The sequence below is a fragment of the Cytobacillus spartinae genome, from assembly GCF_042865285.1.
In the GTDB taxonomy this organism is placed as follows: domain Bacteria; phylum Bacillota; class Bacilli; order Bacillales; family Cytobacillaceae; genus Robertmurraya_A; species Robertmurraya_A spartinae.
The window spans coordinates 57,672-115,342 of the sequence record NZ_JBIACK010000014.1 but is presented as its reverse complement, the minus strand read 5'-3'; the positions used below and the strand labels follow the sequence as shown (position 1 = coordinate 115,342).

Genomic DNA, 57,671 nt, shown 5'->3' with positions numbered 1-57,671 from the left:
TTATACTTTGGATTATTCCAGTTTCTTGCTCATTATATATTCAAGAAAAGGGATGTTGCAGCTTAATAAAAAAATGACCGAAGTGGTCCACACTTTGGTCATTTTTTAACGGCTTTTAATAATTTTTCATATACTACAGCTAAAGCTTGTTCGAATTTACCGGTCTTCTTAGGTTCATAATACACTTTGTTTTTTATTTTATTCGGTAAGTATTGCTGTTGTACCCAGCCACTTTCAAAATCATGAGGATATAAGTATTCAATTCCTCTTCCTAGTTCCTTTGCTCCTTTGTAATGAGCATCTTTTAAGTGATCAGGAACTTCTCCGCTGTTCCCCGCTCTAATATCAGCAATCGCTGCATCTAATGCTTTGTATGCAGAATTAGACTTTGGTGATAAACAAAGTTCAATAACCGCATTCGCTAATGGAATTCTCGCTTCAGGAAATCCTATTCGTTCAGCTGTTTCAATTGCCGCTAAGGTTCTAGCACCAGCTTGAGGATTCGCAAGTCCGATATCCTCATAGGCGATCACCAAAAGCCTTCTACTTATACTTTGAAGGTCACCAGCTTCGATGAGTCTACCAAGATAATGTAGGGCTGCATTCACATCGCTTCCTCTAATCGACTTTTGAAATCCAGATAAAACGTCATAATGGCCATCACCATCTTTGTCATGAGAAAAACTTTTCTTTTGGATACACTCTTCAGCAGTAGCCAAATCAATATAGATTTGGCCTTCCTTATTAGGTTCAGTGGAGATAGCAGCAAGTTCCAACGCGTTTAGGGAGCTCCTAACATCTCCTCCTGACATGGTTGCTAAATGAGTTAGTGCTTCATCCGTAATGACAAGATTATATTTCCCAAGACCTCTCTCTTCATCTCTTACAGCATGGATCAAGGCTTCCTTTAATTCCTCAGTTTCAAGGGGATTTAGCTCAAATATTTGACACCGACTTCTAATTGCAGGGTTTATTGCGTGATATGGATTACTTGTTGTGGCACCGATTAACACGACAGAACCATTTTCTAAATGAGGAAGAAGTAAATCCTGTTTTCCTTTATCCAATCGATGGACCTCATCTAAAAGTAAAATCACTTTGCCAGACATTTTGGCTTCAGCAAAAACAACTTCTAGGTCCTTTTTATTATTCGTAACTGCGTTTAATGTTCGGAAGGCATACCGAGTACTACCAGCTATGGCACTAGCAATGGATGTTTTACCAACACCAGGTGGACCATATAAAATCATTGAAGACAGCTGTCTTGCTTTTACCATTCGATTAATGATTTTCCCTTCACCCACAAGGTGTTTTTGACCAATAATCTCATTGATGGTTCTTGGCCTCATTCGGAAAGCTAGTGGCTTTTCACTCATAAGCATCTCTCCAATACTTTTACTCCATGAAGATACCATATCATATTTTTTACTCCTTTTGCTTCCAGGATGGCTTGCCACTCTTATGAGCAGTACCTATCCTGACTTTAAGAGAAACCTTATTTTGTAAACTGTTTAATAAAATGTGCTATAATGTCAAAAGTCTATCAAATTAATAGGTATTTTGATAAAATTTAGGTTGAATTTATATATGGTTTCAGCATTCCTAATCTCAGGACTAATCAGTTTGGCTCATATATGCCTACAAGATGATTTACTTAGGTTAGAAATCACTATTTGACAGGAGAAATAAGACTAACATGACCATTAAGAAAAAAGGCCAGATTGGGCCAAGATATTTTGTTTATTTCGTCGGGTTGTTAATCATGGCTTTAGGAATTGTTTTATTGATTAAAGCTGATCTTGGAGCAACACCATGGGATGTCCTACATGTTGGTTTTTACTACCAAGTTGGTCTTACAATTGGAAGCTGGTCGATTATCTGTGGATTTGTTATTTTAACGATTGCAGCAATTCTTTCTAAAGAGTTCCCTCAATTAGGGGCATTTTTGAATATGATTCTAGTTGGTCTTTTCATTGATTTTTACTTACTCATTCCCATTTTACAAACACCTGACCATTTATTTGGAAAGCTTGTAATGTTTGTTTTTGGGCTCCTGTTAATGGGGTATGGAATGGGATTCTACTTATCTGCTCAACTTGGGGCGGGCCCTAGGGATAGTTTGATGATCGCTGTTACGTCCAAAACCGGATGGAAGGTTCGAAATGTTCGTGCAGGTATGGAGGTTATTGTACTGTTTATAGGATGGCAGCTAGGTGGACCCGTTTTTTGGGGAACTATTTTGTTTAGTTTAACAATTGGACCTATCGTAGGTGCGGCATTACCGCAATGTCAGGACTTCACGGATGAATGGCTTAAAAAACTAGGTAAATCAAAACAAGTTATCTTAGAAGAATCGAAACGAGGTGCAAGTTTATGAAAATTTCAACTAAAGGGCGTTACGGATTAACCATTATGATTGAATTAGCAAAAAAACATGGGGAAGGTCCAATCTCCTTAAAATCAATTGCTCAAACAAATGATCTTTCTGAGCACTACTTGGAGCAGCTAATTGCCCCTTTGAGGAATGCTGGATTAGTTAAAAGCGTTAGAGGTGCTTACGGAGGATATATACTGGGAGATCTTCCTTCAAAAATAACGGCGGGTGATATTATTCGAGTTTTAGAAGGTCCTATTAGTCCTGTTGAAGGAATAGAGGATGAAGAACCAGCTAAGAGAGAGCTTTGGATTAGAATTAGAGACGCGGTTAAAAATGTTCTAGATAATACAACGATTGAAGACTTAGCAAGCCATTCAGACGATGGGGAGTCTGATGCATACATGTTTTACATTTAGACTCTTTTCGTAAACTCTGATGCTATTTAAGTACTTTGAACTGCTTTTAAACGGATTATGGCGCTGTTTTCTTTATTTTGGAAGGAAGATGCCACGAAGCAGCATAGAATCCGTGTTGGAGGCCTACGAATAGCAGCAATCTATGCGAAAACAGCCTATATTTAAGATAACTAGACTGTTTATAGTTAATCGAGGTTTAGAAATAAGTCTAATGATAAAACTAAGGAACAGTATGAATAGAAGTAGGTGACAAACTTATGGAACGGATCTACGTTGATCACGCAGCAACATCTCCCATGCATCCGCAGGTGATTGATAAAATGACGATAGTAATGAAAAACCAATTTGGTAATCCGTCGAGTATTCATTCATTTGGAAGGGAAGCAAGACATTTAGTGGACGAAGCTAGAGATGTGTTAGCCAAAAGTATTGGCGCTCATCCGAACGAGATCATTTTTACTAGCGGTGGAACGGAAGCAGATAATTACGCAATTCTAGGTGTTGCCGATGCGTATAAGCATAAAGGAAAGCATATTATTACATCAAGTATCGAACATCATGCAGTTTTGCATACCTGTCAAGAGTTAGAAAAACAAGGGTTTGAAGTATCCTGTTTACCGGTAGATGAACATGGACAAGTTTCTCTAGATAAACTTAAAAGTGAGTTACGTGAGGATACGATTCTTGTAACGATCATGTATGGGAATAACGAAGTAGGGACGATCCAACCGATAGGAGAAATTGGACAATTATTGGTGGATCACCAAGCGGTATTTCATACTGATGCAGTTCAAGCATATGGGATGGAAACGATCAATGTTAAGGCATTACATATTGATTTATTGTCCGTTTCTGCACATAAGATCAATGGTCCAAAAGGAATCGGTTTTCTTTATGCGAAAAAGGATGTAAAGCTCTCACCAAGGTTGTTTGGCGGCGAACAGGAAAGAAAGAGAAGAGCGGGAACGGAAAATGTGGCATCGATTGCTGGATTCTCAGAGGCCGTAAAAATTGCCCAGTCTACAATGGAAGAAAAAAACCAGCAATATACGAAATTCAAACATACATTTGTTGATATTCTGAAAAAAGAAGATGTACATTTTCTTCAAAACGGATTACTTGAACATTCGCTCTCCCATATATTAAACTTGAGCTTTCCAGGAACTGATGTAGAAGCGATGTTAGTAAACTTAGACCTTGCTAAAATAAATGCATCGAGTGGTTCTGCATGTACAGCTGGATCTATAAATCCTTCGCATGTTTTAGTAGCAATGTTTGGAAAGGATTCCGAAAGATTAAGGAATTCGATTCGTTTTAGCTTCGGGTTGCATAACACCCAAGAGCAAATTGAAAAAGCTGCTGAAGAAACAGCAAAGATTGTTAAAAGGTTAACGAAATAGATATTTTTTGTGTAAGTGAGGTGAACAAATTGGAAAAGTCAAAAAAAGATACCCGCGTGGTCATAGGGATGTCCGGAGGAGTGGATTCCTCTGTTGCTGCTTTGCTATTAAAGGAGCAAGGGTATGATGTTATTGGAATCTTTATGAAAAACTGGGATGACACAGATGAAAATGGGGTTTGTACCGCGACTGAGGATTATAATGATGTCATCCGAGTATGTAATCAAATTGGGATTCCATATTATGCAGTAAATTTTGAAAAGCAATATTGGGACAAGGTCTTTACTTACTTCCTAGAAGAATACAAAGCAGGGAGAACGCCAAATCCTGATGTGATGTGTAATAAAGAAATTAAATTCAAAGCATTTTTAGAACATGCTTTAAATTTGGGCGCAGATTTCCTAGCAACGGGACACTATGCTAGAGTTGAATTCAGAGACGGGGAGTATAAAATGCTTCGCGGTCTTGATGAGAACAAGGACCAAACGTATTTCTTAAATCAACTTACACAGGAACAACTCGAAAAAGTGATGTTCCCTATTGGCAATATTGAAAAATCTGAAGTCCGTGAAATTGCTAAAAGAGCAAATCTAGCTACAGCTACTAAAAAAGATAGTACAGGTATTTGTTTTATAGGAGAACGAAACTTTAAAGAGTTTTTAAGCAATTACCTACCAGCTCAGCCTGGTAACATGGAGACCCTAGATGGAGAAGTGATGGGGAAGCATGAAGGCCTGATGTACTATACAATTGGACAAAGACATGGGCTAGGGATTGGTGGAGCAGGTGAGCCGTGGTTTGCAATTGGGAAAGATTTAGAAAGAAATGTTCTATACGTAGGACAATCTTTCCATAATGAAAAACTCTATTCAGATTCTATGATTGCAACAAACGTAAGCTGGGTGTCCAATCAACCTATTCCTCAGACGTTTGAATGTACGGCAAAATTTAGATACCGTCAATCTGACAACAATGTTACGGTCGAGGATGTTGGCAATGGAAATGTGAAAGTTATTTTCCACGAGCCAATTCGAGCTATAACACCTGGGCAGGCAGTCGTTTTCTATAATGGAGATGAATGCTTAGGAGGGGGAACCATCGATGAAGTTTTTAAAGATGGACAAAGATTGGATTATGTAGGATAAAGCTTTGTATCAAGATATGTAAAGCCTCGATTTCATTAAGAGTCGAGGCTTTTGTATGAGTACATAAAATTAAGGGAACATATATGCTATAATTTTTAAAAAGATACTTACAAATTACATACCACAAGATAGATTGAAAGTTAGTCATTTAGAATGGAGCGAATGCTAAAATGGATAAGAATCAACAAGGTATTGAATTTATGAAGGACGGAAATTGGGAAGAAGCTGCAAAGGTTTTTATGGAAGCCATTGAAGAAAATCCGAGCGATCCTGTTTCGTATATCAATTTTGGAAATGTCCTCTCTGCTGTTGGAGAAACCGAGAAAGCACTACAATTTTATGAAAAAGCGATTAGTGTAGACGAGAATGCAGCTGCCGCTTATTATAGTGCAGGTAACTTGTACTTCGAGAACGAAAACTTTGAAAAAGCCAAAGATATGTTTGAGAGTGCTATGCGAAAAGGGCTTCAATCTGGTGATAATTACTTTATGCTCGGCATCACCCTTATACAGCTTGAACAAAACCGATTAGCGTTACCATACCTACAACGGGCAGTGGAATTGAATGAAAATGATGCAGAGGCTTATTTTCAATATGGATTATGTTTAGCTCAGCTAGAGCTTATTGATGAGGCAATTATTCAATTTGAAAATTGTTTAGCCATTGATGATCAACATGCCGATGCATACTATAATCTTGGTGTTGCATATGGATTTAAGGAAGATGAAGACAATGCCTTAGCTATGTTCAACAAAGCTTTAGACATACAACCAGATCACTTATTAGCTGGTTACGGTAAGAAACTTATCGAAAAAGGAAATACCAATACTCATTAATTCTAGGTTAATGAGAGGGGGCGATATTTTTGGATGGTCAAGAATCCCTGGATTTATTTGGTGAACAAGGAAAATACATAAAGGGCAAACACCTCGTTACCATTTTTCATAATGAAAATAATTTATATACGGTCTTAAGGATTAGGGTTGAAGAGACAAACGAGAACTATGAAGATAAGGAAGCTGTGATTACAGGGTATTTCCCGAAAGTGCATGAACAAGAAACATATATCTTTTATGGATATTTTAAAGACCATCCTAAATTTGGCGTTCAGTTTCAGGCGAATCACTTTCGAAAGGAGCTTCCCCAATCGAAGCAGGGGGTAATTGCTTACCTCTCAGGTGATCTTTTTAAAGGGATTGGGAAGAAAACAGCCGAGAGTATCGTAGAAACCCTTGGAGAGAGTGCCATTTCAAAGATTCTTAATCAGCCCTCCTTGCTAGACAATATCCCGAAGCTCGCCCCAGATAAGGCAAAGTCCCTTTATGAAACTTTAATGGAGCATCAAGGCTTAGAGCAGGCAATGATTGCTTTAAACCAATACGGATTTGGACCACAGCTTTCAATGAAAATTTACCAGGCCTATAAGGATCGGACCATTGAGGTTCTTCAGTCTAATCCTTATAAGCTTGTTGAAGATGTGGAAGGAATCGGATTTGTTAGAGCTGATGATCTAGGCTATCAACTTGGAATTTCAGGTAATCACCCTGACCGTATTAAGGCAGGCTGTTTGTTTACGTTGGAAAATGAGTGCATGCAAGCTGGACATGTCTTCATGGATGCTAAAAATCTTCTAGAAAGCGTTAAAGCTCTTCTTGAAGATAATAAGCGAGATGTGATTGAGTTTAATGATATTTCTTCGGAATTGATAAAGCTTGAAGAAGAAGGAAAAATCATTATTGAGGAAAAAAGAATTTACTTACCAATCCTATTTTTTGCTGAAAAGGGTTTGGTCACAAATATAAAAAGAATTTTAAAACAGAACGAGTATGACCAGCAGTTCCCCGAGTCAGAGTTTTTACTTGCTATTGGGGAGTTAGAGGAACGGTTAAAGGTTCAGTATGCCCCAACACAAAAGGAAGCAATACAAACGGCGTTAATGTCTCCTATGCTGATCTTAACGGGTGGTCCAGGGACAGGAAAGACCACCGTTATAAAAGGAATTGTTGAGCTGTATGTAGAGTTACATGGCTGTTCCCTAGACCCAAAAGACTACAAAAAAGAAGAACCTTTCCCTTTTCTTCTTGCAGCCCCTACAGGAAGAGCAGCTAAGAGAATGACTGAATCAACAGGACTACCTGCCGTTACGATTCATCGTTTGCTAGGTTGGAACGGCTCAGAAGGTTTTAGTAGGGATGAAAATGAACCTCTGCAAGGGAAAATTTTAATCGTCGATGAAACCTCCATGCTTGATATTTGGTTAGCTAATCAATTATTTAAAGCACTTCCCGACAACATTCAAGTCATTCTTGTTGGCGATGAAGATCAACTACCATCCGTTGGGCCAGGACAAGTGTTAAAAGATTTGCTTCAGTCTGAGCGGATTCCCTCGGTGAGACTTACTGATATTTACCGGCAAGAAGAAGGGTCTTCGATTATTGAACTGGCTCATCATATAAAATCGGGTGCCTTACCTCCGAATATTTCGATGCAGCAAGGTGACCGTTCTTTTATAAAATGTACGACGAGCCAGATATCAGATGTGGTTGAAAAAGTGGTGATGAATGCAAAGAAAAAGGGATATGTAGCAAAAGATATCCAAGTTCTCGCACCAATGTATAAAGGCCCTGCTGGAATTGATAAGTTAAACGAGCTTATGCAGCAAATTTTTAACCCAAATGATGACGGTACTAGAAAAGAGTTGTCCTTTGGGGATGTTAAATATCGAGTTGGGGATAAGGTTCTTCAACTGGTGAATCAGCCTGAAAACAATGTCTTTAACGGTGATATGGGTGAGATTGTTTCGATCTTTTATGCCAAAGAAAATACCGAAAAAGAAGATATGATTGTCGTTTCATTTGATGGTGTGGAAGCGACCTATACGAGGCAGGATCTAAATCAAATTACACACTCTTATTGTTGTTCTGTTCATAAATCACAAGGTAGTGAATTCCCAATTGTCATATTACCAATTGTAAAAAGCTATTACAGAATGCTTCGCAGGAATTTGATCTACACAGCCATTACTCGTAGTAAGAAATTTCTTATTTTATGTGGAGAAGAAGATGCGCTTAAAATGGGTGTGGCACGTGCTGATGAGCAGACGCGTCTAACCACCTTAAAAGAAAAGCTTCGAGAAGCAATTTCACAACCAGTAGCATCTGACTCCAATGATGTAACGATAGAAAATGAAAAGGAATTGCTTTATGAGGAAAAGTTAATGGCGGCAGATCCCTTAATAGGAATGGAAAATATTACGCCATACGATTTCATGGAGGAAGCTTCTAGAGCCAAATAAGTGGCAGTATAAATAAAAGTTTGTCAGAGCCGCCCCTTGTGCTGATGGGGCTGCTTTATTTGTTATAAGTTAGTCATCAGTATAAAGGATGAAAACTGCCGCATAAACATGGTGTTTAGCCGCATAAAGGTTAGAAATCGCCGTATAAATTCAATAAATGCCGCAGAAGTTTCTGAAATCGCCACGTAAATCAAAATTGATATGCAACTCAGGAAAAACATGCTTTGAAAATTTATATAAAACATCTAAGGGGTGCCAATTATGGTACTCCTTTTTGTGTATGTGATATGAGCGCAGTTAGGAAAATAGATAAGAGGTGATAAAAAATGGACAAGTGGAATGAAGAAGCAGCACCAAATCTTAATTTAACAACAGAAGAGGTGCAGTCCTCAAACTTACTATCTAAAAAGCAAAATCATGAGTTCTCTGAGGAACTATCAGATGGTGGAGAAAGAAATGAAAACATAAATAAGTTGTATAAAGGGAAAAAGAAATAATTTAGTGCCTGGTGACCAACGACTAATGAACTTTACTTCAAAATCAGATCGCTAACGCTTTATGTGTTTCTTATATCTCAAACGAATTAAAGTTCAATACATTGCTTAATGGTCACCTCCACCTTTCTGATTGGAAAAGGTTGTTCTACATGAATTTTATCATACAGCGGAAACTATGAATGTTCGGAAGGTGGGAATAATCTTTGCGGACATTTTCATTATTAAAAGGACTCCCTGTAATTGTGAAATCAAGTGGAAATAAAATTGGCGATGTTTATGATATAAGCATCTCAAACAACGGTATGGTAAAGGGCTTATTAATTAAGAAAGGCGCTCTATTCAAGAAAATGTTGTTTATTGATATTCAAAATATCACTTCTTTCGGTCAGGATGGTGTTATGATCGAGGATTCTTCTAAAGTTGAAACACTTAAGAATTCAGCTGATTATACCTTTGATAGCTCCCACAAGCTGACAGGTAAAATCCTAATGTCTAGCAAAGGGGAGAAGCTTGGCCTCTTGGAAGACGTATATTTTCAAGAAGAGTTGGGAACAATCGTAGGGTATGAATGTTCGGATGGTTTCTTTTCAGACATAACCGAAGGGAAGCGCGTGATTAAGACAAATGAGCCACCTACGATTGGGAAAGATACCATCATTGTGAATGTAAATGAAGTGTGAGTTCATTCCAACAAATTCACACTCTTAAATATCTACGTGAGGTGTCATTCCATGTTAAAATGTCCCAACTGTCAAAGCAAAGATATCGGAAAGATTGGCATTAACCAATATTATTGTTGGGGTTGCTTCATAGAGCTTTCCTTATCCAATGGTATTATCAGTACACACCAGGTGGAGGAAGATGGTACTTTGAGTTCATTAGATGACTTATTTGGTGAAGATGAGCGTCGTTATAGCTCTTAAACTAAGGTAAGAGGTGATGACGAATGAACAAAATGCTAACATCTGTAATCGCTTTTGGAGCAGGCGTCGCGGCGTACAACATCGCACAAAGAAACAATATGATTTCTGGACGACAAATGAGAAAAATGCAAAAGAGAATAATGAAACTATTTTAGTGTTAATAACCTCCTCTTAATTAGAGGGGGTTTTCTTATTTTACAACGATACGCGTTTATTTTGTATAAATTCATCTGAACCACTCACAATAAGTAGGAAGGAGGCGGAGAAAAATGGATATTCGCTTAAAATGGTACTACCGTCTGGGGTTTCTGCTTCTTTTATTTATCGTAATTTTTATATTCCTGAAGCTACAGCAATTATGGCTACCTGTATTAAGGGTATCCTTGATAGTTCTTACTCCATTCATCATTGCAGCGTTTATTACGTATTTACTTCATCCTATCGTTGAAAAACTTCATGAGAACAATTTACCTAGATGGCTAGCCGTACTTATTATCTATTTATTGTTTTTTGGAGGGATAGGCTTAGCTTTATATAAAGGGATACCTGCATTTATTGAGCAATTAAAAGACTTAACCGAAAATGCACCAGATTTTACGAACCAGTATCGGGACTGGATTCACTTAGTTCAACAACAAACGTCAACTTGGCCAGATGGAGTTCAAAGCAGAATTGAAGAAGGAATACTTGAGGTTGAAAGAGCATTAGATCAACTTCTAGAAAGGGTTATTCATGTTCTAATGGGAATACTGAATGGAATTATTTTATTTGCTATCATTCCGTTCATTGCATTTTACATGCTAAAAGATTATGAGATATTAAAAAAGGCCGTATGGTATTTAACTCCGAAAAAATGGAGATATGAGGGAAAAATGTTTTTGCGAGATATTGATCAATCACTTGGAAACTATATAAGGGGACAGCTACTTGTATGTGTACTAATTGGTACTTTAGCATCCCTTCTATTTTGGTTTTTTAACATGAAGTATCCACTTCTCCTTGGATTTATTGTTGGAATTACAAATATTATTCCTTATTTTGGTCCTATTATTGGTGTTATTCCTGCGGTGATTATTGCTGCTACTATTTCAGTAAAGATGGTGTTAATCTCGATAGGTATCATATTTGTTCTTCAATTTGTTGAAGGGAATATTTTATCGCCTTTAATTGTCGGAAAGAGCTTGCATATGCATCCGTTAATTATTATGCTAGCCTTGCTTGCAGGTGGAGAAATTGGTGGTGTCCTTGGGCTCATACTGGCCGTACCAATTGTTGCCATCATAAAGGTAACGCTTCTCCATGCGATCGATCATGTTCGAAAATCAAAAACAGAAGGAAATCCTGTTAGACAACATTGACAAACATCTTTTTAAATCGCTATAATGCGTCTATAAGAATAAATTAAATTAAAGTAATATGTAGAAGGATCAAGTATGTTATAGTCCATTTGAGTGGTGAATCGCCACATAAGAGAGGAATTTCCACGGCTGAAAGGAATTCTAGATGAAGGATAACAGAAAGCTAATCCGGAGTGCAGCTAATCCCTGCCGTTTAACCGCGTTAAGGTGATTTTGAGAGATGAGTGCATCATTACGCATTCATAATCAGGGTGGTACCGCGAGTCATGCTCTCGTCCCTGCTATGGGATGAGGGCTTTTTTGTGTACTTTTTTAAACAGTAATCATTATTGGAGGTTATAAAAAATGAAACAACTTACGGGCTCACAAATACGTTCTATGTATTTAGATTTCTTTAAAGAGAAAGGTCACTCGGTTGAACCTAGTGCATCTCTAGTACCACATGATGATCCTTCTTTACTTTGGATTAATAGTGGTGTTGCGACATTAAAAAAATATTTTGATGGACGTGTCATTCCGGATAATCCACGTATTACGAATGCACAAAAATCTATTAGAACAAATGATATTGAAAATGTTGGGAAAACTGCTCGTCACCATACATTCTTTGAAATGCTTGGAAACTTCTCTATCGGAGAGTATTTCAAGGTTGAAGCAATTGAATGGGCATGGGAGTTCCTTACAGATGAAAAATGGATAGGATTCGATCCAGAGCGCTTATCAGTCACAATTCACCCAGAGGATGATGAGGCGTTTGAAATTTGGAACAAGAAAATCGGCGTACCTGAAGAAAGAATTATTCGTTTAGAAGGGAATTTCTGGGATATAGGTGAAGGTCCAAGTGGTCCAAATACGGAACTTTTCTATGACCGTGGTCCTGAATATGGGGATGATTTGAATGACCCTGAGTTATATCCTGGGGGAGAAAATGAGCGCTATTTAGAAGTATGGAATTTAGTGTTCTCCGAATTTAACCATAATCCTGATGGTACGTATACTCCTCTGCCAAAGAAAAATATTGATACTGGTATGGGATTAGAGCGTATGGCTTCTGTCGTTCAAAATGTCCCAACAAATTTTGACACAGATCTATTCATTCCAATTATTCGTGCAACAGAGGAAATTTCCGGAGTGAAGTATGGGAACAACAAAGATACAGATGTTGCTTTCAAAGTGATTGCCGACCATATTAGAACAGTTTCATTTGCAGTAGGTGATGGGGCACTTCCATCAAATGAGGGTCGTGGGTATGTTTTACGTCGTCTACTACGTCGTGCCGTTCGTTACGCTAAACAAATTAATATAAACCGTCCTTTCATGTATGAACTAGTTCCAGTAGTTGGTGAAATTATGGCCGACTTCTATCCAGAGGTAAAAGATAAAACAGAATTCATCCAAAAGGTGATTAAAAACGAAGAAGAGCGTTTCCATGAGACTCTTCATGAAGGATTAAATATCCTATCAAGTGTCATTAAGAAGGAAAAGGAAAAAGGTAGTGACACTGTTCAAGGTGAAGATGTGTTCCGTCTGTACGATACGTATGGCTTCCCAGTGGAGTTGACCGAGGAGTATGCAGAGGAAGAAGGCATGAAGGTAGATCATGCTGGTTTCGAAGTTGAAATGGAACGTCAACGTGAGCGCGCTCGTACTGCTCGTCAAGATGTAGGATCCATGCAAGTTCAAGGTGGAATATTAGGTGATATTAAAGTAGAAAGTAAATTTGTCGGGTACGATACTCTTCAAACGGAAAGCACGATCGTAACAATCATTAAAAATGGTGAAATGGTAGAAGAAGCAAACAGTGGTGATGAGGTTCAACTTATCTTAAACGAGACACCTTTTTATGCTGAGAGTGGTGGACAAATTGCTGATGAAGGAACCATTAAAGCTGATGGTTTAATTGTCTTAGTAAAAGACGTACAAAAAGCTCCGAATGGTCAAAACCTTCATAGGGCAATTGTTGAAACTGGGACACTAAAAGTTAATACTTCGGTTGTTGCAACCATTAACGAAGAAAGCCGTAGCAAAGTAATAAAAAATCATACAGCTACACATTTACTGCACCAAGCGTTAAAAGATGTATTAGGCACCCATGTTAACCAAGCTGGTTCTCTAGTAGAACAAGATCGTCTACGTTTTGATTTCTCTCATTTTGGCCAAGTAAAGCCGGAAGAACTAGAACAAATAGAGTCAATTGTAAACGAACAGATATGGAAAAGTATCTCTCTTAATATTGAATTTAAAGGGATTGCAGAAGCAAAAGCGATGGGTGCAATGGCCCTATTTGGTGAAAAGTATGGAGATATTGTGCGAGTTGTCCAAATTGGAGACTACAGCTTAGAATTATGTGGTGGTTGCCATGTACCAAATACATCAGTAATAGGATTATTTAAAATTGTATCCGAGAGTGGAATCGGTGCAGGTACTAGACGTATAGAAGCGGTTACTGGTGAAGGTGCTTATAAGCTGATGAACGATCAGATTACCCTTCTTAAGGAAGCTGCAGGCAAGTTAAAAACAAATCCTAAAGAAATTTCTACTCGAATTGAAGGGTTACTTGTAGAACTTAAACAACTTCAAAGAGAAAATGAGTCTCTTACTGCAAAACTAGGTAATATCGAAGCAGGAAATCTAGTTGATCAAGTAAAAGAAGTTAATGGTGTTAAAATGTTATCTGCAAAAGTTCAAGGAGCAGATATGAATAATCTTCGCAATATGGTTGATGATTTAAAACAAAAACTTGGTTCAGCTGTTATTGTGTTAGGAAGTCCAAGTGAAGATAAAGTTAATTTAATTGCTGGTGTTACAAAGGATCTAATTGACCAAGGCTACCATGCAGGAAAGATTATTAAAGAAGTGGCAACAAGATGTGGTGGTGGCGGAGGTGGTCGCCCAGATCTTGCTCAAGCTGGAGGAAAAGACCCTAACAAGCTAGAAGAAGCTCTTCAATTTGTTGAAGAATGGGTGAAATCCGTTTGATATTGAAGAAAAGTAGTGTAAAATGTAGAGAATAAGGCTAAATTTGTTAAAAAGGCGTATGAAAGTTTTTAAACTAACCTCTATAGATCTAACAGCAGGAAATCTTCCTGAGGGGATTTCACCCTCCAAACCGGCAATGATGTCGGATTCAATGATCTAGTATTTGCTTAGCAGGTATAGATAGTGTTTTACTAGATATATAAAGCGAGGTGTATTGAAGTGAGCTCATTTGATAAAACAATGCGATTTAATTTTCCTGAAGAGCCATTTGAACATGATATAAACGAAGTTCTTTTCCAAGTATATGAAGCTCTTCAAGAAAAGGGATACAACCCAATTAATCAAATTGTTGGTTACCTACTTTCTGGAGATCCTGCTTATATCCCTCGTCATCGTGATGCAAGAAACATCATTCGTAAATTGGAACGGGATGAAATTATAGAAGAGTTAGTTAAATCGTATTTAAACCAACAGCGAGAGGGATCATAATATATGAGAATTATGGGACTTGACGTCGGCTCGAAAACAGTTGGCGTTGCGCTCAGTGATGCTTTTGGCTGGACAGCCCAAGGCTTAGAAACCATTCGAATTAATGAAGAAGAAAAAGTGTTTGGTTTTGAACAAATTGGTAAAATTATAAAAGAGCATGAAGTAAGTAAAATTGTTGTAGGAATGCCTAAAAATATGAATGGAACAATCGGACCTAGAGCAGAAGCAAGTCAAGAGTATGCCAAACAGCTTGAGGAACTTTTCGGCTTACCTGTTATTCTTTGGGACGAGCGTTTAACGACAATGGCGGCCGAACGAGTTCTTCTAGAAGCTGATGTTAGTCGAAAAAAACGCAAAAAAGTAATTGATAAAATGGCAGCTGCAATGATTTTACAAGGCTTTTTAGATAGTCAAAAATAATGAGGTGAACATTTATGAACCACGGAGAAAACAATAACATTACGGTAGTAGATGAAGAAGGAAACGAACAATTATGTGAGGTACTATTCACTTTTGAATCAGAAGAATTTGGTAAGTCTTATGTTCTTTATTATCCAATTGGTGCAGAAGAAGATGAAGACGAAGAAATCGAAATTCATGCTTCAGCTTTCATGCCAACAGAAGACAATCAAGATGGCGAATTAATGCCAATTGAAACAGAAGAAGAATGGGATTTAATTGAAGAAATGTTAAATACGTTTATGGACGAGCAAGAAGAAGAAGAATAGGAAGATCAGGCTGACATCTATAAAGATGTTAGCCTGTTTTTTTGTAAATATAAAAGACCAAACTATTAATTGTACAAAAAGTTTGTACAAAAGAACTCATGTAAAATAAACTCATAATATGAGATTTTTTGGCTTTTCTTGCGACTTAAAATAGAAAATATAGTATAATGATTCGAGATGTGAGAAAAGGGTAAATTATTTATAAAGCCCTGTTGACAGGAGGGGAACTTGATGTCTACTAATGATAAGAATGCGAAAAAGGATATGATTCGCGAAAAAATGTTAGAACGTCAAGGTGAGGCTAAGATAGCACGAAGAATCGTCTTTATAATATCATTAATATTATTTATTGGGGTTGGTGCAACGTTAGGTGGAGGATATTACTATATTAAAACGGCTTTAGAGCCGGTGGATCCTTCTAATCAAACGGAAAAGAGTATTGAGATTCCGATCGGGTCTTCTGTTACAGGAATTGCTCAAATTCTTGAAGACCATGGAATAATTAAAGATGCTAGAGTATTTAAGTATTATGTTAAATTCAAGAATGAATCTGGCTTTATGGCTGGGGAATATGCAATGACCCCTTCCATGACAATTCCTGATATTATTGATAGTTTGAAAACAGGGAAAATTTTGGAAGAAGTTGTTTTTAAAATTACAATCCCAGAAGGCAAGCAGTTAAAACAGATTGCGGAAATCATTGCAAAACATACGGAGCAGAATCCAGAAGATGTTTTCAACACATTAAATGACCAAGCATTTGTTGAATCACTGATGAGCAAGTATCCTGACTTACTAACCGAAGAAATCCTTGCTGAAAATGTAAAGTATCCGTTAGAGGGTTATCTATTTCCTGCAACGTATCCTTTCTACAAAGAAGATCCAACTATCGAGGAAATCGTTACCGTTATGCTTGATAAGACAAAGGCTGTTGTAGACCTGTATGCCGGGCAAATGACTGAAAGAGATTATACTCCTCACAAACTTCTGACAATGGCTTCGCTAATTGAGGAAGAAGCTACAGAGCAAGTGGACCGAGATCAAATTGCAAGTGTTTTCTATAACCGTATGGATATAGGCATGCCATTACAAACAGATCCTACCGTCTTGTATGCTCAAGGAGAACATAAGGATCGAGTATTGTACAAAGACCTAGAGATAGATGATCCTTACAACACATACAAATATCCTGGATTAACTCCAGGTCCAATAGCAAATGCAGGAACAGTCTCTATTGAAGCTGCTTTACATCCAGCAGAGACAGATTTCTTGTATTTCTTAGCAACTGCTTCTGGAGAGGTGTTATATTCGAAGACTCTAGCAGAACATAATCAAAAGAAAGCAGAACATATTCAGTAAATTTAACGTGAGCGGGCACAACATTTTGCCCGTTCTCTACTTTTAAACGGGGGAAGGTATAAAAGTTAGCATTCCACAACCTTTTATGATAGAATAGTTCAAGTGTATTCATACACCTTACCGATAGCGTAACCCACAGCGAGCATGATTTCTCAGATTTATTCTGAGCCAAGTTAAGTTTTTGATCTTATCTTGAACAATCTTGCCTGTGAGCGCTATTTTTTCATGTCTAAAGGAACATTCTAAGATTAACAATACTTTTGTTTGTTATATAAGGAATTGAGGTGAGGCAGCTTGTTAAATGAGAAGCTGCAAAGTTATTTAAATGACCTAACTCCAGAAAGGCCGGAGCTTCTTTCTGAAATGGAAAAGTATGCAAATGCGCATCAGGTTCCAATTATGGAGCTTGTAGGGATAGAAGCGTTACTTCAACTGTTGAGAATTCAGCAGCCTAACACTATTTTAGAAGTTGGTACTGCGATCGGATATTCTGCATTAAGAATGGCTTATGTTTTACCTAATACGAAAATAGTTACGATTGAAAGAGATGCTGAACGGTACGAAGTGGCAGAGAAATTTATCGAACGTGCACAGAAAGAAGACCAAATTCTTATTATTAAAGGGGATGCCTTAGAAGTAGAAGAGGAAATTAAGACTCATGCTCCTTATGATATGGTCTTTATCGATGCAGCAAAAGGTCAATATCAACGTTTTTTCGAGATGTATTCAAAATATCTCCAACCAAGCGGAATTATTATTACAGACAATGTACTTTTTAAAGGGTTAGTCTGTGAAGATCATATAGAAAACAAGAGAATACGAAGTCTAGTTGGTAAAATAGATGCTTTTAACCAATGGCTGATGAACCATGAGGACTATAGCACGGTTATTCTTCCTGTTGGTGACGGAGTAGCAATTAGTAAGAAGAGGTGAAAGAGATGAAAAAGCCAGAATTATTAGTAACACCAAATCATGTTGAAGATATTATTCCTCTATGTGAGGCTGGTGCTGATGCTTTCGTAATTGGTGAGCAAAAGTTCGGATTAAGACTTGCTGGAGAGTTTTTAAAGGAAGACGTCAAACAGGCAGTTGAACTTGCACACTCTAAAGGTAAAAAAGTGTACGTTGCCATTAATGCTATTTTTCATAACGAAAAGATAGACGATTTATACGACTATGTAAAATTCCTCCAAGAAATCAAGGCAGACGCAATTATCTTTGGTGATCCTGCTGTACTAATGGTTGTGAAAGAAGTTGCACCAGATATGAAGCTTCATTGGAATACAGAAACAACAGCAACAAACTGGTATACATGTAATTATTGGGGTAAAAAAGGTGCAAAGCGCGCCGTTCTTGCTCGTGAAATCAATATGGATGCAATCATCGAAATGAAAGAGAATGCTGAAGTGGAAATTGAAGTACAAGTACATGGTATGACGGCAATGTTCCAATCAAAGCGTTCATTACTTGGAAATTACTTCGAATACCAAGGAAAAGCTCTCGAGATTGAAAATCGTAAAGAAAACAGAAACATGTTCCTTCATGATAAAGAGAGAGAAAATAAATATCCAATTTTTGAAGACGAAAACGGTACACATATTATGAGTCCAAATGACATCTGTATAATCGATGAGCTTCAAGACATGATTGAAGCAGGAATTGATTCTTTTAAGATTGATGGAGTTTTAAAAAGTTCCGATTACATTCAAGCAGTGACAAAACTTTACCGAAAAGCAATTGATTTATGTACAGAAGATCCTGATCAATATGAAGATGAAAAAGATGAATTACTAAGTGAAGTTGAAAAAATTCAACCTCCTAACCGTCCGCTGGATACAGGGTTCTTCTTTAAAGAAACTGTGTACTAAGCTGCTTACGAAAACAAATAACAACTTAAAAGGAGGTTTCACCATGACAACAACAGTTAATGATAAAATTTCACAAATAATAGATGGAAAACGTATAATTGTGAAAAAGCCTGAATTACTTGCGCCTGCTGGTAATTTAGAGAAATTAAAGATAGCTGTTCACTACGGTGCGGATGCCGTATTTATTGGTGGACAAGAGTACGGTTTACGTTCGAATGCAGATAACTTTACCTTCGAAGAAATGAAAGAAGGCGTAGAATTTGCGAAGAAATATGGAGCAAAGATCTATGTAACAACAAATATTTTTGCTCATAATGAAAACATTGAAGGGTTAGAGGACTATATTCTAGGACTTAAAGGTGCAGGTATTGCAGGGATTATTGTTGCGGACCCTCTTATTATTGAAACTTGCAGACGCCTTGCACCTGAAATTGAAGTTCACTTAAGTACTCAACAATCACTTTCAAACTGGAAAGCAGTTCAGTTCTGGAAAGAAGAAGGTCTTGAGCGTGTCGTTTTAGCTCGTGAAACAAGTGCAGACGAAATCCAAGAGATGAAAGAAAAGGTTGATATCGAGATTGAAACATTCATCCATGGGGCCATGTGTATTGCCTATTCAGGACGTTGTACATTAAGTAACCATATGACAGCGAGAGACTCAAACCGTGGAGGATGCTGCCAATCTTGCCGATGGGATTATGACTTATATGATCTTCAAGGGGAAGAAGAGCAATCTCTATTTAGTGAAGGCGATGCTGCATTTGCTATGAGCCCTAAAGACCTTAAGTTAATTGAATCTATTCCAAGGATGATTGAGCTTGGAATTGATAGCTTAAAAATCGAAGGACGTATGAAATCGATTCACTATGTAGCCACAGTTGTAAGTGTATACAGAAAAGTAATTGATGCTTATTGCGCGGACCCAGAAAACTTTGTCATCAAGAAGGAATGGTTAGAAGAGCTAGATAAATGTGCAAATCGTGATACAGCTCCAGCATTCTTTGAAGGAATTCCAGGGTATAAAGAGCAGATGTTTGGAAACCATAGCAAAAAGACCAATTTTGACTTTGTCGGTTTGGTTCTTGATTATAATAAAGAAACTCAAATGGTTACTCTTCAACAACGTAATCACTTTAAACCTGGACAAGAAGTTGAGTTCTTCGGGCCTGAAATTGAAAACTTTACCCATGTGATTGATAAGATTTGGGATGAAGATGGAAACGAGTTAGATGCAGCTCGTCATCCACTACAAATTGTTAAATTTAAAATGGACAAACCGGTATACCCTAACAACATGATGCGAAAGGAGATCTAACAGCATGAATCGCAAACCCGTTGTTATCGGAGTAGCTGGTGGCTCCGGCTCCGGAAAAACGAGTGTGACTAAATCGATTTATGAGCGATTTAAAGGACATTCAATTTTAATGATTGAGCAAGATTATTACTATAAAGATCAGACACATCTTCCTTTCGAGGAGAGGCTTAAGACCAATTATGATCACCCGCTAGCCTTTGATAATGATCTTCTAATCGAGCATATACAAAAGCTGCTTAAATACGAACCAATAGACAAGCCTGTATATGACTATTCTATGCATACAAGATCAGAAGAAGTAATCCATGTGGAACCTAAAGATGTGATTATTCTTGAAGGGATTCTTGTACTAGAAGATGAGCGTTTACGCAACTTAATGGATATTAAACTTTATGTAGATACTGATGCAGATTTACGTATCATTCGTCGTCTATTCAGAGATATAAAAGAACGTGGGCGTACAATGGATTCCGTAATCGAACAGTATGTAAGTGTTGTTCGTCCTATGCATAATCAATTTATTGAACCAACGAAACGCTATGCAGATGTAATTGTTCCTGAAGGTGGTCACAATTATGTTGCCATTGATTTAATGGTAACAAAAATTCAAACAATTCTTGAACAAAAATCATTTTTATGAAACAATAGCATAGAAAATGTAATATTGAGGAAATCTTAATTTCCTAATTATTTTATGAAGGTCCAACTGGACATATGAAGCTGCGCGCCCTTTATCAAGGACGCGCTCCTATGCATTTTCCGCTTTTTATAGGATTTTGGGTTCTAATCCTGAGCGAGAATGCAACCTACATAATCATTTATTCCACAATCTATTGGGGGTTGTGAAAACTAGAAGGAGTGAAGTATTTTGGCTACAGAAAAAGTATTTCCAATGACATTGGCAGGTAAAGAGAAATTAGAGCAGGAATTAGAGCAATTAAAATCTGTTAAAAGAAAAGAAGTTGTGGAACGCATAAAGATTGCTAGAAGCTTTGGTGACTTATCTGAGAACTCAGAATATGATTCAGCTAAAGAAGAGCAAGCTTTCGTAGAAGGTCGTATTACAACTCTAGAAAATATGATCAGAAATGCAAAGATTATTGAAGAAGACGAAGTGAGCTCTGATACTGTTACACTTGGTCGTTCAGTTACTTTCGTGGAGCTACCAGACGGTGAAGAAGAGACTTATACCATTGTAGGTAGTGCTGAGGCTGATCCATTCGAAGGGAAAATCTCAAACGATTCTCCAATCGCGAAAAGCCTAATGGGTAAAAGAGTCGGTGACCAAGTTACTGTTCAAACTCCAGGCGGAGAAATGAGCGTTCGTATCACTGAAATTAAGTAAGAAGTGTTTGTTTTTATTTATAATAAGTTTGAAATGTTTAAACCTCGTCAACACTTTTGACGAGGTGTTTTTTATGTGGAGAAAAAGAGCGATAATCTTTCTGATCATTTGTTTACTTGGAGTGACCCTATTAATGGGGAGATTGATGGATATACAATTACTTTCAACAGAAGGTTTTTCGAAACACAAAGTGAATTTATTAGAATCTAGTGTAAAACAGAGATCCCAAGAAATGATTATAGATAACGGTAGAGGGAGCTTTCTATATCGTGATGGAACTCCACTATTACATAAAAATGTACCTGTTTTAATACTTTTTCCATTTCTAAAAAACATGGAATGGGACGTAGAGAAAGTTGCTGACATCATTGAGGTTCCGAAAAATTATCTTTTATATCAAATAAGTAAAGCAAAAGAACCTTTTGCTTATGGGGACCCCAAACCACTAAAACTAACTCAGTATCAAATGGATAAAATCAATCAATTGGAAATACCAGGTGTTTTTGCAGTAGAAAGAAAATATTCACTAACGGAGTACCCTGCAGAACAATTGATTGGAATTACTGGTGAAAATGGGAACGTTATTAAATCGAGATATCCTGATAAAGATTTATCACTACAAACACTTGTAGGCTTAACAGGACTTGAAAAAAGCTTCGACGAATTCCTTCTACCAGATGGAAAATCAAAACTTGTTTATCACGTGGATGGAACAGGAGGTCCTCTCTTTGGTATTGATGTTAAATATGTAGAACCCGCTAACCCCTTTTATCCAGTCAATGTTAAAACCTCTTTAGATGTTGATTTACAAGCTAGGGCAGAAGAATTAGTAGATAAGCATCAAATTCAAAAAGGTGGCTTAGTACTACTTGATATTGAAACGAACTCTGTCTTGGCGATGGTTTCACGTCCAAAGATCAATAAAAATTCACCTTTTACTGATGAATCTAATGGGATACGCAACATGATGGTGACACAACAAATTATGGGTTCTGTTTTTAAGACGGTTGTGGCAGCAGCTGCAATTGATTACGAACTGGATGACCCAACCCGCCAATTTGACTGTAACAAAAAGATTAATGGCGATCCTGATTTAAAATATCAACATGGAATGCTGACGTTCACAGAGAGTTTTGCAAGAAGCTGCAATAATACATTTGGCACTATTTCAAAAGAGTTGAAGGATATCGATCCTAATATACTTGAGGACTACGCAAAAAAATTATCATTGATTGGTAACGTTGGTTGGCATGGAGACTTTTATCACTTTGAGGATTTTAAACAAATACCCGATGAGGATGAAGGAAGAGTATTTTTAACGGAGGATGCGAAGAAAGATAAAAACTTCGTTGCAATGTCTGGTATCGGTCAGCATGAAGTTCGAGGAACTCCCCTTGCTGTCGCAAATATGATGTCAACCATTGCAAAAGGTGGATCAAAGGAAATGGTCCGAGTAGCCTCAGAAGTCGAATATAAAAATGGGACATCGTTACTAACTTTCGAAGAACAACCGCTTCCGGGGGATTCCATTTCTCCATATACAGCAATGAAGCTACAAAAGCTATTAAGGGAAGTTATCATTAACAAGGATGGGACAGGTAGATGGTTTCAAAACTTACCATATGAGGTTGCAGGAAAATCAGGAACAGCAGAAACCGGATTGTTTGTAGAGGAGAATCAATTGCATAATAAATGGTTTGCTGGTTATTTCCCTTATCAAAATCCTAAGTATGCTTTAGTTACAGTGAATCTAGGCGTTACAGAAAATGAGGGTGGAGTAAATCCCCTATTTGCAGATATGGTAAAAGCGATTCATGAAATTGAAAGTGATTTATAGCAAGGAAAGCTCCTATTTAATAGGGAGCTTTCTTTTTGAACATGTGTTCATAAGCCTTTACAACTATAGCCTATTCCTAGGTAAGGTTAAAATTAGGAGATAATATTCTTCAAGTTTGTGTAGAGTCGTGGTAGAATGTTGAGAAGTATGAATAAGAGGTAGATTAAACGAACCGATTCTTGGATTGTTTACATAGAAAAAGAATTCTACCCATAAACAGGAGGAGAAACTAACTCTATGCAAAGTGGATTTAATCAGTCTCGTTATGACCAAAGATCAAAGAAACGTAAGAGTAATATTATATTAAATAGTTTAATTGGAGTTGTTGTGTTATTGATTGGCATTGTTTCGGCCACGATTTTTTTAGGTGAAGACGAAGAAGCTTCTACTAAAGTTAAAAACAGTGCTGAAAATAATGAAACGACAGAGCAGGCCACTGATGATGAAGAGACAGAAGAAACGAATTCAACGGATGAAGATACAAGTACTGACGAAGAGTCCAATTCTGAAACCGAAACAGTAGAAGAAAGTGACTCTAATACGGAGGACACAGACAGTAGTGAATCTGGTCATTCGGAAACGGAAGTAATAACGGAAGGTAGCGAAGACCCAAACGTACTAAATACTATTGTAGATCCATCATGGCAACCAGTTGGAACGACTCAAACGGGTGAACATGTGAATGTATATGGAGGAGTAGATTGGGACGAAATGGTTAAAGCTATTTCGTATGCAACCGATATTCCAGTAGATAATATGACGATTCACTTCTTAGGAAACAATGGCCATAATAAATCAGTAGGAACGGTATATCCAAAAGGAAAACAAAACATCTACCGCGTTTACATAGAGTGGGTAGATGGACAAGGATGGAAGCCAACTAAAGTGGAAGAATTAGCAGAAATTATACAAGAGGAAGATCCCGACCAAGAATAGGTCGGGATTTTTTATTAGACTAGGTAAGAAAGTATAAGTTATTTCAAGTTAGAATAGTTTTCAGCTCCAGCACTTTTCTCATTTTTTCGCCTTGAAGTGCACAACAGCAGAGTAATAGGTCCTTCCGTTTTCGTCTACATGCATTTGATGTGATACAGAATGTACATGGAGAAGAATGGACTTGTTTATTTCGATCTGCTCATTTATTTTTTTCTCCAGTGATTTCAAATTAATTGCTTCAAAAAACTCAATTTTATCCTCAATAATATCAAATTGGAAATTCACTTTTATATCGTCCTTTCTAATGAAAAAACTAATTGGTTGGTCAAACTGTGTTTTCATTTCTATTTTATTTTTATCTAGAGTTTTAGGCAACTATGTTGATTGTTTTAAAGGGTTATGATAAATTGAGAACAAGTTTTATTTTAATTCATAGTATACTTATAGGAATTATTAGTTATATAAAAAGTGGAGAGTGGCACACATGGGAAAAGAGTTTATTGAACTGTTTGAACAATGGGCAGATACTTATGATGATACCGTTACAGGTCATGATATTGAATATAAAGAAGTATTTAATCACTACGAGCGAATCTTAACAGAGGTAGCTTCTAAGTCGATAGGGCATGTTTTAGAGTTTGGTCCTGGAACAGGGAACTTAACTGAAAGACTTTTAGCACATGGTCATTCCGTAACAGCTGTTGAACCATCTCCTTCGATGAGAAAGATTGCTCAAGAGAAACTTCAAGATCGAGCTGAAGTATTAGATGGAGATTTTTTAAATTATCCTTCTGATAAAGAAATTTATACAATTGTAAGTTCTTATGCCTTTCACCATCTTACCGATGATGAGAAAGCGATTGCTGTTGCATCCTATGGAAACTTACTAAGAGAGAGTGGTAAAATAGTCTTTGCGGATACTATGTATGAATCTGTAGAAGCATATGAACAAGCAATTACAGACGCAAAGGAAAAAGGATTCTATAATCTTGCAGAAGACTTAGAGCGTGAATATTATACGACAATCCCAGTGTTAAGAAATATTATGGAAAGCAATGGGTTTTCAGTTTCTTTCGAGCGCATGAACGATTTTGTTTGGATTATGGAAGGTACCAAACTATAAGAAAGAGGTTTCGGAATGAAAATTGCAATCATTGGAGCAATGGAAGAAGAAGTAACTTTATTACGTGAAAAATTAGCAGATAAGAACCAGGAAATTATAGCAGGTTGCGAATTTACGACTGGAAAAATGGATGGAGCAGAAGTCGTATTGCTTCGTTCTGGTATTGGAAAAGTGAATGCGGCCATGTCGACAACCATCCTTCTGGAAAGATTTAAACCAGACTATGTAGTAAACACAGGGTCTGCAGGCGGACTAAATCCTAGCTTAAATGTTGGAGATGTAGTTATTTCAACGGAAGTTAGACACCACGATGTTGATGTTACTGCGTTTGGTTATGAATATGGTCAAGTGCCGCAACTACCTCCAGCGTTTGAGGCAAATCATGACCTTGTTCAAATTGCTGTAAATTCAGCTAATGAGATAGACGAGGTTCAAGTTGTTAAAGGTTTAATTGCAACTGGAGATTCGTTTATGAATGATCCTCAACGTGTAGAAAATATTCGAGGTAAATTTATTGATTTACAAGCAGTTGAAATGGAAGCTGCAGCAATTGCCCAAGTATCTCACCAATTTGGAGTACCTTTTGTTGTCATTAGATCACTATCAGATATCGCTGGCAAGGAATCGGATATTTCATTCGAGCAATACTTAGAAAAAGCAGCAGTAAACTCCGCAACACTAGTAATGAAAATTGTTGCTGGAATTAAGGATAAACAAAGATAATTGTAACCGAAAGATATATTTGGTTGTTTATCCAAAGGAAAAATGTTAATAAAATTTCTTGTGTATTAACCAAATTATAAAATACAGCCCTTTTTATCAAGAGAGGTAAAAAATGAAGGTCTATAATAATGTACACGAACTAATTGGAAACACACCGATTGTTGAGCTTACTAAGTTCCCAATGCCAAATGGGGTTCGTTTATTTGCTAAGCTTGAGTTTATGAATCCAGGAGGAAGCGTCAAAGACCGTCTTGGTCAAGAACTTCTAAGAGACGCTTTGGAAACCGGTAAGCTTGAAGAAGGTGGAACAATTATCGAGCCAACTGCAGGAAACACGGGTATTGGTCTTGCTTTAGCCGCGATAAATAAAAATATTAAAGTCATCTTCTGTGTTCCAGAAAAATTCAGTATCGAAAAACAAGAACTTATGAAGGCTCTAGGAGCAGAAATTGTTCATACACCTACGAGTGATGGAATGCAAGGGGCTATAAAAAAAGCTAAGGAACTTCTTAAAGAAATTCCAAATTCATATTGTCCACAACAATTTGGGAATCCAGCTAACCCTGAAACCTATTACAAATCTTTAGGTCCAGAACTATGGGAGCAATTGGACGGAAAAATAGACGTGTTTGTTGCCGGAGCTGGGACTGGTGGAACTTTTATGGGAACTGCCCGTTACCTTAAAGAAAAAGGTTCAAATGTTAAAACTGTGATTGTTGAACCCGAAGGATCAATTCTAAACGGTGGGGAATCAGGTCCACATAAGACTGAAGGGATAGGTATGGAGTTTTTACCGGAATATATGGATTCATCATACTTTAACTCCATCCATACTGTCACTGATGTTGACGCTTTCAATCTCGTAAAAGAGCTTGCCTCAAAGGAAGGTCTTTTAGTTGGTAGTTCGTCTGGAGCAGCTCTGCATGCTGCACTAGAGGAAGCGAAAATAGCAAAAGAAGGCACCAATATCGTTGTCATTTTTCCGGATGGAAGCGAGAGATATTTAAGTAAGAAAATCTATGAGGGAGGGATTTAGGATGAAAAGAAAAACAAAATTAATCCATGGTGGAATTTCAGGGGACCCAATTACAGGTGCAGTGTCCGTACCAATTTATCAGGTAAGTACTTACAAACAAGAAAAAGTAGGCGTGCACAGTGGATTTGAATATTCCAGAACAGGTAACCCTACTAGACACGCTCTTGAAGAGCTAATTAAGGATCTTGAAGGTGGAGAAGCTGGTTTTGCGTTTGGTTCAGGAATGGCAGCCATTACTGCTGTTATGATGCTGTTTAATAGTGGTGACCATGTTGTGTTAACAGACGATGTTTACGGCGGAACGTATAGAGTGATGTCTAAAGTTTTAAACCGCTTTGGAATTGAGTCTTCCTTTATTGATACAAGCAACCTTGAAAATATTGAAAAATATATTCAGCCGAATACAAAAGCATTATACCTTGAGACCCCAACAAATCCACTATTAAAAATAACGGATATAGAAGAAGCAGCAAAGATTGCTAAGAAAAACAATCTACTTACAATTGTTGATAATACTTTCTCTACACCATATTGGCAAACACCAATCGAACTTGGAGCAGACATTGTACTTCATAGTGCAACAAAGTATATTGGAGGACATAGTGATGTTGTGGCCGGTCTAGTGGTCGTTAATAGCAAACAGTTAGCTGAAGATCTTCACTTTGTTCAAAATTCTACAGGTGGTGTATTAGGACCTCAAGATTCTTGGTTATTAATGAGAGGAATTAAGACACTAGGTGTTCGTATGGAAGAGACGGAAACAAATACGAAGGAGATTGTTGCGTTCCTTCAAAACCACCCAGCTGTATCAAAGGTATATTACCCAGGCCTTGAAAATCATCCGAATTACGAAATTGGTAAGAAACAGGCAAAAGGTTTCGGTGGAATGGTTTCTTTTGATGTTGGTAGTGAGGAAAATGCAGACAAACTATTAAGTAAAGTAAAATACTTTACTTTAGCGGAAAGTTTAGGGGCAGTAGAAAGTTTGATTTCTGTCCCAGCTAGAATGACTCACGCTTCTATACCAAAAGACCGCAGGGATGAATTAGGTATTACAGACGGTCTAATTCGTATTTCTGTTGGGCTTGAGGATGTAGAAGATTTAATTGAAGACTTAAAAAATGGCTTAGAAGGATAATAAGGATTTCTAAAAAAGACGTGCTATATGGTACGTCTTTTATTTCGGTTTTATAACCCAGTATTGCTATTAATTACATGCTCTCTGCGTACCTTTCCTGTGATACAGTAGAATAGTAGTCTAAAAGAAAAGCGCAGGTGACTAGAGTTTATGAATGCAAAAGAACTTTATGAAAAGATGGTTGACTATAAGCGATTTGCTATGGTTTTATTAGCAGTAGGTGCGTTTTTCTATCTTGGAGTCATTATCCCTTCTGAAAAACCAATGATGGATTTATATATGATGATATGCGCATCTACATTATTATTAAGTGGATCTATACTATTCTTCAATTTCTCAAAGCAAATGAGAAAAAAGCTAATGGAAATGGAAGAAGGAGAAGAATATTTAATGAAGAAATAACATCCTATTAAAAAGGGTGTTTTTTTTAGGCCTTTATCCTAAACTTTGTTGCTTTTCATTTACATTATGTTGTTTTTTAAAACCACTCTCCCAGTAGCTATAGAGTAAAATTCGCGTAAGAAAATTGTACAGACAAACAACACTCTATGTTATTTTATTTGCTATTCCTTCTGAAAAAGACAATCGTTTACCAGGAAAAAAATGCTAATTTTTTTTATAAAAGGGGTTTACAAAGCATTCAATGGTGGATATAATTACCACTGTAAGTTAAAAATTTCTTAAAGGAGGTCGAATGAAATGATTGTAATCAATGTAATGAATGGCTACTGTGGATCTGCTGCTAATGAAATGAAAACTGAAAAATGTACACATTCGACCATTAAGGAATGGAATGCTTAATCTGATTTTTTGACTATAGCCTATCCATGCCGTAGGGAGATTGTGCCCTGCGGCTTTTATATGTCTAAAACCGCAGAGATGTCTCTTTGCGGCTTTTTTATGCCTTGGATATGGTAAAATTTAGGAGGTGAGAGAATTGACATTAAATATCTTGTTTTTAACAGTAAATATTAACAAACGCAAAATAACAGGTGAAGAAGCCCTTCGAAAAGAAATGGCAAAAAAAGCTTTTAATGATACTAAAGCAATTAATATTCACCGTTTATAGTATTGGAGGTGAAAACTATGACATTAAATATCTTATTTTTAACAATTACCATTAATAAACGAAAAGCAACTTCTGCAGAAATTATGCAAAGAGAAATGGCAAAGAAAATATACGATCAAAATAAAGAGCGTCAATTTACCATTCATCGCTTGTTTTAATTCATTTTATAAAAAATTTTAATCGAAAGGTGGTTTAACGCATGTTTTATCTAATGCAAAATCGTAACGCAATCTTATGGGTGGAGAAAGATACCACCTAACAATTAATAATGTTGGGAGCGAAAAATATCGTGTATCTAAATGTCTTGTTATTAACTCTTGTTTTTCGAAAAAAGAAGAGTAGTTCATAACAATTATTTCGTAATTAATGTAAAAAGCACCTATGTGAGGTTAGGTGGCTTATCCCCCCCGGAGAGCTACCTAGTTACTGAGGTGCTTTTTTCTAACTTATTAACCTTAACAAAATGTTCACATCCCCTTCCTTTTAGTAGCTTGTTTATATGGTAAATTCAAATTAAGAACTAAAACGGAATTACTTAAGGGGTGGAGAATATGTTCGCAATCGTTATGGGACTGGTCATATGTGGTGTAATTGGCTGCGTCATTGCTGCTGAAGTATCTGTAGAATAGAAATTTAATTTCAAAAACATTGGTCATCTTTAAAAAAAGTGGCCAATGTTTTTTTATGTTTGGATTCATTTTGATTGTTAGCCATTGTATTTATATAAAAATCTATTTACACCAAGTTGAGATTAGATTAATATCTAATTAGATATTAATCTAATTACAAAGGGGTTTAAAAAATGAAATTTATAAAAAGTAACAAAACCTATATACCAATAGAACTGGCAATCATGAATTCTCAACCTGAACATAATTTGGTTTCAGAGGATCGTGAGTTGTTAACGGATGAAGATTTACTGGAGGAGCATGAGGAGCACAAAGACAAGAAAGAGAGATATCTGATAAGTTTAGACGATGAATTCATAGGTATTGTAGATTTTATTATGGAAAATCCAAGGGATCTCAAGCCATGGTTAGGTCTATTTATTGTTCATAAAAATTGGGAAGGAAAAGGTGTAGCTCAAGAAGCTTATACCTGGTATGAAAACTTGATGAAAGCAAGGGGAGTAGGAGAAGTAAGACTAGGGTGTTTCAAAAACAACCTAAAAGGTCTAACGTTCTGGAGAAGACAAAAATATGAAATCGTAAAGGAAATTGATTTTAAAGAAAAACCAATGTTTGTTCTTGAGAAGAAACTAAGTTAATAAAATTCAATTTCTAAGAGATACGTTACACGAATTTCCTAACTGAAAATATTTCGTGCGAAAATAAATTGAGTGGACAGACAAAAACAATCCCGTGCTTTCATAGGTATTAGGTATAGGCGTTAGTCTAGAAAGCGGGGGTGTAATAATGTCTGGAATATTAACAGCACTTGGTTATTTAGTCAAAGAGATTGTGTTTCTTGTCTCTTATGTAAAAAATAACGCATTTCCTCAACCGTTATCATCTGCAGATGAAAAGAAATATTTGCGATTGATGGCTGATGGGGACAGCCATGCCCGCAATATGCTTATTGAACATAATTTGCGGTTAGTCGCTCATATTGTAAAAAAATTCGAAAATACTGGTGAGGATGCGGAAGATCTGATCTCCATCGGTACAATAGGTTTAATAAAAGCAATCGAAAGTTACTCAGAAGGTAAAGGAACAAAACTAGCTACTTATGCTGCACGCTGCATTGAAAATGAAATTCTCATGCACCTAAGAGCATTGAAAAAAACGAAAAAAGATGTTTCTCTTCATGATCCGATAGGTCAAGATAAAGAAGGGAATGAAATCTCCCTTATCGATGTTCTTAAGTCGGAATCAGAAGATGTAATTGATACGATTCAATTAAATATGGAACTTGAAAAAATAAAAGAATACATCGATGTGTTAGATGGGAGAGAAAAGGAAGTCATTGTTGGACGCTTTGGGCTTGATCTAAAGAAGGAAAAAACACAACGAGAAATCGCAAAAGAATTAGGGATATCGAGAAGTTATGTATCGAGAATTGAGAAGCGAGCTTTAATGAAGATGTTTCATGAGTTTTATCGAGCTGAAAAAGAAAAACGAAAGAATAGTGGAAATTAATTTTCTGGCACTGAATTAAGTTTCAGTGCCTTTTTTCTTTCTTCTTTGAAGGATAAGATATAGTAGGAAAAATGTGCTAGCTATTGCGATAGCAGCCCACTGGAATTCTCGTTCCCAATTTATCACACTATAGATAGATAAAGCTTCTATATATAAAGCAGGCACCTTGCCAAGTGTACTCGCTATGGCAAATAACGTTACGCTCATTGTGCTCATAGCTGCTGTAAAGGTAACGAGTCCAGAGGGGACAAAAGGAAGGATTCTAAGAATTAGCACCAAGAAAAAAGCACTCATTCCTTTTGTATCTTGGAGCTTAGAGAGCAACTTGCTTTTATCTAAATTTATTTTTAGATTTGATTGGATCCCTTTAATACCCTTTCGATATAGGTAAAAGCTTATCACTGCTCCCATTGCTTCTCCTAGTATAGATATCACTAACCCTTGTTGAAAACCAAAGTATGTAACATTTCCAGCGGTAATAAAAGCACTGGGTATGACACCTGCAATCGCAACCAGTATATTTAGGACTAAACTAATAATAACTGCGTAAAGATGGTTGTCCGGAAAAAACGCCATGAGTCCAAGCATGTATTCGCCCCTTTTGTAGCTTGCTCCATAAAAAGTCTCTAACTATTCCTCAAAATAAGGAATCCTTAAGCATATCTTTATCTACTACTCATCTAGGTAATCAAACTCTTTCCAATGTACTCCTTAAATGATAATCATAATTTATTACTATTTCAATTAGTAAAATCACCTATGAAATACCTGCAAAAGACGTGTAGTTATTTCCCCAGCGACTTCTAACAACGATTATTAATAAAAGGCTAACTGTACCTTTAGAAGAGGAAGTTAGCCCTTTGTAGATTAATCTTATAGATTCCTTTCTTGAAAACATAAATGATTTAGAGGAGTGAGATTTAGTGATGGATTGTCCGTGGGGGTGAGTGAACTGTGGCGCTTCTGTTTTTCAAATCTTTTACTTTCTTGACGGTTTTACCTTTGCCTTTACAAACGGGGCAGCTCTTTTTCAGAAAACCATATGCATAAATAAATCCCAGTCCTTTACACTTCTTACAAATGGAGATTATTTTCATCAAACACCTCCCCTTTGCTCTTTTTAATGTTTGTTTTAAACGAGAGAATCTTCGTTACAATTCTTATATATATTCTACCATATTCTGTATGTTTTTTTATGCTACATCCTACATAAAAATTATAAACAGCTTGTAAATTTTCATTTGTTTTTTGGAATTTATATTTTCATTACTTTACAGATGCCTATACATATATAGGGAATAAGCATAGAGTAATAATAAAAGATATAGATAGAAAAGTGGACAGTGAACTACGAAAGGAGGTATCCTCAAGTGGCTTATGGATATCCTAGTTATGGCTACCCACCAGTCTATCCTACCCCTTACTATCAAGGAAGCGGTGCTTGGACAGCTTTATGGATTATCATCCTAGTCTTGGTCCTCATATTTTTTGGCTGGTGGTACTTCGGAGGTTTCTATAGATAAGGCTGTTTTCGTATAGACTTTTGCTAAACGAATATTGCCCCAACACGGTTTAAAACAAAGTTAGAAAAAAGTCATAGTAAAAAGCTTATGTTTTATGCATAAGCTTTTTTTGTGATCTTAAGATTAGCTGTTGGCTCCCTGGTAACGTAGCTACCCTCAAGCACATGCTTAAATATTCCAAATACCTATTAATAGAAATTTCGGAAAAATAAATTTATAATGATAGGGTACATAACTAAAGGGGGAAGAATCCATGACAACGAGTACATATTCAGAAGTATGGGATTTAGATGTATTTTTTAACGGCGGAAGTTCTTCAGATGAATTTTTAAAACATTTGGATGCCACAGCTGGATTGATTCAACAATTCAGTTTATCAGTGAAGAATTGGGAGACCACTAACTCTGTTCAAGATCAATCTTCCATCAAAGATTTAATAAAAAAATTTGAAGCAGTAGCAAAAAAGATTCGTCAAGCAGGAGCTTTTGTTAGCTGTTTACAAGCCCAGAACACAGAAGATAAAAAAGTAAATGAATTAAGAGGCCGTGTTACTGTACTAAGTGCTGATTTTCAAAATGCACTAACAGCTTTAGATCAGAAATTAACGACATTTGACCAAGATGTATGGGAGCAAATCCTCGAAGATGAAACGTTAAATGAGATTTCATTTGTTCTTACAGAGCGCAGAACACGTGCGACAGAAAAGCTTTCCGAAGCAGAAGAATCTTTAATTAATGCACTTGGTATAGATGGTTATCAAGCTTGGGGTCAAATGTATGATGTAATCGTAAGTAATACGAAAGTAAAGTTTGAGGAAAACGGAGAAATTAAACAACTTTCGGTAGGCCAAGCGGCAAATAAATTCTCTAATCCAGATCGTGATGTTCGCAAACAAGTCTTTGAGAATTGGACAGAGGCTTGGAGTGGACAATCAGACTATTTAGCAAAAACACTAAATCATCTAGCAGGATTCAGACTAAATGTCTATAAGGCACGTGGTTGGGAAGATGTTTTGAAAGAGCCTCTAGATATAAACAGAATGAAAAAAGAAACGTTAGATACAATGTGGAAGGTTATCTCTGACAATAAGCAACCACTTGTAAATTTCTTAAACCGTAAAGCTGAGCTTTTAGGTCTGGAAAAGTTAAGCTGGTATGACTTGGATGCGCCATTGAGCCAAACGGAATCAAAGGTCTCTTACCAACAAGGTGCAGAATTTATTTTAGAGCATTTTTCTCAATTTGGAGAAAAAATGACGAACTTCTCTAAAAAAGCATTCGAGGACCAGTGGATAGAAGCGGAGGATCGTCCAGGGAAAGCTCCGGGAGGATTCCACACTTACTTCCCTGAAAGTAGCCAATCACGTATTTTTATGACTTATTCTGGCACTCCCTCTAACATTTCAACTCTTGCCCATGAGCTTGGACACGGATTCCATACTTATGCGATGAGAGATCTACATTTGTTAAACCGTAGTTACGCAATGAATGTTGCGGAAACAGCTTCTACATTTGCAGAAATGATTGTTTCAGATGCATCTGTTAAAAATGCTAAATCTGAAGAAGAGAAGGTAGCACTGTTAGAAGACAAGGTTCAACGTTCTGTTGCCCTTTTAATGAACATTCATGCTAGATTCCTATTTGAAACAAGGTTCTATGAGGAAAGAAAGAACGGGTTGGTAAGCACTGATCGTCTCAACGAACTGATGGAGGAGGCACAAAAAGAAGCTTATGGAAACGCGCTAGAAGAATATCACCCTCAATTCTGGGGTTCAAAGCTTCATTTCTATATTACTGGAGTTCCTTTTTACAACTTCCCTTACACATTTGGCTATTTATTCTCACTTGGAATTTATGCTCAAGCGTTAGAAGAGGGCAAAGGTTACGAAGAGAAATATATCGCCTTATTAAAAGATACTGCATCCATGACAGTAGAGGAGTTAGCGTTGAAACACCTAAATGTTGATTTAACAAAACCTGAATTCTGGCAAAAAGCAGTTCAGCTTTGTGTGGATGATGTGGAAGAATTCTTAAGCTTAACCGCTAAAAACTAGCTTTTAGGGCTTTTTTAAACCACCTCGTAAAAGGTATATAGTATAGAAATAAAGAAACAGCACTTGAAATAAATAAGTGCTGTTTTTTTTATACTTTTCTAATTCTAAAAGGACTTACCATTAGAAATGAGAGGGAAATCATAATAGCCATATATATTTGAGGTGGTAGATAGGAGATACCAAGAAAGCTTAACGTAGCTAAACAGCCTGCTGCAGTTATGGGTAAACCGGTAAAATACCCGTTGTTCTCTGTAATATTGAAACGTGCAAGGCGAAAAGCTCCACACCCTATGAAGAATATCGTGAAAAAGGATCCAGGTGCGCCATATTCAAATAAAATTCCTTGATAAATCAATAGTGCTGGTGCTACACCAAATGATATAATATCACTCATGGAATCTAATTGTTTACCGAGTTCTGACTCTATACTTAACTTTCTGGCAATCATACCGTCAAATCGATCAGCTAAAGCTGCTATAAAAATAAGGAGTAAGCTTAAACTTAAATTTCCTTTTATACACTCAATGATAGCAAATCCACCTAAAGATAAGTTCACCAAGGTTAATACATTAGCTGTTTGGGCTTTTATTCTCTTTATGGTTTGATCTAATACATTTTGAAAAAACAACACTTCACCTCTTTTCAAAATTGAAATATTACTTTTCAAGGTCAATCCGGTCTTAAGAGGTTTATTATTGGATAAAGATTGGCTATTTAATAAATAACTATAATAATCTTAAAAATTATCTAGGTGAGCGTGGGTTTTGCTTTTATCCATGTCAATAGCCTTGTATAATAATATTTTATTGTAAATGTTTTATGCATGTCCGTAAATAGTATATTTAATTGTCCGGAGGTGGCATCATGATACAGGCATTTTATAGGTTACTTATAGAACTTACAAATAGGAGATCAACTTCTCTTCTACTAAAGAAGTTTGCTCAATCAAAAATAAGTCGGATGATTGTTCCTTCTTTCGCAAGAGTCTATAAATTGAATGAGGGGGAAATGGTAACCCCTTTACGTGAATATAAGACATTACACGATTTGTTTACTCGAAGGTTGAAACCTGGATCTCGTCCAATAGATGAGCAACCCAATACAGTTACAAGCCCTGTTGATGCAGTTATTGAAGATATTGGTGAGATTGCAGAGAATTTAACCATTACGGTCAAAGGGAATGTGTATTCCATTGAGGATATGCTGGGGGATAAAGACAAATTAGACAAATACGTGAATGGTAAGTACATGATTCTATACTTAAGCCCTAGTCATTATCATCGTATTCACAGTCCAATAACCGGAAGAGTAGTAGGTGAATGGACGCTAGGGGAAAAATCCTATCCTGTTAATAAGTTGGGCTTGAGATATGGAAAGGACACACTTTCAAAAAATTATCGGAAAATCACCGAAGTAAAACATGAGTTTGGGTATTTGTCTATTGTCAAAGTAGGAGCCATGTTTGTAAACTCTATCGAAACGATACATGAAGGTGAACAACTAGTTAAAGGTGAAGAGATAGCCTATTTTACATTTGGATCTACTGTTATCCTTCTATTCGAGGAAAGTTTGTTTGAGCCAGTAGATTTCATACTCCCAAGGGATGTGAAGGTAGGAGAATCAATTGGGTATATAAAACAAAAGTAGACGAAAAAAAAAGCCCAGTTGGGCTCTATAAAATTATGAGGAAACTTTGATTTTGTGAGTTAATGAACGTCGGTGAATTTCCGTTTCAATGAGGCGAATAAATTCTGGACTTAGATTCAGCTCTCTTGCTTTGAAATAGGATTCAACTAATAGATCATCTGACAGTTTACGCATGTCAGAATTCACCTCCATTTCATGATTTAGGTTCTAAATAAGAAAATATATACATATAATGTAAGTTCATATGTTGTACCCTTACTCTATCAAAAATATACGAGTAGAACAACTGTTCCTCTTATCCACAATTTACGGTGGATAACCTGTGATTAACTTGTTTATAAATGGGAAAAAAGTAGATAAATCACTGTGTAATTTGTGCATAAAGTTATCCACATGTGTTGAAATAGGGATATCTTTGTCGAAAAGTATTTATTTTTAGTGTTAATTTCCTACTTTTTCGAGGGGTTTTGTCGTAAAAAATACCTATATCTACTCATTTAGCATATGAAAGTAGAATTTTGACAGTTAATGGGGACTCGGCTTAGGTGAGCTTGTAGCAAAACATAGTTTATGAACCACAAGGTACCAAAACAGCTCTGTTTTACTAATAATAGGTTTTTTTTGAAAGAACGGTTAAAATTGTTTATGATGAGTACGGTATTTAATGGAATAAGAATGAGGTGTTTATAAAGTGCTAAAGCAATTTCTTCCTGATCAGCATGTAAAAAGTATATTTGAAATTACTCCTGCTGAATTAAAGGACAAAGGTGTAAAAGGGATTATTACTGATTTAGATAACACGTTAGTCGAGTGGGATCGTCCGAATGCTACTCCTAATTTAATTAAATGGTTTGAAGAAATGAAGAAAGCCAATATATTAGTGACCATCGTTTCAAATAATAATGAAAACCGAGTTAAAGCTTTTTCCGATCCATTGAATATTCCTTTCATTTTCCAGGCTCGGAAACCAATGGTAAGAGCATTTAACAAAGCACTTAAGGATATGGGAATTAAAAAGGATGAAGCAGTTGTGATAGGTGACCAGTTGTTAACTGATGTGCTTGGTGGCAATAGAGGCGGTTTTCACACTATTTTAGTTGTACCGGTTGCTTCAACAGATGGGTTTGTCACGAGGTTTAACCGTCGCATTGAGAGAAGGATCCTGAATTGGTTTAGAAAAAAGGGGATGCTTGTATGGGAGGAATAGAAGTTGAGTGAACAGTATGCTTGCGTAGGTTGCGGTGTAAATATTCAAACAGAAAATGCTGATGAGATCGGTTATGCTCCACAGTCAGCCCTAAATAAAGAAACGATTATTTGTCAGCGCTGTTTTCGTTTAAAACACTACAACGAAGTACAGGATGTTAGCCTAACAGATGACGATTTCTTAAAAATATTAAATGAGCTGGGAAAAAAGGATGCTTTAATCGTAAAAATTGTTGATATCTTTGATTTTAATGGTAGTTGGCTCCCTGGCCTACACCGCTTTGTTGGAAATAATAAAATTCTATTGGTCGGGAATAAGGTAGATTTACTACCCCATTCGGTAAAGCCGAATAAATTAATTAATTGGATGAAGCATGAGGCAAAAGAGCTTGGATTAAAACCAGAGGATGTCTACCTAGTAAGTGCTTCGAGGGGGCAGTTTATTGAGGAAGTCATTTCCGCAATAGAGGAACATCGTAATGGAAAAGATGTCTACGTGGTAGGTTGTACGAACGTTGGAAAATCTACTTTTATTAATCGTATTTTAAAGCAGATTACTGGAGAAGGGGACATCATTACGACCTCTCACTTCCCTGGTACTACACTAGACATGATTGAAATTCCCCTAGATGATGGAAAAGTGTTGGTGGATACTCCAGGTATTATTAACCATCATCAAATGGCTCACTATGTAGATAAGAAAGATTTAAAGGTCATAACACCAAAAAAAGAAATCAAACCAAAAGTCTTCCAATTAAATGAAGGACAAACTCTTTTCTTTGGGGGGCTGGCTCGCTTTGATTATATAAGTGGTGGTCGCCGTTCATTTGTATGTCATTTTTCAAATGAAATCAATATTCACCGTACAAAATTAGAAAAAGCAACAGAACTTTACGAAAACCATGTAGGAGAATTACTTTCCCCACCAAGACCTGACCAGCTTGATACTTTTCCAGAGCTAGTAAAGCACGAATTCACGGTGAAGGAAGGAAAAATCGATATTGTTTTTTCTGGACTTGGATGGGTTACGATCAATGACCCTGGAGCAAAAGTTGCTGCATATGTACCAAAAGGTGTTCATGCGATGAAGAGAAAATCATTAATATAAGGTTCAACTATGAAGGAACTTATATAAATAGAAACTCTGAGGGAGAGGCTATGAAAAAACTATTTGCAGTAATTGGAGATCCGATTTCCCATTCGATGTCCCCGGCTATGCACAATGACCTTTTTCAAGTATATGGGCTTGATGCCCATTACCACGCTCTAAGGGTAAGACCTTCCGATTTAAAGGATGCTATAAAAGGATTGAAGGCAATTGGGATAAGCGGTTTTAATGTGACCATCCCACATAAGGTTGAAATCATGCCTCTTTTAGATCGTATTGACCCGCTTGCCCTTTCTATTGGCGCTGTTAATACGGTTGTCAATGAGGGTGGGGATTTCGTGGGGTATAATACTGATGGAAGTGGATATGTAAAAGGGCTTTTAAGCGATATCCCGACTATCATAGATAGGTCTGTTTTAATCATTGGAGCAGGGGGAGCAGCTCGAGCCATTTTTTTTACAATGGCTTTTGAAGGAGCAAAGAAGATTGATATTACGAATCGGACAGTTTCAAAGGCAGCAGACCTAATAGATTCCTGTCCTTATGAAACCAATTCTGATGCACTAGAAATTCAAGATGCCGAAGCTGAATTAGGTAAATATGATATTGTTATACAAACAACGTCTATTGGAATGTCTCCCCATATAAATGAGGAACCATTATCACTACATTTTCTAAAAAGTGATGCATTTGTGAGTGATATCATATACAATCCTTTAGAAACTAAAATGTTACAGCTCGCTAGGTTAAAAGGGGCTAATATTCAAAATGGATTAAATATGTTTGTCTTCCAAGGAGCCCTTGCGTTTGAAAAATGGACAGGCATATTCCCTGATACAGAGAGAATGAAAAGATTAGTAAAGTCACAACTAGGAGGATCCCAATGCTAACAGGAAAACAAAAAAGATTTTTACGTTCAAAAGCTCACCACTTAAACCCAATTTTTCAAGTGGGAAAGGGTGGAGTGAATGAAAATATGATCAAACAAATTAGTGATGCGCTTGAAGCTCGAGAGCTCTTTAAAATTAGCGTATTACAAAACTGTGAAGAAGATAAGGAAACAGTAGCAGAAGAACTAGTAAAAGGAACGAAGGCTGAGCTTGTTCAAATTATTGGAAACACAATTGTTCTATACAAAGAGTCAAGAGAAAATAAGCAAATTGTCTTACCATAGGCTTTAATGAATGGGAACTGATTGGAGGGGGATGAACATGAAGAAAGTTGGAATACTAGGAGGCACGTTTGATCCACCTCATCATGGCCATTTATTAATTGCTAATGAAGTATTATGTCAATTTCATTTAGATGAAATCTGGTTTCTCCCGAATCAGGATCCTCCGCATAAAGAGAAATCCGAATCGCTAAAAAATGAAGATCGATTAAATATGTTAAAACTAGCGATAAAAGGTCATCCTAACTTTATAATACAACCGATTGAATTGAATAGGCCAGGGCGATCCTATACGTTTGACACGATGATGGAATTGACGAATGAGTACAAAAATCATCGATTTTATTTTATCATTGGGGCGGATATGATTGAGTATTTACCGAAATGGTACAAAGTAGATGAGCTGCTTAAACTTGTTAAGTTTATTGGTGTGAATCGACCTAACTTTCAAAAAGAGACTACTTATCCGATCCTAAGTGCAGATATACCCGAATTTAGTGTCTCCTCGAGTATAATTAGAAATCGTTTTAAGGAAGGGAAAACAGTTCGTTATCTTCTTCCGGATCCTGTGATTCATTATATTAAGGAGAAGCAGTTATATGGAACGTAGCAAAGCATTATCCATAGTAAAAGGGCAGTTAACTGAACACCGCTATGAACATACATTAGGGGTTATGGAAACAGCAATATGGTTATCTAAAGCTAATGGTGCCGATGAGAAGAAAGCTGAAATAGCAGCCATTTTTCATGACTATGCAAAGTTTCGCCCAAAGGAAGAAATGAGAAAAATCATTATAGATCAAGGGTTTAAACAGGATCTTCTTGGGTTCAACAGTGAACTCTGGCATGCGCCCGTTGGCGCCTATCTTGTAGAAAAGGAAGTCGGAATAAACGATCATGAAATCCTAGATGCGATCCGATTTCATACTTCCGGACGAAAAGGAATGACCTTATTAGAAAAAGTCATTTACGTGGCTGATTATATAGAGCCTGGAAGGCACTTTCCTGGTGTTGAAGAGGTTAGAGAATTGGCCAAGACGAATCTAGAATTAGCTTTAATAAAATCTATTCAAAATACTATTGTGTTTCTCATGAAGAAAAATCAACCCGTATATCCAGATACATTTTATACCTACAACGACTTGGTCACTAAAAGGGAGGACTGATCGATGAGCGATCGTCAACTATTACTAACAACTGTAAAAGCAGCAGATGATAAAAGAGCAGAAGATATTGTAGTGCTAAATATGAAAGGAATTTCTTCTGTAGCTGACTACTTTATTATTTGTCACGGGAATTCAGATAAGCAAGTACAAGCCATTGCGAGTGAAATGAAAGAGAAAGCTCATGAAAACGGTCATGACATTAAAAGAATGGAAGGCTATGAGGAAGGAAGATGGATATTAGTCGACCTTGGTGATGTCATTGCTCATATTTTCCACCGTGAGGATAGAAGCTACTACAATTTAGAAAGACTATGGGGAGATGCACCAAGCGAGGATGTACTGAGTGAGTTAGATCAATGACATATGGGAAGTTCGCTTACCTTTACGATGAATTGATGCAAGATGTACCTTATGATAGCTGGGCTAACACCGTGTTAAATAAGGCTAAGCAGTATGGGATAGAAGGCAAGAAATTACTAGATTTAGCCTGTGGAACGGGTGAACTCTCTGTACGATTTGCTCATTTAGGGTTCGATGTAACGGGAGTGGATTTATCAGATGATATGCTCACCGTGGCACACTCAAAAACTGAGGCTAGCGGGAAAAATGTGTCCTTTTTCCAACAAGATATGAAAGAATTGGAACTAGCGGATGAATTTGACATCATTGGAGTTTTTTGTGACTCCCTAAATTATTTATCTTTAGAAGAAGATGTTCAACAGACGTTTAGACAAATATATAAGCATTTAAAACAAAAAGGGCTATTTATATTTGATGTTCATTCTGTTTATAAAATAACCGAAGTTTTTGCTGATTCAACATTTACTCATGATGATGAGCAAATATGCTATATCTGGAGTTGTTTCGAAGGTGAGCATCCCTATAGTGTAGAACACGAATTAACCTTTTTTGTTCATGATGAGTTCACCGATAAATATGATCGCTATGATGAATTACATACCCAAAGAACGTACCCTATAACAACTTATAAAAAGTGGCTTGAAGAATCTGGTTTTGAGATATTAGAAATAACAGCAGATTTTAAAGAAACTCCTCCTCAAATGGATTCTGAACGAATCCTATTTGTTGCTAGAAAATCTTAAACCCCATAAAAAAGCCATTCCAATAAAAAAATTGGAATGGCTTTTAAATTTATTAAATTTCTTGGGAGGAATAATAAAAATGAAAAGCGAATTTATCTTTTAAATTGCTTATTTGTTTCTCCTAAGTCCTCCTCGAATTTCTCGTGAGTCGCTTGAAAAACATGCTCAAAAATTTCTCCTAATTCTGCTTCTAGAACTTTAATTCCTTCTCCGGTTATACCACCTTTTACACAAACTTTTTCTTGAAGTGTAGGCAAAGTATAGAACCCTTTTCTAAGTAATTCCCCTAAACCAATTAACATTTCACTTGCTAAAATAGTGGCTGTTTCCTCATCAATTTTTGTCTCGGATACTGCCGCCTGAATAAACCTTCTTGTTAGGTAACTGTAAAAAGCAGGACCACAGCTTACGATATCCGATGAAACCCTTGTAATTTCTTCCTCGATTTCAAGAGGCCTCGAAACATGAGTAAACAATTCTTTAAGATTTGCTTTCCACTTCTCCTCGCAGCGAGTTCCAAATGTCATAAGGGAGACGCCTGCTAGAGCTCTATTTGTAATACTTGGGATAACCCTAGCAACTGAACACGTGACGACGGTCTCGAGCTGCTCTACGCTTATAGGGCTTGTAATAGAAACTACACAATGATTGCTTGTTAGATGGGGGCTAATTTTTTGTAGGACCTGATAAACATCTTTTGGTTTTACACAAACAAATATTAAATCCGAATTCATAGCCACGTTTAATGGACTTTCCTCTACTTCGACTCCCGGATAACTATTCTTTATATTCATTGCCTTTGCAATGGTTCGATTTGTAATGACTAAGGAAGAAGGGGAAACAGCTTTGCCGTCTATGAGTGCCTCCACCAGAATTCTCCCCATATTACCTGTACCAATGACTCCAATTTTCATTGTATACTTCCCTCCTTCACAAGCGGCATTTCTCATATAACGATATGAAATAAAAACCTTAATTATTCCAAAGATAGGAGTTAAAACAAATGATTGAATGGATAAAAGAAAGGAAGCTGTATGTATTAACGGGTATTGGAACCATCATTTTTGGTGCTTATTATTTTCTATCACCTTTAGGGATTAGCGACAAAGAGGTGGATGGATGGAGTGAGACTGAAGAAATTGCTTTAGAAAAACCTGCCGAAGAGGATGTTGCTTCTAATGAGGCACCAGAGCGAATGTATGTGGATGTGAAAGGGGCAGTAAAAGCTCCGGGTGTATATGAAGTAAAGGAGGGAGATAGAGTGATCGATATAATTGATAGAGCGGGAGGTTTACTCGAACTAGCTAATGAAGCAGTTATTAACTTTGCCATGAAAGTAACAGATGAAATGGTGTTGTATATTCCTACAGTCGGTGAAGAAGGTGTTGAGTCACAGCAAGTATTAACATCGGTTCCTTTAGAGGCGGACGGAGGTAAGGTAAATTTAAATAAAGCTACTGAATCTGAACTACAAACCATTCCAGGGATAGGCCCCTCTAAAGCAAAGGCTATAGTTGATTATCGAGAACAAAATGGAAGTTTTAAAACGATAGAAGACTTAAAGTCTATAAGTGGAATTGGAGATAAAACTTTTGAAAAATTGAAGGAGCATATAACAGTAAGGTAAAGGATTAAATTGGTTATTTTTAGTTTTAAAAAAATAGTTCTTTTTTTCATGTACAAGTTCCATTACCATATAGGGTAGACAAGAGAAAGAGATTAGAGTAAATAGCATATATAGAAAAGGTTGGGATTATTGTGTCAGAAAAACGATTAACTTGGGACCAATATTTTATGCTGAATGCTCATCTGATTAGCATGAGAAGTACTTGCAACCGATTGCAAGTAGGTTCCGTTTTAGTAAAAAACAACCGTATTATTAGCACAGGATATAACGGCGGGATAAGTGGAGAAGAGCACTGCTTAGACGCAGGGTGTTATGTCATAGATGGACATTGCCTACGATGCCTTCACTCTGAGGAGAATGCAATCTTACAGTGTGCTCATCAAGGTATTTCTACAAAGGATAGCCAAATTTATGTCACCCATTTTCCTTGTATCCACTGTATGAAGAAAATTCTTCAAGCTGGAATTACGAAAATATATTATACGAACGACTACAAGAACCACGAGTATTGTTACCACTTATTAAAAATAAGTAATGTTGAAGCAATAAAAATGGACATGTCTATTGAGAATTTTATTGATGAGAACAATCCTACTTCGGGATTGTTAAAATGGGAATTTAGTAAATAAGAAATAGGCTGTCTTAAGTTAAGACAGCCTAAATAAGTAACATCCTCCGGTATCTCTACATTACAATCTTACTGATTGATTTTCCCCTGAATTTAAACCACGAGCAAAGTAGATGCAAATGCATTTCCTAAGGAGTCTCGTCTAACCAGCTACAAAAATTCAAAAATGTATGAACCACAATAAACTTTGAATGTAAAAATATGAGGTGAAAATCTTGTGAGAGGTAAATGGTTCTTCATTGCTGTTACTGGATTATTAGGAATACTGACTTCATTGAGGAGTAATGAAGTTGGTTTAGTGTTGTTTTTGTTATTTTTACTCTTTCAAAAAATAGTAAGAAGGACTACGAAAAAGGAAATTTTTCTTTTTTGCTTGGTTTTTACTCTATTCTGTTTTCGTGGGGAAATCGAAAAATCATGGGGGAAATCCAAGATAACTGGACATGAGGAAGCTTTTACAATCGAAATCATAGAACCGATTAAAATGGATGGTGATCGATTAACGATTCGCGCGAAGGAAATAAAAATCAAGGAGAAATTACTAACTACATATGCTTTAAAAAGTGAGGAAGAGAAAAATTATCTTTTTAACAATCTGTCTGTCGGTGCAGTATGCAAGGTGACAGGAAATCTTGAAGAAGCAGGAACACCGACGAACGAGAATGCTTTTAATTATCGAGATTACTTAAGGACTCAAAACATATATTGGATTTTAGAATTACAGAAGTTGAAAATGGACGATTGTAAAAAATCTATAAACCTTATTAGCTCTTTGAAAAAGTTGCGTGAGGAGGGAATTAAATATATAGACAACAATTTTCCTGCTGAAATGTCTCCTTTAGCGTCTGCTTTGGTATTTGGAGATCGAAGCTTGATTGAAGATGACTTACTCCATGCGTATCAGAGATTGGGGATCGTGCATTTATTAGCTATATCGGGTCTACATGTTAGCATGTTAGTAGGAACTCTATTTTATCTGGGATTAAGGGTTGGAATCACACGGGAGAAGCTAATGAATGGCTTACTTTTATTTTTGCCCATTTACATGGTACTAACAGGAGCCTCCCCTTCTGTCAATCGAGCATGTTTAATGCTGCTTCTTTTCTTATTGATAAAAAAATTTAAACCTCAACAAACTGCAATTGGGTTAGATGTTATTAGTTTTGTATTTGTATTTTATATTTTTCTAACTCCAAAAAGTATTTATAACATAGGGTTTCAGCTTTCTTTTACAGTTACCTTTGCACTCGTCTTGTCTTCCACTATTATCTTAAAACATTACTCCAGTCCAGTTAAACTGTTAATAGCCACTTCAATTGTTTCTCAAGTATCCTCTACCCCTATATTGCTTTATTATTTCTACGAGTTTTCCATCGTATCGTTAGTAACAAATGTAGTGTTTATTCCTCTATTTTCCAATATCATTCTTCCTGCCTTTTTACTTGTTTTAATTTTTTATCTAATCTTTGGTGAAGCTCTAAATCCAATTCTTCTTTTATTAAATGCTTTCATCCATTTCATAAATGCTGTAACGATGAAGATAGCTGAGTTTCCATTATCTACGGTTACCCTAGGTAGGCCAGCTCCAATACTTATGGCACTTTATATCTCGAGTATTCCTTTATTTTTTATGAAGTGGGAAAAAAGACAGAAATCTGTGGCTCGGCTTTTAGTGGTTCCTGTTAGTCTTTTTTTAATACAGTTCTCCACAACCACTTACTCTCCAAAAGGTGTCATTACAATGATAGATGTAGGTCAGGGAGATAGCATTTTAATAAAGCTTCCTTATAACAAGGGAACTTATCTAATTGATACGGGAGGTACACTACAGTTTTCGCAAGAGAAGTGGAAAAAGAAAAAGGATCCGTTTGATATTGGAAAAGATGTTGTTGTACCTTTTTTAAAAAGTAAGGGGATTACAAAGCTTGATAAGCTAATCTTGACACATGGAGATATGGATCATATGGGTGGAGCACCAGCACTTCTAAAAGCTATAAAAGTAAAGGAAATCGTTCTTCCTGATGTTCAAGAAAGCTCAACTCTTGAAAAGGATATCGTAGACATTGCCCATCAAAAAAACATCCCAGTTAAATTTGTTCGAAATGGAGATATGTGGACGGCAGGGGACTATGTTTTTCACATTTTATCTCCTGTTGTTTCAAGTGATCTGGAACGAAATGACAATTCAGTTGCCCTGTTTGTGGAAATGGGAGGTTTAAAATGGTTGTTCACAGGTGACTTAGAAGAAGAGGGAGAAAAGCGATTAATTTTAAACTATCCCAACCTGGTGGTGGATGTGCTAAAGGTTGGTCATCATGGTAGCAAAACTTCAACTTCCGAGAACTTGGTACAAAGCTATAAACCAAAAGTGGCCATGATCTCTGCTGGTAAAAACAATCGGTTCGGACATCCTCACAAAGAAGTGTTGGAACGGTTATCTAAAGAGAAAATTATTATATATCGGACCGACGAGAGCGGAGCAATTTCTTATTATTTTAAAGGAAATAGTGGAACGTTTTTGACGATAAACCCATAGTATGTAACAAAAGCACGAACACATTACTCATTCCTCGCTTTCGAATTGATACAAAATGTAATGGGTAGTTTTCCTTTTAAAAAAATATACGAAGCATAAAGAAAAAGAGACTGCATTGTACGATAATGCAGTCTCCTGAAATTTACGCTATGTAGCTAAGATTAAGCTCCAACGTATTTGATCACTGTTGCAATGATAAACAATGTTGCAAAAAATCCAAAGGAAACGACAAATCCTATGCCTGAGTCGATAGCGTCATTACGCTTGCTTTGAACATTTTTTTCAAATTCGTTCACAATCTACCCCTCCTATTTCCTATATAGTATAAGCGATATACTAAAAAAAATCTAGAGTTCCTCGTTTCCTTTTCCTATAATGACAAGAGTTGTCACAAATAGTTTACAATCATAAGGCAAAAATAATCAGTACAAAGATGTACCGTTGTGATGTAAGTATCCTAGGCCTTGCATGACAGCGTTTACTATAGATCGGGAATTGGCACTGGCGAGGCTGCCAATTCCCTATTAACCCTTGTCAAAATGTCCAAGCTTCTATAGGATAATATGTATTATAGCTGCATTTATTTTGTTTTATTAAAGCTAATTAACATATCGATCGGAGCGAAGGACATTGGTTTTGGATATTTGGAAAGAAATCAAAAAGAAACAGTTTGCTCCCATATATGTATTATATGGTATGGAATCTTTTCTAATCAATGAGACAAAACAATTATTAATCAAACATGTATTGGAAGAGGATGAATCAGACTTTAACCTTTCTACATATGACTTAGAAGAAACACCTATTGAGGTTGCGTTAGAAGATGCAGAGACATTTCCTTTCATGGGTGAAAGACGATTAATTTTTCTTAATAATCCTGGATTTTTAACTGCTGAAAAGACGAAGGATAAGGTGGAACACAATCTGTCCAAGCTTGAGCAATATATTCAAGAACCTGCCCCTTATTCCATCATCGTTTTTGTTGGTCCATACGAAAAGTTAGATGAGAGGAAAAAACTAACAAAAGAGTTAAAAAGAAAAGGATCAATTATTGAAGCGAAGAAATTAAATGAGCAAGAATTAAAAGGGTGGATTAAAGAGAGAGCAAAAATGAATACGGTCCAAATTGATGAGGATGCAATAGAGTTAATGCTTACTCTTGCTGGAACAAATTTATTTATGTTAACTTCTGAAGTCGATAAACTGGCTCTTTATGCACATGACCAAAAAAGAATTAATAGCGAAATGGTTGAAAAACTTGTTTCCAGGTCTTTGGAGCAAAATATATTCACATTAGTAGATAAAATTGTTCATCGTAAAATAGACGAATCTTTAAGGATTTATTATGATCTATTAAAACAAAATGAAGAGCCAATAAAGATACTAGCTATTATCTCTGGACAGTTCCGTTTAATTTATCAGGTAAAGGAATTGGCAAGAAGAGGATATGGCCAGCAACAGATTGCTGGATATTTAAAAGTGCACCCTTTTCGTGTAAAACTCGCAGCGGGACAAGCTAAATCATTTGAAGACGAAGAGTTAACTTATATCATGAAAATGTTGGCGGACGCTGACTATCAGCTAAAAACAGGCGGTATGAACAAAGAAATGCTAATTGAGATGTTCCTTTTTCGATTGCAACGAAAAACGATGCTTGTGTGATGCAGAATATTTAAAGGCTGAATTTGGATCTCAACGAAAGTAAGAGACACTTGCTTTCGTCTGGAAAGTCCGAGGGGTCTCCTCGGTGCTCAGCACATGTATGGTGCTTGAATGTCTTGCGTTTATAAAAGAAAACAAGGTAGTTTAAACATTCGTTTCCTTACGACTGTTTAAGCTACCTTGTTTTACGTCCATAAACAAAAATAAAAGGCTATCCATGCCAGATAGCCAAAAAGTAAATATTAAGCGTTTAATGAATTCATTTTCTTCATTAGACGAGATTTTTTACGAGCAGCAGCATTTTTATGGATAAGACCTTTAGCAGCAGCTTTGTCTAATTTACTAGCAGCAGCAGCAAAGCTTTCAGTTGCAGCAGTAGCATCGTTGTTTACGATAGCAGCTTCAACTTTCTTAACTGCAGTACGCATTGTTGATTTAACTGTTGCGTTATGAGCATTACGCTTTTCGTTTGTTTTAACACGCTTGATAGCAGATTTAATATTTGGCATTCCGTTCACCTCCTACAAAGCATCGAGATTTATATATAAAACTCGACTTTCACATTCATTCACATAAATTAAGAACAAGTGATATTCTATCAAACGTACGAACATATTGCAATACATCTCGACGATTTAAGTTATAAACAGATTTCCTCAGCATGAATGTTTTACTATTATCAAGGAAAAGATAGATGATAGGCATTTTATTCAAGTATAGGAGAATTAAGCAAATTAAGGCTTTTTTCTTAGACTTTGTTGCTATTTTAATACTATAAACTGCCTCTATACGGTTTATGGCCCTATTATCTTTGCTTTATGAGAATAGATGCAAAGAAGTAGAGGATATCCTGAGTTGAGGACGTTGTTTTAGGTAGCAACCAATAATCTATTCAGCAAACAAACCAAATTTTTTAAAAAAGTGAGGGGATTTTTATGAAAGACTCTTTAGATTTAAGTAAGTATTCTGTCAGAACGGATCTTGCTATTGAAGCAAGGGAAATGGTTTTAGCAGACAGAACTAACAATGTAAGTGCTGGGGAGAATCTCTCTCAAATCGAAGGCGTCATTATAAAAGAAAAAGAGGAAAACGACATAAAGGTATCATTGGTGGAAATTACCAAGGAAGGTGCCCAAGCATTAGGTAAAAAGGAAGGGAAATATTTAACGCTTGAAGTGATAGGAATTAGGCAACAGGATACAGACCTTCAACAAAAGGTAGAAGAAACATTTGCCTTGGAATTTTCTCACTTTTTAAGAGACTTAGGGATTAAAGAGGATGCTTCTTGTTTAGTCGTAGGACTTGGAAATTGGAATGTTACCCCTGACGCACTAGGACCACAAGTGTGCGAGAATCTTCTTGTCACAAGGCATCTTTATGAGCTAAGTCCTGAAAGTGTTGATAGTGGATATAGACCTGTAAGTGCCCTAGCACCAGGGGTTATGGGGCTAACCGGAATTGAAACAAGTGACATTATCTTTGGTGTGGTTGAGAAAACAAAGCCTGATTTTGTGATTGCGATTGATGCGCTCGCTTCTAGGTCGATTGAAAGAGTGAACTCTACCATTCAGATCTCCAACACAGGGATTCACCCAGGATCAGGAGTAGGGAACAAGCGAAAAGAAATAAGTCAAGAAACACTAGGAATTCCTGTTATTGCAGTAGGAGTTCCAACAGTGGTAGATGCTGTGTCCATTACTAGTGATACTATTGATTACATTTTAAAGCACTTTGGTAAGGAACTGAAAGAAGGGGATCGGCCTTCTAGAGCATTAGCACCTGCAGGTTTGACCTTTGGAAAGAGAAAAAAACTTACTGATGAGGATTTGCCAGAGGAACATCACCGTAAGACTTTTCTCGGTATGATCGGAACTCTACCAGAAGAAGAGAAACGAAAATTGATTTCTGAGGTTCTTTCTCCTTTAGGTCACAATCTTATGGTTACTCCAAAAGAAGTAGATGTCTTTATCGAGGATATGTCCAATTTAATTGCAAATGGTATAAATGCAGCCCTTCATGAGGCTGTCAATCAGGATAACGCTGGGTATTACACTAGATAAAAACATGAAAATATTTTTGTTCTATCTTTTCTAGTAAAGTCATAAGATTTACTAGACTTGCTAGGAGAGGTGGAACAATGAAATCTCATAAAGCGTCAGGGTTTGTTGTAACGATTCAAGGAAAAAACTTACTAAAAATTCTATTGGTCTTTCTATTACTATTATTTCTGATTTTTTCTATCAGTGGTGTGATGACTTCATTAAATCCAGAATACCGAATAAAGTCGTCATCTATTAACAATGCTGCGACAAACGTAAATGGCAATCTACTCTACCAGTTAATAGGTTTTGAAAATCACTATTTTTTACAGTCATTGCCTGAAAAGGAGCCTATGCCAAATCTATCGAGTTTAATGTTCAAGGCATCTACGAACATTAATTTCGATGACCCAAGAAGTCTTCTTGGGAGGGAACTACCTGCTTTTTCCTTATTTGATGGAAAAATTGTGGTAGCTGGTCAAGGAACCAATTATACAAATATGCCAATTGAATCCTCCCCACCATTGGAGGTTCTGCTTTCTGAAAAAGAGGCTTCATTAAAAAATACAGGTGAAATAGTGAAAACTGAAGAAACTAAAACACAAAATGCTACTCTAACAACTGGTGATAAGAAAACGGTCTATGTGTATTTCTCACACAATCGTGAGTCGTTCTTGCCTTATTTAGAGGGAGTTACCAACCCCAATAGGGCTTACCACTCAAAAATAAATGTAACGAATATTGGTGATCGTTTAAAAGAGAGATTAGAAGCTCTTGGTATAGGAACAACTGTAGACAAAACCGACATTGATGCGAATTTGAAGAAAAAAGGTTGGACATTTGGGAAATCGTATGATGAATCAAGAAATGTTGTTAAAGCCGCAATGGCAAATAATAGAGACTTAAATTATTTCATAGATATTCACCGCGATGCACGACGAAAGAAAGACACTACGATTACCATTAATGGACAAGCTTTTGCAAAGCTCGCTTTCGTTGTAGGAGCAGAGCATCCTAATTATGAAAAGAATCTTAGGTTAGCAAGTGACATTCACAAAAAACTAGAAGAAAATTATCCTGGGTTGAGCCGAGGAATTATTGAGAAAAAGGGTGCTCATACAAACGGGAAATTTAATCAGGATTTATCTGCAAATGCGATGCTACTTGAATTTGGTGGTGTAGACAACACATTTGAGGAGTTAAATCGTTCAGCTGATGCTTTTGCAGAAGTTCTAGCGGACATTTATTGGCAAGCTGAAGCGGTAGACCAACAAACGACGGTCCCTGCAGAAGAAAGCTAGAAGTTAGTTAGGGAATGTAATAAAAAGAGTTAGGTGAGATAGCTATGAAAATGTTTATGTTAAAATCGTTTTTTATTGCTGCACTAATGTTTTTATCCGTTCTATTTGGAATGCAGCAGGCAAATGATGGGATTCATCGTATGAAGGGGTTTGAGGATAGTGATTTTAAAGGAGCTTTTGCCATTGAAGAAGATACTGGTGGAGAACTCCAAGTTTCCGTGCTCGGGAATAGCCATGATTTAGAGGAAAAGAAGAATCAGTTAGAGTCTATGAAAGCTTTTAACTTTTTCTCCTCCTTAGGGAAAGGTCTAGCAGATACAATCTCATCATTAACCGAAAAGACGATAGAATTTATAACGAAACAGCTTAATAGCTAGGAGCGGTAATCCTTGACGGTTACCGCTTTTCTCACTGTTAGTATATGGAAGTAAACTAGTGCCGGCTTTTAAGAGCGAAAATTACTTATAAACTCAAAAAACAAGAACTAATACAGGGTTAGTGCCTAAATTTAGCTGTACACACCCATAACATGTATTAATGCTGAATGTAAGTACCAATATTTAGCTTCAAACACCCAAAACATGCACTAACACAGCTCCAGCTTCAATAATTAGCCGAAAATTAACTATATGTATCCTATCATCCTCTCTTTTATAATCGAAATAATATTTTCCAATATAGCGTGTGTTACTACTTTTCGTTGAATCTTAATAACCCTACTGATATAATCAGAAATAGTGCATATGTGTGGAAGTATAGTAGGAGTGAACGATATGAATAGAGAAGAAAAATTAAATAGACAATCAAAAATTCGCAACTTTTCCATCATCGCTCATATCGACCATGGAAAATCAACTTTAGCTGACCGTATCTTAGAAAAAACGAATGCATTAACTGCTCGTGAAATGAAAGATCAGCTTCTAGATTCCATGGACTTAGAGCGAGAAAGAGGAATTACGATAAAGCTGAATTCTGTCCAACTGAAATATAAAGCAAAGGATGGAGAAATATATACTCTTCACCTTATTGATACGCCTGGTCACGTAGACTTCACATATGAAGTTTCCCGTAGCTTAGCGGCTTGTGAAGGTGCGGTTCTAGTAGTTGATGCTGCTCAAGGAATTGAAGCACAAACTTTAGCAAACGTGTATTTAGCGATAGACAACAATTTAGAAATTGTTCCTGTTATTAATAAAATAGACTTACCAAGTGCAGATCCAGAACGCGTACGAAATGAAATCGAAGAAGTAATTGGCTTGGATGCATCAGAAGCAGTACTCGCTTCTGCTAAGGCCGGAATTGGTATTGAAGACATCTTAGAGCAAGTAGTAGAAAAAGTACCAGCTCCAACAGGTGATCCAGATGCTCCTTTAAAAGCATTAATCTTTGATTCCTTATACGATGCTTATCGTGGGGTAGTTACGTATATCCGTGTTGTTGACGGAACCGTAAAAATCGGTGATAAGATAAAGATGATGGCTACTGGAAAGGAATTTGAAGTAATTGAAGTAGGAGTATTTACTCCAAAAGCTGTCGTTACGGATGAACTTTCAGTAGGAGACGTTGGATTCTTAACAGCTGCTATTAAGAATGTTGCAGACACTCGTGTGGGGGATACTATCACGAGTGCTAAAAATGGAGCTACTGAGGCTCTACCTGGTTATCGTAAATTAAACCCAATGGTATATTGTGGTCTATATCCGATTGATAGCTCTAAGTTTAACGATCTTCGTGAAGCATTAGAGAAACTAGAACTAAACGATTCAGCTCTACAATTTGAACCAGAAACATCTCAAGCATTAGGATTTGGTTTCCGTTGTGGATTCTTAGGACTTCTTCACATGGAGATTATCCAAGAACGTATTGAACGTGAATTCAAAATCGATTTAATTACGACTGCGCCGAGCGTTATCTATCATGTTGTTATGACTGATGGCTCTGAAATTAGAGTAGATAATCCATCCAACATGCCTGACCCGCAAAAGATTGATCGAGTTGAAGAGCCTTATGTAAAAGCAACCATGATGGCACCAAACGATTATGTTGGTGCGATTATGGAAATCTGTCAAGAAAAACGCGGTATTTTCATTGACATGCAATATATGGATGAAACTCGTGTAAGTATCGTCTATGAAATTCCATTATCTGAAATTGTTTATGATTTCTTTGATCAATTGAAATCTAGCACAAAAGGCTACGCTTCCTTTGATTATGAATTAATCGGCTATAAGCCTTCTAAGCTTGTGAAAATGGATATCCTCCTAAATGCTGAAAAGGTTGATGCATTAAGCTTTATCGTGCATAAAGACTTTGCTTATGAGCGTGGGAAAGTAATCGTTGATAAGCTAAAAGCACTGATTCCAAGACAGCAGTTTGAAGTTCCAATCCAAGCAGCAATTGGTCAAAAAATCATTGCCCGTTCAACCATTAGTGCGATGCGTAAAAACGTATTAGCAAAATGTTACGGGGGAGACATCTCTCGTAAACGTAAGTTATTAGAAAAGCAAAAAGAAGGTAAAAAGCGGATGAAGCAAGTTGGATCTGTTGAAGTACCTCAAGAAGCTTTCATGGCTGTACTAAAAATGGATGATACAAATACGAAGAAATAAAGTTTTTAGTTACCTATAAGTTGTTGAGGTTAGATAAACTTGTCATACCAAGTTTCTAACCTCTTTTTATTAGGGTTTAATAAGTAGGTAAGTGAGGTGTAGAGAATTATGATAAAGGCTGCTTATATACACATCCCATTTTGTCAGCACATCTGTCATTATTGTGATTTTAATAAAGTGTTTTTAAAAGGACAGCCAGTAGATGAATATATAGAGGCTCTTGGAAGAGAAATGGATTTAACATTAGAAAAGTACCCTACTACAAACTTGGATACCATTTTTGTTGGAGGTGGAACACCAACCTCCTTAAATGAGAAACAGTTAGATAGACTTTGCCAATTGATTCGAGAAAAACTTCCAGTTGGAGAGAATATTGAATTTACATTTGAAGCAAATCCAGGGGATCTTTCACAGAACAAGTTCCAAACTTTGTACGATGCAGGGGTAAATAGAATTAGCTTTGGGGTCCAAACTTTTAACGATGAGTTATTAAAAAAAATTGGCAGAACTCATAGAGCAAAAGATGTATTTACATCAGTAGAACTGGCTAGGAATACTGGATTTAATAACATTAGCCTTGATCTCATTTATAGCCTTCCAGAACAGACAATTAGTGATTTTAAAAGCACTTTAGAGACTGCATTTTCCTTAGATGTCCCTCATTTTTCGGGATATTCTTTAATTATTGAGCCTAAAACGGTATTCTATAATTTAATGAAAAAAGGTAAATTACCTACCCCCGGTGAAGATGCAGAAGCGACTATGTATGAGCTACTAATGACAGAAATGGACAAGCATGGGTATAACCAGTATGAAATTAGTAATTTTTCAAAAGAAGGATATGAAAGTAAGCATAATTTGACCTATTGGAATAATGACTATTATTATGGCTTTGGAGCTGGAGCCCACAGCTATATGAACGGACTAAGACAGTCTAACTATGGCCCATTGAAAAAGTATATGGAACCCATAGAACAAGGCTTACTTCCGGCAGTGGAATCCCATGAAGTTACAAAAATAGAGAAAATGGAAGAAGAAATGTTTTTGGGTCTAAGAAAAATTAAAGGAGTCTCTAAGTTGCAGTTTTTGAAGAAATTTGGAGAAGATCCCCTTGAACTGTTTAAAAAGGAAATCTCGGACCTAGAAGCTAAACAGCTTCTTACAATCGAAGCTGACTATATTCAATTAACTAAAAAAGGGCGCTTCTTAGGAAATGAAGTGTTCCAATCTTTTATTGGAGTAATCTAAAATATTGACTCCGGCCCTCATTTTTGATAATTTAATATTAGATTTAGCACTCGTTGTTAAAGAGTGCTAACAGAGGTGATAAAAGTGCTAACAGATCGTCAATTATTGATTTTCCAGGTGATTGTTGATGATTTTATTCGGTCTGCACAACCAGTTGGTTCGAGGAGTTTGTCGAAAAAAGAGGAAATAACCTTTAGTTCTGCAACCATTCGTAATGAGATGGCAGACCTAGAAGAGTTAGGCTTCCTTGAGAAGACACATACTTCCTCAGGGAGAATACCTTCAGAAAAGGGCTACCGGTTTTATGTTGATCATTTACTGTCTCCACAACAGTTGGATACGCATGATGTAAATTCGGTGCAATCGATTTTTGCAGAAAGAATCTATGAACTTGAGAAAATTGTTCAGAAATCAGCTAAAATCCTTTCTGATTTAACAAATTACACCTCGATTGTACTTGGACCTGCTGTGAAAGAGAATAGGCTAAAAAGGATTCAAATTGTCCCTCTTAACAAGGAAACAGCGATTGCCATTATTGTGACAGATACTGGTCATGTCGAAAATAAGATGTTTCACTTACCAGAAGCTCTTGATGCAAATGATATTGAAAAGATGGTAAACATCTTAAACGAACGCCTAACAGGTGTCCCAATTGAAGATCTAAACGATAAGATTTACAAAGAAGTAGCAACTTTATTGCGCCAGCATATACGTAATTACGACTCGATGATGACTTCTCTAACAGAAACTTTAAAGATTAGTCCAAGTGAGAAGTTGTTTTTCGGTGGGAAAACAAACATGCTGAGTCAACCTGAATTTCACGATATTGAGAAAGTAAAAAACCTCATGAATATGATTGACCAGGAGCAAGGGATTTACGATTTAATTCGTAAAAATCCTTCTGGTATCCATGTGAAAATTGGAAAAGAAAACAATAATTCAGCCATGGATAATTGCAGTTTAATCACAGCAACTTACTCGATTGGGGCCGAACAATTAGGAACCATTGCAATTTTAGGTCCTACAAGAATGGAGTATTCAAGGGTCATTAGTTTACTTCAATTTATTAGCAAAGATTTATCGTCTGTCCTGACAGGGCTGTATCAAAATAAGTGACGGTGGAAATATTGATAAGGGTGGAATTGGAATATTCCATCCCTTTACATGTGCCTGTCATTCGTTTTGTTTGATATAGAAAGTAATTTAAAGTTTTTTAGCATAGGCAATTTTGCCATACTCCGTAAGTGACTACATTTAGTACTTACACATTTTTAAGGGAGGTGAGTAAGTTGGCAGAAGAAAAAAGCACGCTTAATGAAGAACTACAATCAACAGGTGAAGAAGTAGTTGAAGAGGTATTTGATGAAGCAGTTAGTGAAGAAACGACTGCGACTTCTCAAGAAGATGAATTAAAGGTAGCTTTAGATAAAATTGCTAGCCTAGAGGGTCAACTTGAGGAGGCTGAAAACCGCTATCTTCGATTAAAAGCTGATTATGAAAATTCTCGTCGTCGTGCTAGGTTAGACTTAGAAGCGACGCAAAAATATAGA

The 57,671-nt window shown here is 36.6% G+C and carries 63 protein-coding genes (2 of these 63 cut by a window edge); 55 read left to right on the top strand and 8 right to left on the bottom strand.

What is annotated here, in order from left to right; all coding sequences use genetic code 11:
* On the top strand, window positions 1-66 hold the 3' portion of the coding sequence (locus ACFYKX_RS22135; protein WP_389363684.1) for an ABC transporter permease. 885 nt of this gene lie to the left of the window's left edge; only the last 66 of its 951 coding nucleotides appear in the window; its start codon lies beyond the left edge, outside the window; the stop codon is at window positions 64-66.
* Window positions 67-98: 32 nt separating this feature from the next.
* Here ACFYKX_RS22135 and ACFYKX_RS22130 read toward each other — a convergent pair whose 3' ends face one another.
* On the bottom strand, window positions 99-1,376 hold the full coding sequence (locus ACFYKX_RS22130; protein WP_389363683.1) for a replication-associated recombination protein A: 1,278 nt from the start codon (window positions 1,374-1,376) through the stop codon (window positions 99-101).
* Between the two features lie 320 nt (window positions 1,377-1,696).
* On the opposite strand from ACFYKX_RS22130, the gene ACFYKX_RS22125 reads away from it, so the two are divergent.
* From ACFYKX_RS22125 to ACFYKX_RS22015, 23 genes are all read left to right on the top strand, one after another.
* Window positions 1,697-2,377 carry a YczE/YyaS/YitT family protein gene (locus ACFYKX_RS22125; RefSeq protein WP_389363682.1) on the top strand — a complete coding sequence of 227 codons (681 nt, stop codon included), beginning with the start codon at window positions 1,697-1,699 and terminating at the stop codon, window positions 2,375-2,377.
* Window positions 2,374-2,793, top strand: a complete 420-nt coding sequence (cymR, locus tag ACFYKX_RS22120; protein ID WP_389363680.1) for a cysteine metabolism transcriptional regulator CymR — start codon at window positions 2,374-2,376, stop codon at window positions 2,791-2,793. Before ACFYKX_RS22125 ends, cymR begins: the two co-directional genes overlap by 4 nt.
* Window positions 2,794-3,050: 257 nt before the next feature.
* Window positions 3,051-4,193, top strand: coding sequence for a cysteine desulfurase family protein (locus tag ACFYKX_RS22115; protein ID WP_389363678.1), 1,143 nt, complete (start codon window positions 3,051-3,053; stop codon window positions 4,191-4,193).
* A gap of 29 nt (window positions 4,194-4,222) precedes the next feature.
* Complete coding sequence (gene mnmA / locus ACFYKX_RS22110) at window positions 4,223-5,338, top strand: tRNA 2-thiouridine(34) synthase MnmA (RefSeq protein ID WP_389363676.1); 1,116 nt, start codon at window positions 4,223-4,225, stop codon at window positions 5,336-5,338.
* Between the two features lie 170 nt (window positions 5,339-5,508).
* A complete protein-coding gene (locus ACFYKX_RS22105; RefSeq protein ID WP_389363674.1) occupies window positions 5,509-6,174 on the top strand; it encodes a tetratricopeptide repeat protein in 666 nt (221 codons plus the stop codon).
* Between the two features lie 29 nt (window positions 6,175-6,203).
* A complete protein-coding gene (recD2, locus tag ACFYKX_RS22100; protein WP_389363672.1) occupies window positions 6,204-8,633 on the top strand; it encodes an SF1B family DNA helicase RecD2 in 2,430 nt (809 codons plus the stop codon).
* A gap of 326 nt (window positions 8,634-8,959) precedes the next feature.
* Entirely contained in the window at window positions 8,960-9,130 is a 171-nt protein-coding gene (locus tag ACFYKX_RS22095; protein ID WP_389363670.1) for a hypothetical protein, read from the top strand.
* A 203-nt stretch (window positions 9,131-9,333) separates the two neighbouring features.
* A complete protein-coding gene (locus tag ACFYKX_RS22090) occupies window positions 9,334-9,810 on the top strand; it encodes a PRC-barrel domain-containing protein (protein ID WP_389363668.1) in 477 nt (158 codons plus the stop codon).
* A gap of 51 nt (window positions 9,811-9,861) precedes the next feature.
* The gene (locus tag ACFYKX_RS22085; protein ID WP_389363666.1) at window positions 9,862-10,053 is read left to right on the top strand and encodes a hypothetical protein; all 192 of its coding nucleotides are present in this window, start codon (window positions 9,862-9,864) and stop codon (window positions 10,051-10,053) included.
* A 23-nt stretch (window positions 10,054-10,076) separates the two neighbouring features.
* Window positions 10,077-10,208, top strand: coding sequence for a YrzQ family protein (locus tag ACFYKX_RS22080; RefSeq protein WP_389363664.1), 132 nt, complete (start codon window positions 10,077-10,079; stop codon window positions 10,206-10,208).
* A 114-nt stretch (window positions 10,209-10,322) separates the two neighbouring features.
* Entirely contained in the window at window positions 10,323-11,411 is a 1,089-nt protein-coding gene (locus tag ACFYKX_RS22075; protein ID WP_389363662.1) for an AI-2E family transporter, read from the top strand.
* A 345-nt stretch (window positions 11,412-11,756) separates the two neighbouring features.
* Entirely contained in the window at window positions 11,757-14,390 is a 2,634-nt protein-coding gene (gene alaS / locus ACFYKX_RS22070; RefSeq protein ID WP_389363661.1) for an alanine--tRNA ligase, read from the top strand.
* A gap of 219 nt (window positions 14,391-14,609) precedes the next feature.
* On the top strand, window positions 14,610-14,879 hold the full coding sequence (locus tag ACFYKX_RS22065; RefSeq protein WP_389363659.1) for an IreB family regulatory phosphoprotein: 270 nt from the start codon (window positions 14,610-14,612) through the stop codon (window positions 14,877-14,879).
* Between the two features lie 3 nt (window positions 14,880-14,882).
* Window positions 14,883-15,299: a Holliday junction resolvase RuvX gene (ruvX, locus tag ACFYKX_RS22060; RefSeq protein ID WP_389363657.1), complete on the top strand. Its 417-nt coding sequence runs from the start codon at window positions 14,883-14,885 to the stop codon at window positions 15,297-15,299.
* A 14-nt stretch (window positions 15,300-15,313) separates the two neighbouring features.
* Window positions 15,314-15,607, top strand: a complete 294-nt coding sequence (locus ACFYKX_RS22055; protein WP_389363656.1) for a DUF1292 domain-containing protein — start codon at window positions 15,314-15,316, stop codon at window positions 15,605-15,607.
* A 231-nt stretch (window positions 15,608-15,838) separates the two neighbouring features.
* A complete protein-coding gene (mltG, locus tag ACFYKX_RS22050; RefSeq protein ID WP_389363654.1) occupies window positions 15,839-16,966 on the top strand; it encodes an endolytic transglycosylase MltG in 1,128 nt (375 codons plus the stop codon).
* Between the two features lie 294 nt (window positions 16,967-17,260).
* Window positions 17,261-17,899 carry an O-methyltransferase gene (locus ACFYKX_RS22045; protein ID WP_389363652.1) on the top strand — a complete coding sequence of 213 codons (639 nt, stop codon included), beginning with the start codon at window positions 17,261-17,263 and terminating at the stop codon, window positions 17,897-17,899.
* A gap of 5 nt (window positions 17,900-17,904) precedes the next feature.
* Entirely contained in the window at window positions 17,905-18,834 is a 930-nt protein-coding gene (locus tag ACFYKX_RS22040) for a peptidase U32 family protein (protein WP_389363650.1), read from the top strand.
* Window positions 18,835-18,877: 43 nt separating this feature from the next.
* On the top strand, window positions 18,878-20,149 hold the full coding sequence (locus ACFYKX_RS22035) for a peptidase U32 family protein (protein ID WP_389363648.1): 1,272 nt from the start codon (window positions 18,878-18,880) through the stop codon (window positions 20,147-20,149).
* A gap of 4 nt (window positions 20,150-20,153) precedes the next feature.
* Entirely contained in the window at window positions 20,154-20,789 is a 636-nt protein-coding gene (gene udk / locus ACFYKX_RS22030) for a uridine kinase (RefSeq protein ID WP_389363646.1), read from the top strand.
* A 228-nt stretch (window positions 20,790-21,017) separates the two neighbouring features.
* A complete protein-coding gene (greA, locus tag ACFYKX_RS22025) occupies window positions 21,018-21,494 on the top strand; it encodes a transcription elongation factor GreA (protein WP_389363644.1) in 477 nt (158 codons plus the stop codon).
* A gap of 73 nt (window positions 21,495-21,567) precedes the next feature.
* Entirely contained in the window at window positions 21,568-23,331 is a 1,764-nt protein-coding gene (locus tag ACFYKX_RS22020; RefSeq protein WP_389363642.1) for a peptidoglycan D,D-transpeptidase FtsI family protein, read from the top strand.
* A 237-nt stretch (window positions 23,332-23,568) separates the two neighbouring features.
* Window positions 23,569-24,267: a DUF1510 family protein gene (locus ACFYKX_RS22015; RefSeq protein WP_389363640.1), complete on the top strand. Its 699-nt coding sequence runs from the start codon at window positions 23,569-23,571 to the stop codon at window positions 24,265-24,267.
* Window positions 24,268-24,345: 78 nt separating this feature from the next.
* Here ACFYKX_RS22015 and ACFYKX_RS22010 read toward each other — a convergent pair whose 3' ends face one another.
* Window positions 24,346-24,552 carry a YrzA family protein gene (locus ACFYKX_RS22010; RefSeq protein ID WP_389363638.1) on the bottom strand — a complete coding sequence of 69 codons (207 nt, stop codon included), beginning with the start codon at window positions 24,550-24,552 and terminating at the stop codon, window positions 24,346-24,348.
* 199 nt (window positions 24,553-24,751) lie between these two features.
* Here ACFYKX_RS22010 and ACFYKX_RS22005 point away from each other — a divergent pair, with 199 nt between their 5' ends.
* The 9 genes from ACFYKX_RS22005 to sigK all read left to right on the top strand — a co-directional run bounded on the left by ACFYKX_RS22005 (window position 24,752) and on the right by sigK (window position 31,494).
* Window positions 24,752-25,390: a class I SAM-dependent methyltransferase gene (locus tag ACFYKX_RS22005; protein WP_389363636.1), complete on the top strand. Its 639-nt coding sequence runs from the start codon at window positions 24,752-24,754 to the stop codon at window positions 25,388-25,390.
* 15 nt (window positions 25,391-25,405) lie between these two features.
* Complete coding sequence (gene mtnN / locus ACFYKX_RS22000; protein WP_389363634.1) at window positions 25,406-26,113, top strand: 5'-methylthioadenosine/S-adenosylhomocysteine nucleosidase; 708 nt, start codon at window positions 25,406-25,408, stop codon at window positions 26,111-26,113.
* 112 nt (window positions 26,114-26,225) lie between these two features.
* Window positions 26,226-27,149 carry a PLP-dependent cysteine synthase family protein gene (locus tag ACFYKX_RS21995; protein WP_389363632.1) on the top strand — a complete coding sequence of 308 codons (924 nt, stop codon included), beginning with the start codon at window positions 26,226-26,228 and terminating at the stop codon, window positions 27,147-27,149.
* A gap of 1 nt (window position 27,150) precedes the next feature.
* Window positions 27,151-28,287, top strand: a complete 1,137-nt coding sequence (locus ACFYKX_RS21990) for a bifunctional cystathionine gamma-lyase/homocysteine desulfhydrase (RefSeq protein WP_389363630.1) — start codon at window positions 27,151-27,153, stop codon at window positions 28,285-28,287.
* Window positions 28,288-28,437: 150 nt separating this feature from the next.
* Window positions 28,438-28,689: a YrhC family protein gene (locus ACFYKX_RS21985; RefSeq protein WP_389363628.1), complete on the top strand. Its 252-nt coding sequence runs from the start codon at window positions 28,438-28,440 to the stop codon at window positions 28,687-28,689.
* Window positions 28,690-29,224: 535 nt separating this feature from the next.
* The gene (locus tag ACFYKX_RS21980; RefSeq protein WP_389363627.1) at window positions 29,225-29,356 is read left to right on the top strand and encodes a YrzI family small protein; all 132 of its coding nucleotides are present in this window, start codon (window positions 29,225-29,227) and stop codon (window positions 29,354-29,356) included.
* Between the two features lie 17 nt (window positions 29,357-29,373).
* Window positions 29,374-29,514, top strand: a complete 141-nt coding sequence (locus ACFYKX_RS21975; protein WP_389363625.1) for a YrzI family small protein — start codon at window positions 29,374-29,376, stop codon at window positions 29,512-29,514.
* Between the two features lie 644 nt (window positions 29,515-30,158).
* On the top strand, window positions 30,159-30,623 hold the full coding sequence (locus ACFYKX_RS21970; protein WP_389363624.1) for a GNAT family N-acetyltransferase: 465 nt from the start codon (window positions 30,159-30,161) through the stop codon (window positions 30,621-30,623).
* A 148-nt stretch (window positions 30,624-30,771) separates the two neighbouring features.
* The gene (sigK, locus tag ACFYKX_RS21965; protein ID WP_389363622.1) at window positions 30,772-31,494 is read left to right on the top strand and encodes an RNA polymerase sporulation sigma factor SigK; all 723 of its coding nucleotides are present in this window, start codon (window positions 30,772-30,774) and stop codon (window positions 31,492-31,494) included.
* Window positions 31,495-31,509: 15 nt separating this feature from the next.
* On the opposite strand, the gene ACFYKX_RS21960 is transcribed toward sigK, so the two are convergent.
* Complete coding sequence (locus ACFYKX_RS21960; RefSeq protein WP_389363620.1) at window positions 31,510-32,082, bottom strand: TVP38/TMEM64 family protein; 573 nt, start codon at window positions 32,080-32,082, stop codon at window positions 31,510-31,512.
* Window positions 32,083-32,864: 782 nt separating this feature from the next.
* Between ACFYKX_RS21960 and ACFYKX_RS21955 the strand changes: the two genes are divergently transcribed.
* A complete protein-coding gene (locus ACFYKX_RS21955; protein ID WP_389363618.1) occupies window positions 32,865-33,017 on the top strand; it encodes a hypothetical protein in 153 nt (50 codons plus the stop codon).
* Between the two features lie 253 nt (window positions 33,018-33,270).
* Complete coding sequence (locus ACFYKX_RS21950) at window positions 33,271-35,070, top strand: M3 family oligoendopeptidase (RefSeq protein WP_389363616.1); 1,800 nt, start codon at window positions 33,271-33,273, stop codon at window positions 35,068-35,070.
* A gap of 88 nt (window positions 35,071-35,158) precedes the next feature.
* On the opposite strand, the gene pssA is transcribed toward ACFYKX_RS21950, so the two are convergent.
* A complete protein-coding gene (gene pssA, locus ACFYKX_RS21945; RefSeq protein WP_389363614.1) occupies window positions 35,159-35,698 on the bottom strand; it encodes a CDP-diacylglycerol--serine O-phosphatidyltransferase in 540 nt (179 codons plus the stop codon).
* A 236-nt stretch (window positions 35,699-35,934) separates the two neighbouring features.
* Between pssA and ACFYKX_RS21940 the strand changes: the two genes are divergently transcribed.
* Entirely contained in the window at window positions 35,935-36,717 is a 783-nt protein-coding gene (locus tag ACFYKX_RS21940; protein WP_389363612.1) for a phosphatidylserine decarboxylase, read from the top strand.
* A gap of 33 nt (window positions 36,718-36,750) precedes the next feature.
* Here ACFYKX_RS21940 and ACFYKX_RS21935 read toward each other — a convergent pair whose 3' ends face one another.
* Window positions 36,751-36,891, bottom strand: coding sequence for a sporulation histidine kinase inhibitor Sda (locus tag ACFYKX_RS21935; protein WP_389363610.1), 141 nt, complete (start codon window positions 36,889-36,891; stop codon window positions 36,751-36,753).
* A 517-nt stretch (window positions 36,892-37,408) separates the two neighbouring features.
* Here ACFYKX_RS21935 and ACFYKX_RS21930 point away from each other — a divergent pair.
* Genes ACFYKX_RS21930 through ACFYKX_RS21895 form a run of 8 tightly spaced genes read left to right on the top strand, consistent with a single transcriptional unit; the run spans window position 37,409 to window position 42,471 of the window.
* Window positions 37,409-37,924 (top strand): YqeG family HAD IIIA-type phosphatase, encoded by a 516-nt coding sequence (locus tag ACFYKX_RS21930; protein ID WP_389363608.1) that lies wholly within the window; start codon window positions 37,409-37,411, stop codon window positions 37,922-37,924.
* A gap of 3 nt (window positions 37,925-37,927) precedes the next feature.
* Window positions 37,928-39,031 carry a ribosome biogenesis GTPase YqeH gene (yqeH, locus tag ACFYKX_RS21925; protein ID WP_389363606.1) on the top strand — a complete coding sequence of 368 codons (1,104 nt, stop codon included), beginning with the start codon at window positions 37,928-37,930 and terminating at the stop codon, window positions 39,029-39,031.
* Between the two features lie 50 nt (window positions 39,032-39,081).
* Window positions 39,082-39,921: a shikimate dehydrogenase gene (aroE, locus tag ACFYKX_RS21920; RefSeq protein ID WP_389363604.1), complete on the top strand. Its 840-nt coding sequence runs from the start codon at window positions 39,082-39,084 to the stop codon at window positions 39,919-39,921.
* On the top strand, window positions 39,915-40,205 hold the full coding sequence (gene yhbY / locus ACFYKX_RS21915) for a ribosome assembly RNA-binding protein YhbY (RefSeq protein WP_389363603.1): 291 nt from the start codon (window positions 39,915-39,917) through the stop codon (window positions 40,203-40,205). Before aroE ends, yhbY begins: the two co-directional genes overlap by 7 nt.
* 37 nt (window positions 40,206-40,242) lie before the next feature.
* Window positions 40,243-40,812, top strand: a complete 570-nt coding sequence (locus ACFYKX_RS21910) for a nicotinate-nucleotide adenylyltransferase (RefSeq protein ID WP_389363601.1) — start codon at window positions 40,243-40,245, stop codon at window positions 40,810-40,812.
* Window positions 40,802-41,368 (top strand): bis(5'-nucleosyl)-tetraphosphatase (symmetrical) YqeK, encoded by a 567-nt coding sequence (gene yqeK / locus ACFYKX_RS21905; RefSeq protein WP_389363599.1) that lies wholly within the window; start codon window positions 40,802-40,804, stop codon window positions 41,366-41,368. Before ACFYKX_RS21910 ends, yqeK begins: the two co-directional genes overlap by 11 nt.
* A 3-nt stretch (window positions 41,369-41,371) precedes the next feature.
* Window positions 41,372-41,728 (top strand): ribosome silencing factor, encoded by a 357-nt coding sequence (rsfS, locus tag ACFYKX_RS21900; protein WP_389363597.1) that lies wholly within the window; start codon window positions 41,372-41,374, stop codon window positions 41,726-41,728.
* Window positions 41,725-42,471, top strand: a complete 747-nt coding sequence (locus ACFYKX_RS21895; protein ID WP_389363595.1) for a class I SAM-dependent DNA methyltransferase — start codon at window positions 41,725-41,727, stop codon at window positions 42,469-42,471. The genes rsfS and ACFYKX_RS21895 overlap by 4 nt, the downstream gene beginning before the upstream one ends.
* 92 nt (window positions 42,472-42,563) lie before the next feature.
* Here ACFYKX_RS21895 and comER read toward each other — a convergent pair whose 3' ends face one another.
* Window positions 42,564-43,385, bottom strand: coding sequence for a late competence protein ComER (gene comER / locus ACFYKX_RS21890; RefSeq protein WP_389363593.1), 822 nt, complete (start codon window positions 43,383-43,385; stop codon window positions 42,564-42,566).
* Between the two features lie 89 nt (window positions 43,386-43,474).
* Here comER and ACFYKX_RS21885 point away from each other — a divergent pair, with 89 nt between their 5' ends.
* The 3 genes from ACFYKX_RS21885 (at window position 43,475) to ACFYKX_RS21875 (ending at window position 47,262) form a co-directional block, all read left to right on the top strand.
* A complete protein-coding gene (locus tag ACFYKX_RS21885; protein WP_389363592.1) occupies window positions 43,475-44,098 on the top strand; it encodes a helix-hairpin-helix domain-containing protein in 624 nt (207 codons plus the stop codon).
* A gap of 131 nt (window positions 44,099-44,229) precedes the next feature.
* Window positions 44,230-44,727 (top strand): ComE operon protein 2, encoded by a 498-nt coding sequence (locus ACFYKX_RS21880; protein WP_389363590.1) that lies wholly within the window; start codon window positions 44,230-44,232, stop codon window positions 44,725-44,727.
* A gap of 216 nt (window positions 44,728-44,943) precedes the next feature.
* A complete protein-coding gene (locus ACFYKX_RS21875) occupies window positions 44,944-47,262 on the top strand; it encodes a DNA internalization-related competence protein ComEC/Rec2 (RefSeq protein WP_389363588.1) in 2,319 nt (772 codons plus the stop codon).
* Window positions 47,263-47,423: 161 nt separating this feature from the next.
* Here ACFYKX_RS21875 and ACFYKX_RS21870 read toward each other — a convergent pair whose 3' ends face one another.
* Window positions 47,424-47,558 (bottom strand): YqzM family protein, encoded by a 135-nt coding sequence (locus ACFYKX_RS21870; protein WP_389363586.1) that lies wholly within the window; start codon window positions 47,556-47,558, stop codon window positions 47,424-47,426.
* A 334-nt stretch (window positions 47,559-47,892) separates the two neighbouring features.
* Here ACFYKX_RS21870 and holA point away from each other — a divergent pair, with 334 nt between their 5' ends.
* Window positions 47,893-48,924 carry a DNA polymerase III subunit delta gene (gene holA / locus ACFYKX_RS21865; protein WP_389363584.1) on the top strand — a complete coding sequence of 344 codons (1,032 nt, stop codon included), beginning with the start codon at window positions 47,893-47,895 and terminating at the stop codon, window positions 48,922-48,924.
* Between the two features lie 242 nt (window positions 48,925-49,166).
* Here holA and rpsT read toward each other — a convergent pair whose 3' ends face one another.
* Window positions 49,167-49,433, bottom strand: coding sequence for a 30S ribosomal protein S20 (rpsT, locus tag ACFYKX_RS21860; RefSeq protein WP_389363582.1), 267 nt, complete (start codon window positions 49,431-49,433; stop codon window positions 49,167-49,169).
* 426 nt (window positions 49,434-49,859) lie between these two features.
* Here rpsT and gpr point away from each other — a divergent pair, with 426 nt between their 5' ends.
* The 7 genes from gpr to grpE all read left to right on the top strand — a co-directional run.
* The gene (gpr, locus tag ACFYKX_RS21855; RefSeq protein ID WP_389363580.1) at window positions 49,860-50,984 is read left to right on the top strand and encodes a GPR endopeptidase; all 1,125 of its coding nucleotides are present in this window, start codon (window positions 49,860-49,862) and stop codon (window positions 50,982-50,984) included.
* Window positions 50,985-51,061: 77 nt separating this feature from the next.
* Window positions 51,062-52,264: a stage II sporulation protein P gene (spoIIP, locus tag ACFYKX_RS21850; RefSeq protein WP_389363578.1), complete on the top strand. Its 1,203-nt coding sequence runs from the start codon at window positions 51,062-51,064 to the stop codon at window positions 52,262-52,264.
* Window positions 52,265-52,308: 44 nt separating this feature from the next.
* Window positions 52,309-52,641, top strand: a complete 333-nt coding sequence (locus tag ACFYKX_RS21845; protein ID WP_389363576.1) for a YqxA family protein — start codon at window positions 52,309-52,311, stop codon at window positions 52,639-52,641.
* A gap of 396 nt (window positions 52,642-53,037) precedes the next feature.
* On the top strand, window positions 53,038-54,873 hold the full coding sequence (gene lepA, locus ACFYKX_RS21840; RefSeq protein ID WP_389363574.1) for a translation elongation factor 4: 1,836 nt from the start codon (window positions 53,038-53,040) through the stop codon (window positions 54,871-54,873).
* A gap of 108 nt (window positions 54,874-54,981) precedes the next feature.
* Window positions 54,982-56,121, top strand: a complete 1,140-nt coding sequence (hemW, locus tag ACFYKX_RS21835) for a radical SAM family heme chaperone HemW (RefSeq protein WP_389363572.1) — start codon at window positions 54,982-54,984, stop codon at window positions 56,119-56,121.
* A gap of 84 nt (window positions 56,122-56,205) precedes the next feature.
* The gene (gene hrcA / locus ACFYKX_RS21830) at window positions 56,206-57,237 is read left to right on the top strand and encodes a heat-inducible transcriptional repressor HrcA (RefSeq protein WP_389363701.1); all 1,032 of its coding nucleotides are present in this window, start codon (window positions 56,206-56,208) and stop codon (window positions 57,235-57,237) included.
* 173 nt (window positions 57,238-57,410) lie between these two features.
* On the top strand, window positions 57,411-57,671 hold the 5' portion of the coding sequence (grpE, locus tag ACFYKX_RS21825; RefSeq protein WP_389363570.1) for a nucleotide exchange factor GrpE. It continues 321 nt past the right edge of the window; the window shows 261 of its 582 coding nt (coding positions 1-261); it begins with the start codon at window positions 57,411-57,413; its stop codon lies beyond the right edge, outside the window.

Excerpts from the sequence above, each read along its gene's own strand:
- ACFYKX_RS21910 (WP_389363601.1), top strand. The coding sequence starts at position 40,243 with ATGAAGAAAGTTGGAATACTAGGAGGCACGTTTGATCCACCTCATCAT.
- ACFYKX_RS21935 (WP_389363610.1), bottom strand. The coding sequence starts at position 36,891 with ATGCGTAAACTGTCAGATGATCTATTAGTTGAATCCTATTTCAAAGCA.
- yhbY (WP_389363603.1), top strand. The coding sequence starts at position 39,915 with ATGCTAACAGGAAAACAAAAAAGATTTTTACGTTCAAAAGCTCACCAC.
- ACFYKX_RS21990 (WP_389363630.1), top strand. The coding sequence starts at position 27,151 with ATGAAAAGAAAAACAAAATTAATCCATGGTGGAATTTCAGGGGACCCA.
- ACFYKX_RS22085 (WP_389363666.1), top strand. The coding sequence starts at position 9,862 with ATGTTAAAATGTCCCAACTGTCAAAGCAAAGATATCGGAAAGATTGGC.
- ruvX (WP_389363657.1), top strand. The coding sequence starts at position 14,883 with ATGAGAATTATGGGACTTGACGTCGGCTCGAAAACAGTTGGCGTTGCG.
- cymR (WP_389363680.1), top strand. The coding sequence starts at position 2,374 with ATGAAAATTTCAACTAAAGGGCGTTACGGATTAACCATTATGATTGAA.
- mtnN (WP_389363634.1), top strand. The coding sequence starts at position 25,406 with ATGAAAATTGCAATCATTGGAGCAATGGAAGAAGAAGTAACTTTATTA.
- yqeK (WP_389363599.1), top strand. The coding sequence starts at position 40,802 with ATGGAACGTAGCAAAGCATTATCCATAGTAAAAGGGCAGTTAACTGAA.
- ACFYKX_RS22080 (WP_389363664.1), top strand. The coding sequence starts at position 10,077 with ATGAACAAAATGCTAACATCTGTAATCGCTTTTGGAGCAGGCGTCGCG.
- ACFYKX_RS22020 (WP_389363642.1), top strand. The coding sequence starts at position 21,568 with ATGTGGAGAAAAAGAGCGATAATCTTTCTGATCATTTGTTTACTTGGA.
- mltG (WP_389363654.1), top strand. The coding sequence starts at position 15,839 with ATGTCTACTAATGATAAGAATGCGAAAAAGGATATGATTCGCGAAAAA.
- ACFYKX_RS22125 (WP_389363682.1), top strand. The coding sequence starts at position 1,697 with ATGACCATTAAGAAAAAAGGCCAGATTGGGCCAAGATATTTTGTTTAT.
- ACFYKX_RS21845 (WP_389363576.1), top strand. The coding sequence starts at position 52,309 with ATGAAAATGTTTATGTTAAAATCGTTTTTTATTGCTGCACTAATGTTT.
- ACFYKX_RS21940 (WP_389363612.1), top strand. The coding sequence starts at position 35,935 with ATGATACAGGCATTTTATAGGTTACTTATAGAACTTACAAATAGGAGA.
- ACFYKX_RS21995 (WP_389363632.1), top strand. The coding sequence starts at position 26,226 with ATGAAGGTCTATAATAATGTACACGAACTAATTGGAAACACACCGATT.
- ACFYKX_RS21985 (WP_389363628.1), top strand. The coding sequence starts at position 28,438 with ATGAATGCAAAAGAACTTTATGAAAAGATGGTTGACTATAAGCGATTT.
- ACFYKX_RS21895 (WP_389363595.1), top strand. The coding sequence starts at position 41,725 with ATGACATATGGGAAGTTCGCTTACCTTTACGATGAATTGATGCAAGAT.
- ACFYKX_RS22105 (WP_389363674.1), top strand. The coding sequence starts at position 5,509 with ATGGATAAGAATCAACAAGGTATTGAATTTATGAAGGACGGAAATTGG.
- rpsT (WP_389363582.1), bottom strand. The coding sequence starts at position 49,433 with ATGCCAAATATTAAATCTGCTATCAAGCGTGTTAAAACAAACGAAAAG.
- ACFYKX_RS21885 (WP_389363592.1), top strand. The coding sequence starts at position 43,475 with ATGATTGAATGGATAAAAGAAAGGAAGCTGTATGTATTAACGGGTATT.
- aroE (WP_389363604.1), top strand. The coding sequence starts at position 39,082 with ATGAAAAAACTATTTGCAGTAATTGGAGATCCGATTTCCCATTCGATG.
- ACFYKX_RS22015 (WP_389363640.1), top strand. The coding sequence starts at position 23,569 with ATGCAAAGTGGATTTAATCAGTCTCGTTATGACCAAAGATCAAAGAAA.
- ACFYKX_RS22095 (WP_389363670.1), top strand. The coding sequence starts at position 8,960 with ATGGACAAGTGGAATGAAGAAGCAGCACCAAATCTTAATTTAACAACA.
- ACFYKX_RS22115 (WP_389363678.1), top strand. The coding sequence starts at position 3,051 with ATGGAACGGATCTACGTTGATCACGCAGCAACATCTCCCATGCATCCG.
- alaS (WP_389363661.1), top strand. The coding sequence starts at position 11,757 with ATGAAACAACTTACGGGCTCACAAATACGTTCTATGTATTTAGATTTC.
- sigK (WP_389363622.1), top strand. The coding sequence starts at position 30,772 with ATGTCTGGAATATTAACAGCACTTGGTTATTTAGTCAAAGAGATTGTG.
- ACFYKX_RS22055 (WP_389363656.1), top strand. The coding sequence starts at position 15,314 with ATGAACCACGGAGAAAACAATAACATTACGGTAGTAGATGAAGAAGGA.
- gpr (WP_389363580.1), top strand. The coding sequence starts at position 49,860 with ATGAAAGACTCTTTAGATTTAAGTAAGTATTCTGTCAGAACGGATCTT.
- spoIIP (WP_389363578.1), top strand. The coding sequence starts at position 51,062 with ATGAAATCTCATAAAGCGTCAGGGTTTGTTGTAACGATTCAAGGAAAA.
- ACFYKX_RS22130 (WP_389363683.1), bottom strand. The coding sequence starts at position 1,376 with ATGAGTGAAAAGCCACTAGCTTTCCGAATGAGGCCAAGAACCATCAAT.
- ACFYKX_RS21960 (WP_389363620.1), bottom strand. The coding sequence starts at position 32,082 with ATGCTTGGACTCATGGCGTTTTTTCCGGACAACCATCTTTACGCAGTT.
- ACFYKX_RS22035 (WP_389363648.1), top strand. The coding sequence starts at position 18,878 with ATGACAACAACAGTTAATGATAAAATTTCACAAATAATAGATGGAAAA.
- rsfS (WP_389363597.1), top strand. The coding sequence starts at position 41,372 with ATGAGCGATCGTCAACTATTACTAACAACTGTAAAAGCAGCAGATGAT.
- lepA (WP_389363574.1), top strand. The coding sequence starts at position 53,038 with ATGAATAGAGAAGAAAAATTAAATAGACAATCAAAAATTCGCAACTTT.
- ACFYKX_RS21975 (WP_389363625.1), top strand. The coding sequence starts at position 29,374 with ATGACATTAAATATCTTATTTTTAACAATTACCATTAATAAACGAAAA.
- ACFYKX_RS21950 (WP_389363616.1), top strand. The coding sequence starts at position 33,271 with ATGACAACGAGTACATATTCAGAAGTATGGGATTTAGATGTATTTTTT.
- ACFYKX_RS21970 (WP_389363624.1), top strand. The coding sequence starts at position 30,159 with ATGAAATTTATAAAAAGTAACAAAACCTATATACCAATAGAACTGGCA.
- ACFYKX_RS22075 (WP_389363662.1), top strand. The coding sequence starts at position 10,323 with ATGGATATTCGCTTAAAATGGTACTACCGTCTGGGGTTTCTGCTTCTT.
- comER (WP_389363593.1), bottom strand. The coding sequence starts at position 43,385 with ATGAAAATTGGAGTCATTGGTACAGGTAATATGGGGAGAATTCTGGTG.
- ACFYKX_RS22005 (WP_389363636.1), top strand. The coding sequence starts at position 24,752 with ATGGGAAAAGAGTTTATTGAACTGTTTGAACAATGGGCAGATACTTAT.
- hemW (WP_389363572.1), top strand. The coding sequence starts at position 54,982 with ATGATAAAGGCTGCTTATATACACATCCCATTTTGTCAGCACATCTGT.
- udk (WP_389363646.1), top strand. The coding sequence starts at position 20,154 with ATGAATCGCAAACCCGTTGTTATCGGAGTAGCTGGTGGCTCCGGCTCC.
- ACFYKX_RS22040 (WP_389363650.1), top strand. The coding sequence starts at position 17,905 with ATGAAAAAGCCAGAATTATTAGTAACACCAAATCATGTTGAAGATATT.